The sequence below is a fragment of the Streptomyces sp. NPDC018029 genome (assembly GCF_044327655.1).
In the GTDB taxonomy this organism is placed as follows: Bacteria; Actinomycetota; Actinomycetes; order Streptomycetales; family Streptomycetaceae; genus Streptomyces.
In genome coordinates, this window is the sequence record NZ_JBIRFV010000014.1 from 169,158 (window position 1) to 209,807 (window position 40,650).

Sequence of the window (40,650 nt, forward strand, 5' to 3'; positions counted from 1 at the left end):
GTGGAGGAGCCCACCGAGCCGCGCGAGCCGTTGCCGCCCAAGGCCGACCAGCGCGGTCCGCAGACCTACAGTCCCACGGGGCAGCCCACCGGGGTGCCGCAGGAGAAGGTCGCCCAGGAGGGGGCCTACCTGACCACCGCGCAGGGGGCGCGCCTGTATGAGACCGACCATTCGCTGAAGGCGGGTCCGCGCGGTCCGGTGCTGCTGCAGGACCACCATCTGCGGGAGAAGATCACTCACTTCGACCACGAGCGCATCCCCGAGCGGGTGGTGCACGCCCGCGGGGCGGCCGCGCACGGTGTCTTCCGGGCGTACGGCAGTGCCGCGGGGATCACCAAGGCGGGGTTCCTCGCCGAGGGGGTGGAGACGCCGGTGTATGTGCGCTTCTCCACCGTGCTCGGTTCGCGCGGCTCCGCCGACACCGTGCGCGACACCCGTGGCTTCGCGACGAAGTTCTACACCGAGGAGGGCGTCTTCGACCTGGTCGGCAACAACATCCCGGTGTTCTTCATCCAGGACGCGATCAAGTTTCCCGACATCATCCATGCCGGCAAGCCGCATCCGGACCGGGAGATCCCGCAGGCGCAGAGCGCGCACGACACGTTCTGGGACTTCGTGACCCTGCACACCGAGGCCACCCACCACACGCTGTGGAACATGTCGGACCGCGGCATCCCGCGCTCGTACCGGATGATGGAGGGTTTCGGCGTCCACACCTTCCGGCTGGTCAACGCCGAGGGCGCCACCACCTTGGTGAAGTTCCACTGGAAGCCCCGGCTGGGTGTGCACTCCCAGGTGTGGGAGGAGGCGCAGATCACCGGCGGGGTGGACCCCGACTTCCACCGCCGTGACCTGGCCGACGCCATCGAGGCGGGCGCCTTTCCGGAGTGGGAGCTGGGGGTGCAGACCTTCCCCGACACCGAGGACCAGATGTTCGAGGGCATCGACCTGCTGGATCCGACGAAGATCGTGCCCGAGGAACTGGCGCCGGTGCAGCCGATCGGGCTGATGACGCTGAACGCCAACCCCTCGAACTACTTCGCCGAGACCGAGCAGGTCGCCTTCCACCCGGGCCATCTCGTCCCGGGCATCGACGTCACCGACGACCCGCTGCTGCAGGGGCGGCTCTTCTCCTATCTCGACACCCAGATCAGCCGCCTGGGCGGGCCCAACTTCGCCCAGCTGCCGATCAACCGCACCCATGCGCCCGTCAACGACATGCTGCGCGACGGCATGCACCAGACGGCCGTGCACCGGGGTGCGGCGCCCTACCGGCCCAACTCGGTGGACGGCGGCTGCCCGTTCCTGGCGGGCGCGGACACCGGGGCCTACATCGAGGTGCCGGCCGAGGTGCCGGCCTCGCGCAAGGTGCGTGACGCGGCGGCCACCTTCGACGACCACTTCAGCCAGCCCCGGCAGTTCTGGCTCAGCATGACGCCCACCGAGCGCGAGCACATCGCGGCCGCCTACACCTTCGAGCTCGGCAAGTGCTGGAACGAGGGGATCAAGAAGCGCGGCCTGCAGGTGCTGGCCAACATCGACTCGCAGCTGTGCGCGCAGGTCGCCGCGGGCCTGGGGCTGCCGGCGCCGGAGCCGTCGGTGGCGCCGGCCGCGGTCGAGCCGAGCCCGGCGCTGTCCCAGCTGGGCCAGGAGTGGCCGGTGGACGGCCGGATCGTCGGCATCGTCACCGACGGTGTCAGTGACCTGGAGGGGGTGCGCACGGTGCGCCGGGCGGTCCTGGACGCGGGCATGGTGCCGCTGGTCATCGCCCCGGCCGGCGGCACCCTGGACCCCGACGGCGACCCGGTCGCCGTGCAGCGCACCTTCGCCACCGCCCGGTCCATCGAGTTCGACGCCCTCCTGCTGGCCGGCGCCCCGGCCCCCGCGCCCGACGCCTATGGGGCCCGGGATGCCAAGGCGGACGACGGCGCGGCCCTGCTGACCGGGGTCGAGCCGCGGCTGCTGCTGATGCTCATGGAGGCGTTCCGGCACGGCAAGGCCATCGGGGCCTGGGGGCGCGGCGCGGCCGCGCTGGAGGCGGCGGGGCTGCCCGCGGACGCCGCGGGCGTGGTCAGCGGCGCGGGCCCCGAGGCGGTGCTGGAGGCGGTCACCGGGCTGCTGGGCGCGCACCGGGCCTGGGAGCGGTTCACCCCCGCCCTCTGACGGCGTGCGGGGCCGAGGGCCCGGCGGGGGCGGCACCGGGGCTCCGGCCGTTGCCCCCGCCGGGCCCCGGTGGCTCGACTGGAGGGTGTCGCCGACCGGGGCGACAATGCTGATTTGTGGGGGAATGCCGATCTGAATCGGGGGCACAAGGGGCGGTGCACACCCCCCGGCGAGTAGTGGCGATGAGGAGGCCTCTGATGCTGATGGCACACCCCGTGGTGCTGAAGAACCTGGTCGAGCAGTACGAGACGCTGCGTGCTGTGCACGCCGAGAAGGGCACCAAGGAAGCCCGTCAGCGGATGGAGGACGTCGCCTACACGCTGTGCGTGTCGACCGGCACCCGCGAGATAGGCGCCGCCCTCAAGGCCGCCCGCAGCCGGCTCGCCGCGCTCTCCCCCGAAGGCGGCTCCGCCCTGGTCGTGTCCTAGGCACGCCGCGCCGCGTTCGCACCCCTGACCGCCGCCCTCCCCACCGGGGGCGGCGGCTGACGTGTGCGGGGGTCCTTCTGGGTCCTGCGCGGTCTTTGCGTGCGGGGTCCTTCTCAGGCCTGGGCCGTCTCGTCGTGCGGGGTCCGGGGGCCGGTGGTCAGGGTCCAGCTGCCGCGGGCCTGCACCTGGTAGATGCCGGGGCCCGGCAGGCGCAGCGGCAGGTCGGTGTCGCCCTTGCCGCGGGCCGTTTCGGCGGGCTCGGCGAGGTCTTCGTCCAGGGCCAGCAGGCGTACGGTGCCGCGGCCGCGGTGGCGCAGCAGGGCCGGGCCGGCCGCGCCCGTGTAGCGGATGAGGTCCGTGCCGCGTCCGTGGAGGTGGCCGGTGAACTCGGGCAGGGCCTCGACCGGTTCGGCCCGCGCCTGCCACAGAATCCCGGCCGCGCCTTGGAACTGGACCTGGAAGCGGGCCACTTCGCGGTTGCCCGAGCGGCGCAGCGGCACGTGGGCGTGCACCGGCGCGAGGCCGTCGCCGAGGGTGTGGGTCTGTCGCTGGTCGCCGCGGAGCAGCAGGGTGAGGGTCAGGTGCCCGGCGCTGTGGCTGCGTACCTCCAGGACGGCGGGGCGGCCCACCTGGGGCAGCCGTACCCGGGCGGTGGCCGGGCCCTGCCCCTGCGCCCGGCCGTCCGCGGGCGCGGGAGCCGGTGCCCGGCCCGCGTCCGGCCGCGCGAGTGCGGTGGGTGTGGGGCGCCGTTCCTGGTGTCGGGTGCCGCAGGCCGCGCACGCCGCGACGTTGCGGGTGGCGCCGCCCTGCGGGGCCCAGGGCAGTTCGCGCACGGCGCGCCCGTGGCGGGCGTCGAAGAAGCACAGCGGCAGCCGGCGGGGCAGCGGCTCTCCCGCCCGGCGGGCGTCCAGGCAGGCCAGCGCGTGCCGGCCGTCGTCCAGGGCGCGCAGCACGTCCAGGGCGTCCTCGCGGTCGCGGTCCCCGACGAAGGCCCGCTTGGCCTCCTCGTAGGCGTCCAGGGCCCGGCCCAGGTCGGCGCGCATCGCGTCGGTGGCACCGTCCTGGCCGGGGGCGAAGTCGTGTTCGTCCAGCGCGACGCCGAAGGCGGTGATCCGCGCCTCGGCGTCGGTGAGTTCCTCCTGTGCCCGGCGCCGTGCCGCCCGGGTGAACCAGCTCCCGGGCCGCCTCCAGGAGCGCTTGTCCCCGGCCATGCGATCACCCCCCTCTCTCGGGGGTGATCGTAGGCGGGGTCAGGGGGTGGTGGTGAAGGAGCGGCGGTAGGTGCGTGGGGGGACGCCTCGGCGGCGTACGAACTGTTCGCGCAGGACGGCCGCGCTGGTGTAGCCGACGCGGCGGGCGATCTCCTCGATGGGCAGGTCGGTGGTCTCCAGGAGTTCTTCGGCGCTGCTCAGGCGCAGGGTGCGCAGCCAGGCGTGGGGGGTGGTGCCGGTGGCGGCGGTGAAGCGGCGGGCGAAGGAGCGTTTGCTCATCAGGGCGCGGCGGGCCAGTTCCGCCACGGGCAGGGGTTCGTGGAGGTGGTCGCGGGCCCAGGCCAGGACGTCGGTGAGGCGTTCGTCGCGGCAGTCCTGGGGGGTGGGGGCGGCCAGGTACTGGGCCTGGCCGCCGTCGCGGTGGGAGGGCAGCACCACGTCCCGGGCGACGGCGTTGGCCAGCGCGGCGCCGTGTTCCCTTCTGAGCAGGTGCAGGCACAGGTCGAAGCCGGCGGCGGCTCCGGCGCCGGTGAGGATGGGGCCTTCGTCGATGTAGAGGGCGTCGGGTTCGACGGTGACGGCCGGGTGGCGGTGGGCGAGCAGTTCGGCGAAGCGCCAGTGGGTGGTGGCCCGGCGGCCGTTGAGGAGGCCGGCGGCGGCCAGGGCGAAGGTGCCCACGCAGTGGGCCGCGACCAGGGCGCCGCGCCGGTGTGCCGCGGCCAGGGCGTCCAGGACGGTGTCGGGGGGCGGGGTGCGGAAGCCGGCCCAGGGCAGGGCGATCACGAGGTCGGCGTGGGCGAGCCGGTCCAGGCCGTGCGTGACGGTGAGCGGGGTGCCCAGGTCGGTGGGGACGGGGCCGGGGTGCTCGGTGCACAGGGCGAAGTCGAAGCCGGGCAGTGCGGTGCCGTGCGGGCCGAAGATCTCGGTGACGATGCCGACGGCGAGCAGGCCGGCGCCGGGCGGGGTGTAGGCGGCGACGGTGGTGAAGGGGGGCACGCGGGCAGTGTGGCACTGATCCTGCGATCAGCGGCAGTTGTGCCACTCGTGGGTGTCCTGGCCGGGCACAAGGATGGGGGCATGACGACAGACGCACCGCTCGGCCGCAGCGCCGTGTACACGATTTTGACCACGGGTTACGTCGGTTCCACCGGTCCCGGGGTGGCCGCCACCGTCTCCTATGTCTTCGATGCCGGCCGGCATGTGATCTTCGATCCGGGCATGGTGGCGAGCCGTGCGGACATCCTGGGGCCGCTCGCGGAGCTGGGGCTGGGTCCCGAGGACATCACCGATGTGGTGCTGAGCCATCACCACCCGGACAACACCATGAACGTGGGTCTGTTCGGGCGGGCCCGGGTCCACGACCACCAGGTGGAGTACCGGGGCGATCAGTGGCGCAACCGGGACGCGGAGGGCTACGAGCTGACGCCGTCGCTGCGGCTGATCCGCACGCCGGGCCACAGCCGTGAGGACATCACGTTGCTGGCGGGCACCGCGGCGGGGGTGGTCGCCTTCGCCGGTGACCTGTGGTGGCACGCGCAGGGTCCGGCGGAGGACCCGGTGGCGCCCGACCGCGAGGTGCTGCGCGCCTCCCGGCTGCGGGTGCTGGCCGCCGCGGATGTGATCGTGCCCGGCCACGGCGGCCCGTTCAGGGGCCAGGAGAGCACGCCGCGCTAGCCGCCCCGGGGCGGGGCGGGGGGCGGGGTTTTTCACCCGCTGGGGTGCTGGGGTGCCGGCCGGTGTCCGGGTCTTGTTCGGAAAAAAAGAGGGGGGCCGCGTCCGGCGCTGCCGGCCGGGTGCGGCTCACACCATTTCGGGCTGCGGTTCGGGTTGCTGGGCCGGTGCGGTCTTGGGCTCCCACAGCCGGGTGGTGCGTACGTAGCCGTGGACCACGGAGATCATCGCCAGCAGCAGGAGCGGTCCGAACAGCCACGGGTGGTCGGCCATCTGCACCGGCAGGTAGCGGTAGGAGACCAGCATCAGCGTGAAGACGGCCGTGCCGTGGACGACGAGCTGGACGGCGGAGCGGTCCCAGCCGCGGTCCAGGGCGCGCAGGGCCGCGTCGATGGTGAAGGCGAAGACCACGCCGGCGACGATGTCCGCGCCGTAGTGGTAGCCGAATCCCAGGGTGGCGCCGAGGGTGGCGATGAGCCAGAACGTGCCGGCGTAGCGCAGCAGGCGCGGGCCCTTGCGGGAGTGGATGAAGATCGCGGTGGCCCATGCGGTGTGCAGGCTGGGCATGCAGTTGCGGGGGGTGATCTCGTCGAAGGGGATGGCGTGCGGGGTGCCCAGCGGCGGCGGCGTGTGCGGCCACAGGTCGGCCAGCGCCCACTGCTGGCCGCCGGTGCCGAAGGCGCCGGTGCCGTAGGTGAAGATCGGCCCGACCACCGGGAAGATCATGTAGATGGCCGGTCCCAGGAGGCCGATGACCAGGAAGGTGCGCACCAGGTAGTGGCCCGGGAAGCGGCGCTCGGTGGCCACGTGGCGCAGCTGGTAGAGGGAGACGGCGACGGCGGCGACCGCGAGCTGGATGTAGACCCAGTCCAGGACGTGGGCGCCCACGGGGCCGGTGGCCTCGACGAGGCGGCCGGCCAGCCAGGAGGGGTTGCCCAGGGCGTGGTCGGCGGTCGCCACGTACTGGTCCAGGACGGTGGGGCGGGTCTTGGAGGTGATGAGCAGCCAGGTGTCGCCGGTCTTGCGGCCGGCCACCAGGAGCAGGCCCAGGCCGACGCCCTTGAGCAGCAGGACACGCTCGGGGCCGGTGCGGCGGGTCAGGGCGATGACCCCATATCCCAGAATCACCCACAGCGCACCGTTGCCGAACATCATGTCGGCGCCGACGATCCAGCGCACCAGGAAGAAGACCAGGTCGATCCCGATCGCGGCGGCGGCCGCGACGGCGCGTTGCCGCCAGGTGAGGACCACCATCATCAGCGCCATGCTGGCGTACAGCAGCGGGCCCGACTTGGGGGCGAATATCACTTCTCGCGCCTGATTGGCGATCGGTCCCGGCAGGCCGTAATGGCGTGCGGCGATCTCCAGTACGACGAGGAACGCCAAGGTCACCACGCCGGCCGCGGTCCACAGCAATACCCGCGGCCTGCGCAGCGCGGTGAATACCATGCTGCGGTTTTGTTGCGAAAATATTCGCGTTGCTATTGATATCAAGGGCTCGGCCGATTTGTTAGATTTTAGGTAAATGGCTCACTTTTCGTGCGAGATAGCGTGTTTTTTATGGTGCTGGTTGGGCTATCAGGGCGATCGTCGTGAGTTCGATCATGCTAGCGGAGCGGTGCGGGTGAGCCATCTTTCCGAACAAAAGAGCGGGCGCGGCTAGGGTGAGGCAGCGCCGCGGGCCGGGCCGCCCGCGCGCGGTGGATTTCTAGGTGCAGAGGTGAAGCGAGCGTATGAAGCGACCTGGACGGCTGGGCACGATACCGGGGCCGGGGAACCGGGTGGCCGCCGCCTTCGCCGGGCCGCCCGCCGGGCGGGCGGCCACCGCGCTGCGCCTGCTGCGCCGGGCCGCCGCCAGCGAGGCCGTGTGGCTGGGCGCCGCGGCCGCGCTCGGCGGCTCGGGCGGGCGCAGCGCGCGCCGGGCGGCGCTGCGCGGCCTGGGCTCGGTGGCGATCGTCGCGGCGGTCAGCCGGACGCTGGCCAAGCCGGCCGTCCGCCGCCCGAGCCGGATGGGTACCGGGCCCGTCCTGGGCGCGCTCACGGGGCGCGCCGCCCGCCCCCACACCGGTGCGCTGCCCACCAGCCCGATGGCCTCGGCGGCCGCCTTCGCCTGCGGGGTCGCCCTGGAGTCGCCCCGGCACGGGCTGGCCGTGCTGCCGTTCGCCGCGGGACTTGCCCAGGTGCGCGGCCGCGGGAGCCTGGGCCACCGGGGCCGGCTGGCCGCCGGGGTGGTCGTGGGGGTGGGCGCGGCCCTGCTCACCTGCCGCTGGTGGCCGGTGAAGCCGGAGGCCGCGGCGGCCGCCGCGCCGCCGCGCCGGCCCGCCCCCGCGCTGGCCGAGGGCAAGGGCCTGCATCTGGTGGTCAACCCCGCCTCCGGCGTCGCCTGGTCCAAGGACACCGCCGAGGCGCTGCGCGCGCTGCTGCCGCAGGCGGCGATCACCGTGTTCGAGCCCGGGGACGACCTGGTGGCGCTGCTGGAGGCGGCGGCGGCGCGGGCCGTCGCCGACGGCGGGGCGCTGGGCGTGTGCGGCGGGGACGGCACCGTCAACGCGGGCAGCGCGACGGCCGCCCGCCACCGGGTGCCCCTGGCGGTCTTCCCCGGCGGCACCTTCAACCACTTCGCCGCGGACCTCGGCAACCAGAGCCTTGAGGACGTGGCCCGCGCGATCCGGGCGGGCGAGGCGGTCACCGCCGACGTGGGCCGGGCCTCCTCCCCCGGGGCGCCCGGCGCGCCCGGCACACCTGACGCACCTGACGCACCTGACGCACCCGGCGCACCCGGCGCCGAGCAGCTCTTCCTCAACACCTTCAGCATCGGGGTGTACTCCGAACTCGTGCACGCCCGGGAGCGGCTGGAGCAGCGGATCGGCAAGTGGCCCGCGCTCACCGTGGGGCTGGCCAAGGTGCTGGCCACCGGCAGCCCGCTGCGCGTGGTCATCAACGGCCGCCGGCGCAGCATCTGGCTGCTCTTCGCGGGCAACGGCATCTACCACCCGGCCGGTTTCGCCCCCACCTACCGCACCCAGCTCGACGACGGACTGCTCGACGTGCGCGCCGTGGACGCCGGCACCCCGCTGGCCCGCACCCGGCTGCTGCTGGCGGTGCTGACCGGGACCCTGCACAGCTCCCGGGTGCTGACCACCGCCCAGGTGCGCCGCCTGGAGCTGGAAGTGCTGCACGGCGAGCCGCACTTCGCCTACGACGGTGAGGTGACCGACGCCACCTACCGGCGTCTGGTGCTCGACAAGCTGCCCAAGGCGATCACCCTGTACCGGCCCGCCGACCAGGAGCAGTGGCTGCGCTGACCGCGCACCATCCGCCTCCCGCCCGGCTCCCGCCCGGGCGGGTGTGCCGGGGCGGGGGCCGGGGTTCCGGGCCGGTCATGACAGGGCGGGCCGGGCCCGATACGGTCACCACAGTGTGTGTGAGCAGCAGGCCCCGGCTGCGGAATGAGCTGGGCGGGGCCCAGGCGGGCAGGGCGGCCGTGCTGCTCACCGACCGGCAAGACGGCCGCAGGGTGCGGCCCGGGGAGAGAGCTTGACGACCGTTTCGACTGTGCCCCCCTCACCCGATGAGGAACCCACCCCCGCTTCCTCGCCCCTGCCCGGGGACGAGCGGCAGCAGCTGCTGGCCACCGCCGAGCAGCTGCGCGCCCAGGTGGCCGAGCTGGAGGTCCAGGCCCGCACCCGGCCCAGGATCGCGCTGGCCGAGGGCATCCTGGTGGAGCGCTACCGCCTGACCGACCCGCAGGCGGCGTTCACGCTGCTGCGCCAGGCCTCCCAGCGGGCCAACATCAAACTGCACCAGCTGGCCGCCGCCGTCGCCCGCACGCCAGGACCGGCGCGCGGCGCGCAGACATGGCTTCCCCCGCGCCCCCCGCACCCGGTGCCCAGCCTGGCCGCGCTCGGCGCCGGCACCCTCGACGCGGCCAACCAGGGCGAGGTCCTGGGCGCCGCGCTGCGCCGGGTGCTGACCGTCACCGAGACCGACATGGGCAATGTGCAGCTCCTGGAGGACGACGTGCTGCGCCTGGCCAAACACGCGGGGCTGCCCCGGCACTTCACCGACTACTTCGCGTTCGTCGAGGGCAACACCGCCTGCTCGCGGGCCGCCGCCGCCAGCCGGCAGGTCACCGTCAAGGAAGTCGAGTCCTCGCCCGGCTTCGACGACGAGACGCGCCGGGTGATCCTGACCTCCGGCTGCCGCGGCGTCCACAGCATCCCCCTCCTCGACGACCAGAACACCGTGCGCGGCGTCATCTCCTCCCACCACGCCCGCCCGCTGGCCGGCTTCACCCAGGCACAGCTGCGGGCGCTGGGCGCCACCGGCCGCACCATGGGCTCCTGGATCAAGTGGCACCAGGACACCGTCGTCCTGGACGCACTGGAGGACCTCCACCAGCTCGCCCTCACCCCGCGCCGCTAGGGGGCGGGCTCGGTGGCGTAGCGGGCCATCGTCCGCAGGCTCGCGGCGGGGTCCGGGGCGCCGTCCCGGGCCAGGGTGTCCCGCAGGTCGCGGAAGTAGTGCAGGTACAGGTCCGGGGTGAAGACGCTGAGCAGGACGGCCGGCCCATCGGTGGTGTTGGCGAAGGTGTGCGGGGCGCCGGGCGGGACCATCACGAAGGTGCCCGCCCCGGCGTCGTGCTCCTGGTGCCCGAAGGTGAAGCGCACCGTGCCGGACAGGACGTAGAAGCCCTCCTCGTGCCGGGCGTGGCGGTGCTGCGGCGGTCCGGGCGTGCGGGGCGCGAGGACGGACTCGGTGAGCGCGAGGCGGTGGCCGGTGCGGCTGCCGTCCTCCAGGACGCGCATCCGCGTGGTGCCCAGGACGATCACCTCGCCCTGGCCCGGCCCGACCACCGCCACGGCGGGCTCGCCGGGGGCCTGGGCCTCGGGTCCGTGGGGGAGCAGTTCGGGGGTGCGCGGTTCAGGGGTGTGCGGTTCGTGGGTGTGCGGTTCGTGGGTGTGCGGTTCGTGGGTGTGCGGTTCGTGGGTGTGCGGTTCGTGGGTGTGCGGTTCGTGGGTGTGCGGTTCGTGGGTCATGGGGTGATTGCACCGCCGGGGCGCGGCGGGCGTCCAAGACCTGTTCCGGGCCGCCGATACCGGCTGGGTATCGTCGCAGCATGGAGCTGCGCACCATGCGCTATTTCGTGGCGGTCGCCGAGGAACTCCACTTCGGCCGGGCCGCCGCCCGGCTGCACATGAGCCAGCCGCCGCTGAGCCGGGCGATCCGGCAGCTGGAGAGCGAGCTGGGCGCCGCGCTGTTCGCCCGCTCACCGGCCGGTGTCACGCTCACCGGCGCGGGCACGGTGCTGCTGCCGGAGGCGCGCGCGCTGCTGGCCCGGGCCGATCTGGTGCGCGCCCGGGTGGCGGCCGCGGCCGGCGCCCGCACCTTGACCGTCGGTGTCCTGGAGGGCGGCGCAGGACCGCAGGTGAGCCGGCTGGCCGACGCCTTCCGCCGGCGCCACCCGCACGTGGAGGTACGCATCCGCGAGAGCGACCTGAGCGAGCCCGCCTGCGGGCTGTCCGCGGGCCGGGTCGATGTCGCCCTGACCCGCGGGCCGTTCGACACGAGCGGCCTGAGGGTGCGCGCGCTGCGCGCCGACCCGGTGGGGGCGCTGCTGCGCGCCGATGACCCGCTGGCCCGGCGCGAGCGCCTGAGCCTGGCCGATCTGGCCGGGCGGCGCTGGTTCACCTTCCCGCCCGGCACCGACCCGGTGTGGCAGGCCTACTGGAGCGGCGAGGAGCCCCGGCACGGACCGGTGGTGCGCGCGGTCGCGGAGTGCCGGCAGGCCGTGCTCTGGAACGGCACGGTGGGCCTCACCCCGCTGGCCCACCGGCCGCCCGAAGGGCTCACCGTGGTGGCGCTGAGCGATATGCCGCCCAGCCCCGTGGTGGCCGCCTGGGTGCGCGGCGAGCACCATCCGCTGGTCCACTCCTTCGTACGGCTCGCGGCCGGCGCCTACCGGAACTGAGCCGCCGCCCGCCCCGCCGGCAAGCTTGCATACCCTCTACGTCATGGGGAGCAGCCGACGCAGTCAGGCCGAACGGGACGAGATCACCGTCGAGATCGGATACGCGCTGCTCAGCGCCTGTTTCGCGGGCGCCGTGGTGTTCGGGGTGATCGCAGGACCGGTCGCTGTCTGGCAGCTGCCGCCCGCCCTGGACAAAGCCCTGCCCCTGGCGGGCGCCGTGCTCGGCGGCACCCTCGCGGTGCTGCGGGTGGTGCACGTCCTGTGGCGCTGCACGGGCCCCCGGCGGCCCTGACTTACCCGGGCCGCAAGGAGGCGGCCCGCACGCTCCCGGCATGCCGGAACGTGTGTCCTGACTCAGGCTGGATACGCGATGACGTCACGCAGCACGGCCGGGACGAGGGAGCAGAGCGCCATGGGAACCGATGTGTTCCATTCACCAGTGCCCATGAAGGTGAACGGCAGGCCGTGCGGCCCCGTCGTCGATCACCGCTCCACCCTGCTGGACGTGCTGCGCGAACAGCTGGGTCTGACGGGCGCCAAGAAGGGCTGCGACCACGGGCAGTGCGGGGCGTGCACCGTCCTGGTCGACGGGCGCCGCGCCAACAGCTGTCTGCTGCTGGCCGTCGCCCTGGAGGGATGCGACATCACCACCGTCGAGGGGCTGCGGGACGGTGACGGCGAGCGGGCCCACCCGCTGCAGCGGGCCTTCGTCGAGCGCGACGCGTTCCAGTGCGGGTACTGCACGCCGGGGCAGATCTGTTCGGCCCTCGGCGCCCTCGCGGAGGCCGCGGCGGGCCACGCCTCGCACGTGACGGACCCGGCGGCGGCCACCGGCGCGCCCGTACCGCTGACCAAGGACGAGATCCGCGAGCGGCTCAGCGGCAACCTGTGCCGCTGCGGCGCCTATCCGCACATCGTCGAAGCCGTCGAGGACGCCGCAGACGCCGGAGCCGGTGCGGACGCCGGAAGCGGGCCAGGGGCCGGAAGCGGCGCGGGTGCCGATGGCGGGGGTGGGGTGCGGTGAAGTCCTTCATGTACGTGCGGGCCCACAGCGTCGACGAGGCGACCGCGGCCCACGCCGGCCGGCCCACCTCCCGCTACCTGGGTGGCGGAACCAACCTCGTGGACCTGATGAAGCTGGGCGTGGAGCGGCCCCGGACGCTCATCGACGTCAGCCGGCTGCCGCTGGACGCGGTCGAGGAGCTCGCCGACGGCTCCGTGCGGGCCGGCGCGACGGTGCGCAACAGCGACCTGGCCGCCCACCCGCTGATCCGCGACCGCTACCCGGTGCTGTCCCAGGCGCTGCTGGCGGGCGCCTCCGGCCAGCTGCGCAACATGGCCACCACCGGCGGCAACCTGCTGCAGCGCACCCGCTGCCCCTACTTCCAGGACCTGGACAAGCCGTGCAACAAGCGCGAGCCCGGCACCGGGTGCGGGGCACGCGAGGGCGTCCACCGCGACCACGCCGTCCTTGGCCACTCCGCGCAGTGCATCGCCACCCACCCCTCCGACATGGCGGTCGCGCTGGCCGCGCTCGACGCCCGCGTCGAACTGCAGGGCGCGCGGGGCGCACGGACGCTGCCGGCCGCCGAATTCCACCGGCTGCCGGGCGACCGCCCCGAGCTGGACACCGAGCTCGCGCCCGGCGAGCTCATCACCGGGGTGCTGCTGCCGCCCCTGCCCGCGGGCACCGTCTCGGCCTACCGCAAGGCACGCGACCGGGCCTCCTACGCCTTCGCGCTCGCCTCGGTGGCCGTGGTGCTCGCCGTCAGGGACGGCGCCGTGGAGGAGGTGCGGATCGCGTTCGGCGCACTGGCCCACCGGCCCTGGCGCGCCCGGCTGGCCGAGGAGGCGCTGCGGGGCGCGGCGCCGAGCCAGGAGGCCTTTGCCGGGGCCGTCGAGGCGGAACTCGCGCAGGCGCTGCCGCTGCGGGACAACGCCTACAAGGTGCGCCTGGCCCACAACCTCGCCTGCGACGTGCTGCGCCGGCTGGCCGCCACGCCCTGACCTCCCCTCACCCCCCCCACTCCCCCGCCCCCGTTCCCTTCGCCCCCTTCCCCCTCCAGTCTTCAGCAGGGAGAACCTCATGCCGGACACCGTCGACGCGCTCGGGGCGGACCTCGAGCGCAGGGAGGGTCCCGACAAGGTGTGCGGGATCGCCCGGTACGCCGCCGAGTACACGCCCCCGGGGTGCGCCTATGCCTGGCCGGTGGCGGCCACGGTGGCACGCGGCGAGGTCACGGCCGTCGAGGACCGGGCGGCGCTGGCGGTGCCCGGCGTCCTGGCGGTCCTCACCCACCGCAACGCCCCGCGCCTTGCCAAGCCGGACGACGCGACCCTGGCCGTGCTGCAGAACGCCCGCGTCCCGCACCGCGGCTGGTACGTGGCGCTGGTGGTCGCCGAGAGCCTGGAGGCGGCGCGCGAGGGGGCCGCGGCCGTACGGGTCACCTGCGCCGAGGAACCCCACGACGTCACCCTGCGCACCGGGCACCCCGACGCCTACGTACCCGAGGACACGGACGGCACCTCGGGCGAGCACGTGCGCGGAAACGCCGAGGGGGCCTTCGATGCCGCGCCGGTGCGCGTGGATGCCCGCTACCGGGTGCCGCCGCTGCACAACCACCCCATGGAGCCGCACGCGGCCACCGCCCACTGGCAGGACGGGCGGCTGAGCGTGTACGACTCCAGCCAGGGCGCCACCACCGTCCGCGATGTCCTGGCCGGCCTGTTCGAGCTGCCCAAGGAGCAGGTCACGGTCGTCTCCGAGCACGTGGGCGGCGGGTTCGGCTCCAAGGGCACACCGCGCCCGCACGTGGTGCTGGCCGCGATGGCCGCCCGCGCGACAGGCCGGCCGGTGAAACTGGTCCTGCCGCGGCGGCAGTTGGCGAGCGTGGTGGGCCACCGCGCCCCGACCCTGCAGCGGGTGCGGCTGGGCGCCGAGCGGGACGGCCGGCTGACCTCCGTGATCCACGAGGTGACCGCGCACACCTCGCGCGTCAAGGAGTTCATGGAGACGGCCGCCGCCGCCACCCGCGTCATGTACGCCTCGCCCCACGGCCGCACCACCCACCACGTGGTGCCGCTGGATGTGCCGACCCCCTCGTGGATGCGGGCCCCGGGCGAGGCACCGGGCATGTACGCGCTGGAGTCGGCGATGGACGAGCTGGCCGTGGCACTCGGCATCGACCCCGTCGAGCTGCGGCTGCGCAACGACACCGCCGCCGAGCCCGACAGCGGCCTGCCCTTCAGCAGCCGGCACCTGGCCGAGTGCCTGCGGGAGGGGGCCCGGCGCTTCGGCTGGACGCAGCGCGATCCGCGGCCCCGCTCGCGGGCCGAGGGCCCGGTGCTGGTGGGCAGCGGGGTCGCGGCGGCCACCTATCCGGTGGTCGTCGCGCCGTGCCGGGCCAGCGCCCACGCCTGCCCGGACGGGCGCTTCGTGATCCGGGTCAACGCCACCGACATCGGCACCGGCGCCCGGACCGTGCTCGCGCAGGTCGCCGCCGACGCGCTGCGGGTGCCGGTGGAGCGGGTGCAGACCGAGATCGGCAGCAGTGACCTGCCGGCGGCGCCGCTGGCCGGCGGCTCCTCGGGCACGGCGTCGTGGGGGTGGGCGGTCCACGAGGCCTGCACGCGCCTGGCCGGGCGGCTGGCGGGGCAGGAGGGGCAGCAGCTGCCGCCGGAGGGGGTGGGGGCCACGGCCGACACGGCGGGCACCGCCGACGCGGACAGCGACTACGCCCGGCATGCCTTCGGCGCCCACTTCGCCGAGGTCGGCGTGGACACGGTGACCGGGGAGGTGCGGGTGCGCCGGCTGCTCGGCGTCTACGCCGCCGGGCGCATCCTCAACTCCCGTACCGCCCGCTCGCAGTTCATCGGCGCCATGACGATGGGACTGGGGATGGCGCTGACGGAGGGCAGCACGGTGGACGCCGCCTTCGGTGACTTCGCGGAGTGCGACCTGGCGTCGTACCACGTGCCCGCGCACGCCGACGTGCCGGTGATCGAGGCGCACTGGATCGAGGAGGAGGACCCCCATCTCAACCCGATGGGCAGCAAGGGCATCGGGGAGATCGGCATCGTCGGAACGGCCGCGGCCATCGCCAACGCGGTGCACCACGCCACCGGAGTACGCCTGCGCGACCTCCCGCTCACCCCGGACCGGGTGCTGAACAACGCCCTGTGACCCCGACAGCCCGGCCGCGGCTTGCCCGGGGGGCCGGGGCGGCGTATCGCCGGGACCGCCGCAGCCATCGCCGACGCGCGGTGCACCACACCAGCCGGGCACGGCTGCACGAACTCCCGCTCACCCCGGACCGGGTACTGAACAACACAAACCGCCCGCACCTGCCCGAGGGGCCGGGGCGGCGTATCGCCGGGACCGCCGCGGCCATCGCCGACGCGCGGTGCACCACGCCAGCCGGGCACGGCTGCGCGAGCTGTCACTCACCCGGACCGGGTGCTGAACAACGCCCTGTGGCCCTGGCAGACCGCCCCCGGCTTACGGGGGGGGGCGGTGTGGGCCGGCGCAGCGCCGGGATGGCTGCGGCCATCGCCGACGCGGTGCGCCAGGCCGGCCCGCCCGGGGGCGGGGTCAGGGGGTGGTGGTGCGGGAGCGGCTTGTTCGGGTCCAGGACAGGACGTCCTGGGCCGGCCAGGTGTTCACCACCCGTTCGGGCGGCACGCCGCACTCCTCGGCCCGGGCGCAGCCGATGATCTGCCAGTCCAGCTGGCCGGGCGCGTGTGCGTCGGTGTCCACGCTGAACAGCGCGCCGGCCGCGACGGCTTGGCGCAGCAGGCGCCGGGGCGGGTCGAGCCGTTCGGGGCGGCTGTTGATCTCCACGGCGGTGGCGGCGGCCGCGCAGGCGGCGAACACCTCATCCGCGTCGAACTGCGACTCGGGCCGACCGCGGCCGGTGACCAGGCGGCCGGTGCAGTGGCCGAGCACATCGGCGCGGGGGTTGCTCACGGCGGCGACCATGCGCCGGGTCATCGCGGCGGCGTCCATGCGCAGTTTGGAGTGGACCGAGACGACCACGACGTCCAGGCGCTCCAGCAGGTCCGGCTCCTGGTCCAGGGAGCCGTCCTCCAGGATGTCGCACTCGATGCCGGTCAGCAGCCGGAAGGGCGCCCACTGGGCGTTGAGGTCGTCGATCACCGCCAGCTGTTCGCGCAGCCGCTGGGGGGAGAGTCCGCGTGCGATGGTCAGCCGGGGCGAGTGGTCGGTGAGCACGGCCCACTCGTGGCCGATCTCCCGGGCGGCGCGCCCCATGACCTCGATGGGGCTGCCGCCGTCGGACCAGTCGGAGTGCAGATGGCAGTCGCCGCGCAGCAGTGCCCGCAGCCCGGCGCCGGCCTCGTGGGGGTCCAGGGGGGCGCCGGCCTCGTCCTCGAGGTGCTCCAGGTAGCCGGGCACGGCGCCGGCCAGTGCTTCGCGGATGACCGCGGCGGTCTTGGGCCCGATGCCCTTGAGGGACTCCAGGGAGCCGTCGGCGGCGCGGCGTGCCGTCTCCTCCCGGCCCAGCTGGGTGATCACGTCGGCGGCGGTGCGGAAGGCCCGGACGCGGTAGGTGGGGGCGCGGCCGCGTTCGAGCAGGAAGGCGATGCGTTCCAGGGCCTTGACGGGCTCCATCGGCGCCTCCGTACGGGCTGCAAAGGGGCGGCTGGTGCGGGTGGGTGGGTGTGTCGGTTCCAGCCTGGCCCTAGGGCCGGGGGGTGTCGCGCCGGGCGGCCTGGTCGGCGAGGCCGCCGGGGCCCAGCAGCCCGGTCTGGGTGCGGGGCAGACCGCTTTGCCGGTGCTGGAAGCGGGCCCGGGCCAGGCGGGTGATCAGGGGCGGCAGTCCGGCCCGGCCCACCTGGGCCAGGCGCGTCCAGGCGGGGAGGTAGAGGGCGGTGCTGCGCTGTTCCACGGCCCGGGCCAGGCGGGCGGCGGCCTGGTCGGTGGGCAGGATGCGGCGGGCGGGGGGCGGCAGCAGGCGGCGGGGGGCTTGGAGGGCGGGGTGGGTGTGGATGTCGCGGATCATGCCGGTGTCGGTCCAGTTGAGGTAGGCGATGCCCACCGCCATGCCGCGGTGGGCGGTTTCGGCCCGCAGGGCGTGGGTGAAGGCCTCGGCTCCGGCTTTGGAGGCGCAGTAGGCGCTCATCAACGGGACGGCGCCCAGGGCGGCCGTGGAGGCGATCTGCAGGTAGTAGCCGCGGGTGTGCAGCAGGTCGGGCAGGAAGGCCTGGGCGGTGAACGCGCTGCCGGTGAGGTTGACGTCGATCACCCGGCGCCATGCGGGAGGGTCGGCGGTCTCCACCGGTCCGGCCAGGGCGAGGCCCGCGTTGGCGATGACGGCCGAGGGCCGGCCCAGGCGGGCGCGGACGGTGTCGGCGGCCCTGTGCAGGGCGGCCGGGTCGGTGATGTCGACTTCCAGGGCGAGGGCCGGGGCGGGCAGGGTGGCCGCCACCTGGCGCAGGGCGGCCCGTTCGTGGCCCAGCAGGGCGATCCGGGCGTGGCGGCGGGCCAGTTCGCGGGCCAGGGCGGCGCCCAGGCCCCGGGCCGCGCCGGTCACCACCACGGTGCGGTCGCGCAGGGGGCTGTCGCGCATGGCGGGGGCCTGCCCTTCGCAGGGTCGGGGTGTCGGGGGCGGGGCGTGGGTGCCGGGTTGTCGGTCTTGAGGGTGTCGGTGTGGTCACGGGTGTCTGGCCGGCGGGCGCCGGACGTCGGTCTCTGAGAGTGCCGTCGCGGCCCGGCCGGCGGGGGCCTGGCCGACCGGTGCCTGGTGGACGGGTGCCTGGTGGCGGGTGTCAGTGGGTGATGCCTGGTGGCGGGTGCCTGATGGCGGTGTCGGTGCGGGATGCCTGGTGGGGTGTCTGTTGGCGGGCCTAGTGGGGGTGTCTGCTGCCGGTGCGGTCGCGGGAGGTGAGCCTGCGCTGTGCGGCCGCCAGCAGGGGCAGCCGGCGCCGCAGCGCGGCGCGGGCCGCGTTGGCGCCGGGGGCCCCGTGCACGCCGCCGCCGGGGTGGGCGCCGGCCGAGGCTAGGAAGAGGCCGGCCACGGGCGTCTCGGGGCGGCCGGTGCCCGGGGAGGGCCGGAAGAACAGCTGCTGGTGCAGGGAGGTGGTGCCGCCGTTGAGGGCGCCGCCGTGCAGGTTGCGGTCCATGGACTGCATGGTGGTGGGGGCCAGCAGGCGGCGGGCGCGGATGAGGGCGCGGAAGCCGGGGGCGAAACGCTCGACCTGCCCCTCGATGCGGTCGGCCATGCGCTCCTGCTCCGCCGGGCTCCAGGCGCCGGTGATGTGCTCCTCGCCGGCGTCGGCGCGGATGTCCTGCGGCACGTGGGTGTAGGCCCAGGCGGACTCGGTGCCCTGCGGTGAGCGGGTGGCGTCCGAGGTGGTCATCTGGCCGAAGAGCAGGAAGGGACGGTCGGGTACCTGGTGCATGGCCAGCTGCGCGGCGAACCGGGTGAGTTCGTCCACGCCGTCGGCCAGGTGCACGGTGCCCGCGCCCGCGGCCTCCTTGGCCTGCCAGGGCACCGGCCCCTCCAGCGCCCAGTCCACCTTGAAGGTGGCGAAGTCCCACTGGAAGCGGCGCAGGTCGGCCAGGAGCTGGCCGGGCAGGTGCTCGGCGGCGACCAGCTCGCCGTACAGGGCGGGCACCGACACATCGGCCAGCACGGCGCGGGCGGCGGGCACGGTGTCGCCGTCTGCGGTGCGCACCGCGACGGCGCGCCCCTCGCGGACGAGGATCTGCTGGACGCGGCGGCCGCACTGCACGGTGGCGCCGCGCGCGTGCAGCCGGTCGACCAGCGCCCGCACGAGCTCGCCGGCGCCGCCGACCGGGACGGGGAAGCCGTAGCTCTGGCCCAGCAGAGACATCAGCCAGCCGAAGCCGCCGCTGCCCGCCGCCTCGGGGGCCAGGTCGGCGTGCAGGGCATTGCCCGCCAGCAGGAGCCTGCCGCCCTCGCCGGCGAACTCCTCCTCGCCCAGGCGCCGGACCGGCAGCAGCAGGCTGCGGGCCAGGTGCAGGGCGCCCGCCGCCTTGAGCCGGTAGGCCAGGCGTGCGGCGGACCGCACGGGCGGGAAGGGGGTGAACAGGGCGTTGAGGATGTCGGGGCGGATGCCCTGCCACAGGTCGTGCAGCCGGTGCCAGGAGGCGCCGTCCCCGGCGGCGAAGGCCTCCAGGGAGGCCGCGGTGACCTCGACCCGGCGGTCCAGGACGGCGCAGCGGCCGTCGCTGAGGGGATGGGCCAGGACATGGGGGGCGTGGCTCCAGCGCAGCCCGTACTCCTCCAGGCGCAGCCGCCGCAGGATCGGGGAGGCGGCGGCCAGCGGGTAGAAGGAGCTGAAGAGGTCGTTGACGAAGTCGGGGTGCACGCCGCGGTCGTGGCGCACCGCGCCGCCGGGCTCGCTCTGTTCCTCCAGGACCGTCACGCTCCACCCGGCATCGGCCAGGAGGTTGGCGGCGACCAGTCCGTTGGGGCCGGCCCCGATCACCACCGCGTCAGGCATGTGCCTCGCCGCCTCCCGCGGGGCGGGGGCCCGGGCCGGCGGTCACCGTGCCCAGGGCGCGGCGCGGGTGCTCCTGTTCGGCTTCGCACACCTGGGCCAGGCGGGCGAGCATCGCGCGGTGGCGCAGCTGGATCAGGGCCTCGACGCCGGCGTTGTGCAGGGCGCCGGCCGCGCCGCGCAGCGGGTGTTCGTCCACGATGACCAGGCAGTGTTCGCCCCAGGGCCGCACTTCGATGGCGATCCGGGCGGTGCCCAGAGGGCCCGCTTTGGCCTCCAGTTCCAGGACGGAGCCCTCCTCGCAGCGCCGTACGACCGTCTCGTTGGTGGCCCGCAGGGGGCCCAGGCGCACCTGGTACTCGATCGCCGCGCCGACCGCGGGCCAGTGGCCGCGCACCGGTGTGGAGGATGCGGTGCCCACCACCCACTGGGCATAGCGTTCGCCGTCGGCGAGGACCGCCCACACCGTGGCCGGACTCACCCTGATCAGTCGATGACGCTGCGCCATCTGTGTGCCTCCCTGACTCGCCGTCATCGCCGAGTGCCCCGAACCGCTCGTCTCAACATCGTGCGGGACCAAGGCCGCCCGCGCGCCCCGGGGCGTATGTCGCGGGGCGGGCCGCGGCGGGTGAGACTGCGGAGGTGAAGCGGCCCCGCTCCCCCGGCACGAAACGAGGCGGCAGCGCACGTGAGCGAACGCGAACAGGCCCCCGGCGGCGGCCGGCACGTCCTGGTGACGGGGGCCACCGGCTACATCGGGGGCCGGCTGGTGCCCGAACTGCTGGCGGCCGGGCACCGGGTGCGGTGCCTGGCCCGCTCCCCGCACAAGCTGCGCGACCATCCCTGGGCCGGTCGGGTGGAGGTGGTCCGCGCGGATGTCACCGACGCGGCCTCGCTGGCCGCCGCCCTGGAGGGGATCGAGGTGGCGTACTACCTGGTGCACGCGCTGACCACCGGTGCCGGGTTCGAGGACACCGACCGGCAAGCGGCCCAGACCTTCGCCGAGCAGGCGCGGGCGGCCGGGGTGGCGCGGATCGTGTATCTGGGCGGGCTCACCCCGGCCGGGGTGGACGCGGCCCAGCTGTCGCCGCATCTGCGCTCGCGGGCCGAGGTGGGCCGGATCTTCCTGGCCTCGGGGGTGCCCAGCGCGGTGCTGCGCGCGGCGGTCATCATCGGCTCGGGCTCGGCGTCCTTTGAGATGCTGCGCCATCTCACCGAGCGGCTGCCGGTGATGGTGACACCCAGCTGGGTGCGCACCCGCATCCAGCCGATCGCGGTGCGCGACGTGCTGCGCTACCTGGTGGCCTGCGCCGGCCTGCCCGGCTCGGTGAACCGCGGCTTCGACATCGGCGGCCCGGACGTGATGACGTACCGGGACATGATGCGGGCCTACGCCGAGGTCGCCGGGCTGCCGCACCGGCTGATCGTGCCGGTGCCGCTGCTGACGCCCCGGGTCTCGGGCTACTGGGTGGGGCTGGTCACGCCCGTGCCGCACGGGATCGCCCGGCCGCTGGCGGAGTCGCTGCGCCATGAGGTCATCTGCCAGGAGCACGACATCGCGGCCTATGTGCCCGACGGCCCGGGCCGGCCGCTGCCCTTCACCCAGGCGCTGCGGCTGGCGCTGCGGCGGGTGCAGGACGCGCAGGTCACCACCCGCTGGTCCTCGGCCTCGGTGCCCGGGGCGCCCAGCGATCCGCTGCCCACGGACCCGGACTGGGCCGGCGGCAGCCTCTACACCGACCACCGGACGCTGGTGGTGGACGCCGGCCCACAGGCGCTGTGGCGGGTCGTCGAGGGGATCGGCGGCGAGCACGGCTGGTACTCCTTCCCGCTGGCCTGGGCGGTGCGGGGGCTGCTGGACCGGCTGGTGGGCGGGGTGGGGCTGCGCCGGGGCCGGCGCGACGCGCACCGCCTGCGGGTGGGTGACTCCCTGGACTTCTGGCGGGTGGAGGAGATCGAGCCGGGCCGGCTGCTGCGGCTGCGGGCCGAGATGCGGCTGCCGGGCCTGGCCTGGCTGGAGATGCGCGTGGAGCAGGACGGCGCGGGCCGCACCCGCTACCGCCAGCGCGCGCTGTTCCACCCGCGCGGCCTGCTGGGGCACCTGTACTGGTGGTCGGTGGCGCCCTTTCACGCCGTGGTCTTCGGCGGCATGGCCCGCAACATCGCCGAGGCCGCGCGCAGGGAACCCGACTGAACCTCCACCCCGGGGCGGGGTTGAGCAGCCTGGCCCAGAGGCGGGAGGCGGCTTCCCGCTGCCCCGGGGGGCGGGGCGCGCCCCGGGCCGCGTCCCGCCGGGCCCGTGAACGGCCGCATCGGCCCGCACGCCGCCGCCCCCCTGCCACAATCCGACACATCCCGCGGGGCGGGATCGGCGAAAGCCGTGGAACGACCCGATCAGACAAGGGAGTTGTGGATGTCCCCTACCGCCCGAGCCTCCGGCCGGCCCCTCCGAAGACGGCTGGCCCGTTTCAACCGCAGGTTCGCCAACCGTGTCGTGGGCCCGGTGCTCACCCGCCTGCCGGGCTTCGGCGCCGTGCTGCACCGCGGCCGCACGTCGGGGCGCACCTACCGCACCCCCGTCAAGGTGTTCCGCAACGGCCCGTACTACGTCATATCCCTGCCCTATGGGCCGCAGTCGGACTGGGTGCGCAACACCCTGGCCCACAACGGCTGCGAGCTGCGCACCCTGGGCCGGCGCATCCAGCTGGCCCAGCCGCGGGTGTTCGTCGACGAACACCAAAGCGTCCTGCCGGCGCCGCTGCGGCCCGTGCTGCGCCGTTTCAATGCCTTCGACTTCATCGAGCTGCGCCCGGTGCGGCCCCAAGCGGCCGGGCCCGGGGCCGCGCGGCGCCCCTGACCCGGGGGGCCGGGCCGGGGTGGTGGCACCCGGGCTCTCAGCGGCCCTTGTGCGACTTCATGTACCAGGCGGCGGCGATGCCGAGGACGACGAGGACGAGAAGGATCTTCATGGTTGTCGGCTTTCCCCGATCGGGCAGGACATGCCTGCCGGCGCCCCGGCAAAAGGTCCTGTCCTGCGCGTTTTGCCGGTCGGGGGGCAGGGCACCCGGGGCCGCGACCGCAGCGGCACCCGGGCGGCCGGGCCTCGAGGGCGAGGTGTTCCGGTGGTGAGGTGCCGCCACCTTGCGGAAGGTAGGAGCAGGCGCGGCGGGGCCCGGCAGGCCCCGCGCCCGGCCGCACGCCACAGAAAGGCAGCACCAGATGAAGGACTCCCCCGGCAACGGCAACGCCCATGACGGCGCTCAGGGTCCGCAGGATCCCACCACGAAGGGGCCGCGGCCGGAGTTCCCCCAGCAGGACCAGCAGGTGCCGGGGTGGACCGGCGCCATGGACCCGCCGCCCGATCACGGCGAGGACTCCTATCGCGGCTCCGGGCTGCTGCGTGACCGGGCCGCACTGATCACCGGGGGTGACTCCGGCATCGGGCGGGCGGTGGCCATCGCCGTGGCCCGCGAGGGGGCCGACGTCATCTTCACCCACCTGCCCGCCGAGGCCGAGGAGGCACGCGAGACCGTGCGCTGGGTGGAGCAGGCCGGGCGCCGGGCCGTCGCGGTGGAGTGCGACATCCGCGAGGAGGAGCAGTGCCGCAAGCTCGTGGAGCGTGCGGTGGCCGAGTTCGGGCGGATCGATCTGCTGGTCAACAACGCCGCCTACCAGATGTCCCAGCCCAAGGGCATCCAGGACATCTCCACCGAGCAGTTCGACCGGGTCGTGCGCACCAACCTGTACGGCATGTTCTGGCTGTGCAAGATGGCGGTGCCGCACATTCCGCGCGGCGGCTCGATCATCAACACCACGTCGGTGCAGGCCTACAAGCCCAGTCCGCACCTGCTGGACTACGCCATGACCAAGGGCGCCATCGTCACCTTCACCCAGGGGCTCGCGCAGATGCTGGCCGAGGACGGGATCCGCGTCAACGCGGTGGCGCCGGGGCCGGTGTGGACGCCGCTGATCCCCGCGACGCTGCCGGACACCGCCGAGTTCGGCAAGCAGGCGCCGCTGGGCCGGCCCGCGCAGCCCGCGGAGATGGCGCCCGCCTACGTCTTCCTCGCCTCGGAGCACGCGAGTTTCATCACCGCCGAGGTCATGAACGCCACCGGCGGCACACCCCTGCCCTGACCGTCCCGGGCAGTGCGCCGGGCATTTTGAGCGTTTTCGAGGACGAGGAAGGTGAGCGAGATCTGGCGCGCGGTGGCGTGGGACGTACAGGCCATCTGGAACGCGGCCCGGCGGGCGGTGACGGCGCCGGGCCCCGAGCGGGACACCACCGTCCAGTCGCTCAAGGCGGCCGGGGCCGGCGTGCTGGCCTGGGCACTGGCCGGCTGGTGGTGGAGCGCGCCGATGGCGCTGCTGGCGCCGTGGACGGCGCTGTTCATCGTGCAGAGCACCGTCTACCGCTCGGTGCGCTCGGCGCTGCAGCAGTTCGCGGTGGTGGTCACCGGCACCCTGCTGGCGGCGGGCGGCTCGGTGGTGACGGGCAACAACTCGCTGGCCGCGATGGCGATCGTGCTGCCGGTGACGGTGCTGCTGAGCGGCTACGCCCGGTTCGGCACCCAGGGCGTCTACGCCCCCACCGCCGCCCTGTTCGTGCTGGCCTATGGCACGTACACGGGCTTCGACATCCTGCACCGGCTCTTCGAGACGGTGCTCGGCGCCGTCATCGGGATCGTGGTGAACGCCGTGGTCCTGCCCCCCGTCCACGGGCGGGACGTGCGGCATCTGCGGGCCCGGCTGGCCCAGGAGAGCGCCGAGCTGCTGTACGCGGTCGCCGACGGCGTGGAGCGGAACTTCAGCCAGGAGCAGGCCGCCACGTGGCACGACCGGGCGCAGCGGCTGACCGACCTGGTGACCGACCTGCGCACGGCCAGGCGCTGGTCGCACGAGAGCTACCGCCTCAACCCGGGCCGCAAGCTGCGCCGCTCGGAGCCGCTGCTGCCCTCCGCGGACTGGGACTTCGCCTGGGACCGCATCAGCGACCAGGTCCGGGTGCTGCTGCGGACGCTGGCCGAGACCAGCCGGGACCGGCCGGCGCTGACCGACGTGCCCGCCGAGGCGCGGCAGATCCTGACGGACCTGCTGCGGTCGGCCGGTGACATCTGCGCGCTGGACGACTACGCCGACGCCGAGGCCCGGGCCGATGCCATGAAGGACTCCGCGCGGACCGGCAGTGCCCCGCCGGGCGGCGTGGACCGCACGGCCGAGCGGCAGGCCGCCCTGCGGGCCGCGCAGGAGGCGCACGACCGCCTCGTCCAGCTGCTGAGGGACGGCCGCCACGAGGTCACCCCGGCCCTGGGCGGCCTGGCCGCGGACACCCAGCGGCTGCTGGGCGACCTGGCGGTGGTGGCGGCCGGCCGTCCCTCGGACGGGTCCGCGGACTCCGAGGAGGCCGGCGCCGAAGGAAAGAAACCAGAAGGGACATCACCCATGCAGCACAGCGACCGCGAGCACAACCCCGCCGACCGGCCCGCGCAGACCGCGGCCGAAGAGGTCTTCGAGGAGGTGGAGGACGCCGAGACGCGGCCCGTGCCCGATGAGCGGCGCGAGCACGCCAAGGACGGCGAGGCCGGCGACACCCTCACGCCGAGCCCCACCGCGCAGGAGGACATCCACCGGGACACCAAGGACGGCACGACCGGCACGACCGGCAAGGACGGCAAGGACGGCAAGAGGGGCTGAGGTCACCGGCCGGGCGGCTGCCACTCGAACATGAGGATGGTGGCGTCGTCCCGGAGCCGGTTGGGCTGGGCGTCCAGGATCGAGTGGATGAGCCGGCGCAGCGCCTCCGCCGCCACTTCTCCGGCGGCGGAGGCGCGGATGATGGAGTCGGCGAACCGTTCGAGCCCGAACTCGGTGCCGTCCGCCAGCCGTGCCTCGGTCACCCCGTCGGTGTACAGGAGCACGCGGTCGCCGGGCTCCAGTCTCGTCTCGTGCACCTGGCGGTCCGTGGTGCGATAGGGCGCGGAGAAGCCCAGGGGCGGGTCGGGTTCGCGTTCCAGGGCCTTGTCGACGAGCCGGTTGTCGCGGATCAGCAGGGGCGGCGGGTGCCCGCAGTTGCTCCAGCGCAGCACCCCGCTGGCCAGGTCGAGCCGGGTGAGCACGCCCGTGCAGAACTGGTCGGGCAGCCACTGGCCCAGTGCCGCGTCCACGGTCTCCAGGAGTTCGGGCAGGTCCGATCCGGTGCGCCGGCCGTTGCGGCAGGCGGCCAGGGCGACCGCCGTGGTCAGGCCGGAGAGCAGGTTGTGGCCCATCGCGTCGACGATCGTGGCGTGCAGGGCCGTTCGGGTGAGGTTGTGGTCGAAGGCGTCGCCGCCGATCTCGTAGGCGGGTTCCAGCACGGCGGTCGACACGACGTGGGTGTTGCCGATGGTGCGCGGCGGCAGGAAGGCGCGGAGCATCTCCGCGGGCAGGTGCATGGGTTCGGAGCGGGTGCGCCGGACCAGGGCGTCCTTGTAGGCGCGCTTGGAGGTGATCATCATGGCCAGGAGGGAGGCCAGGGCCCGGCCGCGCCGCAGCAGGGCGGGGTCCAGGAAAGGGGCGTGGACGGCGACCACGCCCAGCCGTTCGGCGCCGTCCAAAAGGGGCAGCCAGGCGATCATGCCTCCGGTGGGGGACTCCTCCACGCGCAGGGCCACGGTGCGGTAGGCCCAGCCGGCCAGGGAGTCGTCCACGTCATGGGCCGGTGCGTCCTCGCTCAGCGGTACCAGCCGGCGCTGCTGGAGGTCGGCGAGGTAGACCATGGCCTGGGGCACCCCCAGGGCCGTCGCGCACCGGGTGACCGCGGTGGCCAGGTCCAGTACGGCGTTGGCCGGGTCCGCGAGGAACTCCTCGAGTCCACTGGGCGGCTCCGAGGTCGGCACGTCGTCTCCCTTCCACAGCGGTCCAACAGCGGGGTCGCGCGACACGAGCAGTCTCACACCGCCGTGCCGTGCCTGCCCGGCGCGCGGGCCGGCTCACCCGTGTCGCCGATCCGGCGCGGTTGGTCCACGGTGATCAGTACGAGTTGTCCCGCCCTGCGCGGGTACCTGCACCCCAGCTCCGGAACGGCCGGCGGCAAAAGGGAGTCGGTGCCCGCCGGAGCCGAGCGGTGGAGAGGAGACACATCGTGAGTGAACAGGTACCGGCCTCCCCCGGCGCGGACGGCAGCACACCGGTGCCCAGGGACCCGCCCGACCAGCAGGCCGACGGCGGACAGGACCCCTGGGACCTGCAGTTCGACGAGAACCGGCCCCAGAACCAGAACCAGGGCAAGGGCAAGGACGAGGACGAGGGCCAGGAACCGGCCCCGAACCAGGGTCAAGGTCAGGGTCAGGGTCAGGGTGAGGACGTGCCCGACACGGACGAGGCCGGCACCGGCCGGCGCGGCAGCTCCCCGGCGGCGCAGGACCCCTCCGGGTCGCCGGAGCCGGAGGAGCCCTCGGGTTGAGGGCCCGGCAGCACGAACGCGAGGAAAGGGAAACGACGGTGAGCGATGCGGATGAGAACCCGGCGCGGGTCACGGTGGAACTGAGCGGTGCGGCGGACGACGCCGGGAGCGTCTTCGGTGTCCTGGAGGCGGTCTACGCCTCGGACCGGGAGGGCAGTCCGGCGCCCGCGGAGACCACCTCGGGGCCGACCGTGTGGAACGGCGTCTTCGACACCGCCCGTCCGGCGGGCGGCGGGCCGGGCGGGACGCCGTCGCTGAGCGGCCCGGTGACCGCCGCGGTGCAGGGCGGCTATGTCGCGGTCGACCAGATCGTCACGGTGCTCTCGGCGGCCTTCGCCGTCACCGAGGAAGGCTCCGCCTCCGGCGACCAGGAAAAGGACGTGAGCCTGCGCCTGGAAAACCGGTGACCTCGCCCTGGCCCTCGCCCCCGCCCGGCGGCCCGGCCCGCCGGGCGGGAGCATGTCCGGGGGGGCAGTGGGGCCGGCCGGCGGGCCGGGCCTGAGGCCGCTCTCCGGGCCGGCGGCAGGTTGTCCTCGTTCCTGCGGATGAGGCGCCGGCCGCCGAGGAGGTGGTGCCCGCTCCCCCGGGTGGTCTCTCCGTGCGGTCCGGCGTGCACTCATCCGGCGGCGGCCAGCGCGGTCCCGCAGCGGGCGCAGTAGCGGGCGTCGCGTTCGCCGGCCAGGCGGCCGCACCGCGGGCAGACCCGCTCCAGCAGGCAGGCGGGCTCCCCGCCGCCGGCCGTCTCTGGGCCGGTCTCGGGCAGCGGGCGGCGGCGGTGGGCGGTGGTGTAGGTGAGTCCGTGCTCCCCCGCCCGCAGAAAGCGCGGGGTGCGGGCGGGCAGCCAGGCCAGCGCGCCGGGCGCGAGCGGCAGCACCTCCCCCGGTACACGCAGTTCGCCGCTGCCGGCCAGCACGGTGAGCAGGATCCCGCACCCGTTCTCGGTGTGCTCGCCCAGGTCCGCGCCGGGTGCCAGGCGTACGACGGCGGCGTCCAGGTCGCGGCCGTCACCGCCCAGCGACCACACGACGCTGATCTGCCCCGATCCCGGGGCGCCGGTCCGCTCCGGGCCGACGAAGAGCGGGCGGGCACCGGCGGGCTCACTCATGGACACATCCCTTCGGGCGGGGCACCTGGGCGGGGCACGTGGGGCGGAGAGCGGCGGGGCGGGGTCATCCGAAGTGTGCAGCAGCCGGGTCGCTCCTGGCGACGATTCGCCCGGCGCGCGGGGCGCCTAGCGTTTTTCCCACGAGGCCGTCGACCGGCCGGACCGTCCGTGTCCGGCGACCGGTCCGGCCCGCCCCCAGGAGAGGGAAACGGTGCTGTCATGACCGAACCGAGCGAACTCACCGAACTCACCGAACCGAGCGACCTCACCGAGCCGAGCGACCTCACTGAACCAAGCGACCTCACCGAGCGCACCGCGCCGAGCGAGCCGGCCGGGACCGGCGGTCTGCCCGGCCTGCTCGCGCAGTTGCGGCGGCTGGCCGGGCTGCCCCTGGAGCGCGGTGAGACGCTGCCGCCCCAGGCGTACACCTCCCCCGCCTGGTACGAGCGCGAGAGGGAGCAGATCTTCGGGCGGGACTGGCTGTGTGTGGCGCGCAGCGACGAAGTGGCCGCTCCCGGCGACTATCTGCGGGTGGATGTCGCGGGTCATCCGCTGGTCATCACCCGTGACGAGCGGGGTGAGCTGCATGCCCTGTCCCGGGTGTGCCGGCACCGCTTCATGGATGTCCTGCCGCCGGAGACCACCCCCGAGCGCGGCAGCCTGACGCGGCTGACCTGCCCGTACCACACCTGGACCTACCGGCTGGACGGCCGTTATGCGGGGCAGTTGGCGGGGGCGCCGCTGATGAGCAAGGTGGACTTCGGTCCGCGTGAGCGGGCGGCGTGCCGGCTGCCGCAGGCGCGGGTGACGCAGTGGCAGGGCTTCGTGCTGGTGTGCCTGGACCCCGACGCCCCGCCCCTGGAGCCCCAACTGGCGGGCCTGGCGGAGCGGTTGGCCGCCTACGGGCTCGCCGAATGGAAGACGGTGGCCGTCGAAGCATGGCAGGACGTGCCCGCCAACTGGAAGGTGGCGGTGGAGAACGGTTCGGAGAACTACCACCACATGGGCACGCACGCGCAGACCCTGGAGCCGGTGCTGCCCGGGCGCACCACGGTCCTGGACGAGTGCGAGGGCCGCTGGTTCACCATGTTCACCCCCTATGCGCAGGCGCCGGAGGCCGGGCCGCCCCAGGGGATGCTGCTGGCCGGGCTGTTCCCGCAGTGTGTGCTGGCGCTGCTGCCGGATTCCGCGGTGTGGGTGCGCTGGCTGCCCACCGGCCCGGCCACGCATGCGGCGCGCTTCGGGCTGCTGGTGCCGCCGGGCACCGAGCTGAGCCCGGAGCAGCTGGCCGAGGCCCGGGAGTCGGTGCGGGTGCTGCAGGGTGAGGACCTGGTGGCCGTGCAGGGGGTGCAGCGGGGTCTGGAGAGCTCGCCGGGACCCTCCAGCGGCCGCTTCTGTCATCTGGAGCGCCCGCTGTGGCAGTTCCAGCGCTACCTGGCCGGACGGCTGCTGCCGTGAGCACCCAGGGCCGGGCGAAGCGGACGAAGCGGATACGAGTGCGCCTCGAGGTGCTGCTGATGAACTGCGGCTGGCACCGCACGGCCGCATGCTGCCGCGCGCCTCCTCATCAGGGCGCGGCCGGCCGCCGGGTGCCATTCACTCACGCACTTAGGAGGGCACCATGGTCACCCGACGCCGTCTGCTCGGCACAGGACTCGCCGCCGCGGGCGTAGGGCTCACCGGGGCGTCGTTCACCCCCCTGCTCGCCGTGGACCCGGCCAAGGCCAGCCCGGCCAAGGCCGGTCCGTCCACGGCGGCCACCCCCGAACTGTTCACCCGTCCCATGCCGTTGATGCCGGTGCTCAGACCCACCTTCCGCACCTCCACCGCCGATCACTACGACGTCACCATGCGCGCGGTCCGCAGGGAGGTCCTGCCGGGCATCCAGACCGACCTGCTGACCTACAACGGGCACTTTCCCGGCGCGACCATCAAGGCGCGCACCGGGCGCCCGGTGATCGTGCGCCAGCGCAACGAGCTGGACGTGGCCACCTCGGTGCACCTGCACGGCGCGTCGGTGACCCAGGCCAACGACGGGGATCCGATGGACACCCTGGCCCCGGGCGGCGAGCGTATCTACACCTATCCCAACAAGCAGCCGCACGCCTCGCTGTGGTACCACGACCACGCCCACCACAAGGAGTCGGAGAACGTCTACCGCGGGCTGCACGGCAGTTACCTGCTGACCGACGCCATCGAGGACAAGCTGCCGCTGCCCAAGGGCGAGTACGACGTGGTGGTCGCCATCCGCGACGCGCACTTCGATGCGGCGGGGCAGCTCGTCTACACCATGGACGACCAGCAGCGCAGCACGCTGCTGGTGAACGGGGTGCCCTACCCCTACTTCCAGGTCGCGGCCCGCAAGTACCGGCTGCGGTTCGCCAACATGTCCAACCAGCGCTTCATCGGCCTGCGGCTGGCCGACGGCGGCGAGATGATCCAGATCGGGTCGGACGGCGGTCTGCTGCCGCGCCCGCACACCACCGACTCCTTCATCCTCTCGCCCGGTGAGCGCGCCGATGTGGTCATCGACTTCTCGCGGTACGCGGTGGGCCACAAGGTGGTGCTGGAGAACACCATCATCTTCGCCGGCAACGCCGAGCAGGTCGGCCAGGTGATGCGGTTCGACGTGGTGCGCACCGCGGACGATCCCAGTTCGGTGCCCTCGGTGCTGCGTTCGCTGCCGGCGCTGCCCGCGCCGACCAACGAGCGGTCCATCGCGATGCAGATGGAGGAGGGGGTCGCGCACCCCAAGGGGTTCATGGACGGCAAGATGTACGACCCCGCGCGGGTGGATGCCAACATCCGGTTCGGGGCCAGCGAGATATGGACGGTCACCAACACCAATGCGCGGGTGCCGCACAACTTCCACATGCACCTGGTGCAGTTCCGGGTGCTGGAGCGGGGCGGGAAGCCGCCGGCGCCCGGTGAGACGGGCCTGAAGGACACGGTGATCGTCGCGGCGGGCGAGACGGTCAAGCTCCAGGCGACGTTCGACAGTTACCGCGGCTCGTATGTGTACCACTGCCACATGCTCGACCACTCGGCGATGGGCATGATGGCCACGATGAGGATCAGCTGAGGTAGGGCCGCCTGCGGTCCCCTCGGACCGCAGGCGGCCGCCCCGCCCCCCTCTCCCGGGGCCGGGTCAGCCGAACTGGCCGACCTGGTAGTCCCCGGCGGGCTGCTGGGTCAGGACGTTGACGCGGTTGAAGGCGTTCATGACGGCGATGTGGCAGACCAGGGCGGCCAGTTGGTCCTCGTCGTAGTGCCGGGCGGCGTTCGCCCAGGCGGCGTCGGTGACACCGCCGGCCGCGTCGGCGGTCCGGGTGCCCTGTTCGGTCAGCTCCAGGGCCGCGCGCTCGGCGTCGGTGAAGACGGTGGCCTCGCGCCAGGCGGCGACCAGGTGCAGGCGCTGGGCGCTCTCCCCGGCGTGCGCGGCCTCCTTGGTGTGGCTGTCGACGCAGAAGCCGCAGCCGTTGATCTGGCTGGCGCGCAGGCCGACCAGTTCCAGGGTCGCCGCCGGGATCGGTGCCTGTGCGGCCGCTTTCCCCGCTGAGGCCAGGTGCTTCAGGAACCTGGCCGAGACCGGGTTGGCGAAGAGGTTCAAGCGAGCGTCCATGGCGGGCTCCTCTGTCGTGCTGGTGCGTACACAGCTCCGACGAGATGGCCCGGCAAAATGTGACAGCAGCCCGTGTGACCTGCAGGGTCCCTCGCGCCGGGCCGCCCGCCGGGGCGGCCCGGCGCGGCGGTCAGCCGGTGGTCCAGGGGCGCAGCTTTTCGGGGTTGCGCACCGCCCACAGGTGTTTGATGCGGTCGCCCGCGAAGTCGAAGGCGAGCACCGAGACGGTGACGCCGGCCTGCTGGACCACCAGGCCGGGCTCGCCGTTGACGGTGCGCTCCAGGATGGTCAGGCCCGGCGCCTTGCCGGTGATGGTGACCAGGTAGCGGGCGATCTGCTCGCTGCCGCCGGTGGGGGGCGCGGCGTTGACCAGGCCGCCGCCGTCGGCCAGGCCGGTGGCGTCCGGGTCCAGCAGGCTGATCAGGGCGCCGATGTCCTTGGCCTCCCAGGCCTGCTTGAAGTTGCGGACGATGTCGGCGCGCTGGGCGGTGGCGGTGACGCCGTCCTGCTGGGCGCTGCGCAGCCGGCGGCGGGCGGAGGAGGCCAGCTGGCGGCAGGCCGCCGGGCTGCGGCCGACGCTTTCGGCCACTTCGGCGAAGGAGTACCGAAAGACGTCGTGGAGGATGAACGCGACCCGCTCGGCCGGGGTCATCGACTCCAGGACGACGAGGAAGGCCATGTTGACCGACTCGTCCAGGGTGATGCGGTCGGCCGGGTCGGCGGTGCCGCTGGAACGGCCGCTGATCCACTCCGAGTGGTCGGGCAGCGGCTCGGGGATCCACTCCCCCACATAGCGCTCGCGCCGGGCGCGGGCCGAGCCGAGCAGGTCCAGGCAGATGCGGCTGGCCACGGTGGTCAGCCAGCCGCCGGGCGAGGCGACCGCCTCGCGCTGCGCGCGGGACATGGCATACCAGCGGGCGTAGGCCTCCTGCACGACGTCCTCGGCGTCGGCCAGCGAGCCCAGGAAGCGGTACGCGAGGTTGATCAGCTGACGCCGCTCGCTCAGGACCGCGCCCAGGCCCGCCTCAAGCTGATCGTCTTCTGGCTCGGTCTGCGTCCTCATCGTGTCGCGTGCTCCTTTGGCCGAAAATGCCGTCATCGGATACGACGAGACAGCCGCCAGGAATGTGAGGTCACCGACCTTCTGGCGGTATTCCAGCGCCCTCCTAGTCGTATCAAATAGTCATTTGGCATGAGCAAACACAAAGTCATCGTGGAGCAGTACCGCGACGGGGTCCTCAGCGGCGATCACGAGAAGGTCCTGTCCCTGGTGACCGACGACGTGGTGTGGGAGAGCCTGGGCCAGCTGCGGGTGCAGGGCAAGGACGCGCTGCGGGGCGTCATTCACAACAAGGACGGTGTCGTCGTGAAGGGCGTGGTCCAGCGTCCGTCCATCACCGTCGACCGGCTGATCGAGGAGGGCGACCATGTGGTCGCCACCGGCCGCGCCGCCCTGACCCTGCCCACCGGGGCCACCGCGGAGTTCCTCTTCTGCGACGTGTTCACCTTCGCCGGTGACGCGATCAGCCGCCTGGAGAGCTACAAGGTGCCCCTGGGCGCCCCGCCGCAACAGGGCTGAGCGCGGCGGGACTTGGCCGCCCGGGGGTCAGCCCGCCGTCCAGGGGCGCAGCTTTTCGGGGTTGCGCACCGCCCAGATGTGCGTGATGCGATCGCCCGCCACGTCGAAGGCGAGCACCGAGACGGTGACGCCGTCCTGCTGGGCGACCAGGCCGGGCTGGCCGTTGACGGTGCGCTCCAGGATTGTCAGGTCGGGGGCCTTGCCGGCGACCTCGGCGAAGACCCGGGCGATCTGCTCGCCGCCGGTGACCGGGCGCAGTTCGGCGCTGACCAGGCCGCCGCCGTCGGCGATGGTGGTGGCGTCGGGGTCGAGCAGGCCGATGAGGGCCTCGATGTCCTTGGCCTGCCAGGCCTGCTTGAAGTCGCGCACCAGATCGGCGCGCCGGGCGGGCGCGGCGGTGGGGGCCTGCGCGTGGGTGATGCGGCGGCGGGCGGAGGAGGCCAGCTGGCGGCAGGCCGCCGGGCTGCGGCCGACGATCTCGGCGATCTCGGCGAAGGAGTAGTGGAAGACGTCATGGAGGATGAACGCGACCCGCTCGGCCGGGGTCATCGAGTCCAGCACCACGAGGAAGGCCATGTTGACCGACTCGTCCAGGGTGATGCGGTCGGCCGGGTCGGCGGTGCCGCCGGAGCGGCCGCTGATCCACTCCATGTGGTCGGGCAGCGGCTCGGGGATCCACTCCCCCACATAGCGCTCGCGCCGGGCGCGGGCCGAGCCGAGCAGGTCCAGGCAGATGCGGCTGGCGACCCGCGTCAGCCAGCCGCCGGGCGCGGCGACGGCGTCCCGCTGCTGTTCGGACATGGCATACCAGCGGGCGTAGGTCTCCTGGACGACGTCCTCGGCGTCGGCCAGCGAGCCCAGGAAGCGGTACGCGAGGTTGATCAGCTGACGCCGCTCGCTGAGAACCGCGCTCAGGCCCGGCTCGAGACGGCTGTCCTCCGGCTGGGAATGCATGCTCATGGTGTCGCCAACTCCCTTGGCTGCGCCCTGCCTTCACCCATATCGATGAGGCATTGCCCGAAGGTGGCGCGCGTCACCTCACATTACAACGGCCTGTGTCGTCGTACAGGTGGAGATCGAATTCCTGGCCGGGCTCCATCCCCCGGTCGCCCGGCCGAGGAATCCCCGCTCTCCTGCCCCGGCTTCGGTCCCGAAGCCGCTCATCACCTGCCAGGAGAATTCCCGTGACCTCAGCCCCGATCCGCGGCTCACCAGCACGGCCGGGCGCGGCCTCCACGGCCCGTCGCCCGGTGTGCGAGACCCAGTGACAGACGCTGGGCGCCCTCGGCCGACGCCGGCCGCGGGGCTCCGGTCAGCGGGGGCGCCGACAGCGCCGTGCAGGGCCGGCGGCGCCCCGCGAACTGGCCGCCCAGGACGGCCTCCTGGGCTTTTTCCTCTTCCTTTACCGATACCGAATTTCTTTCCCAAGGGTCCGGCCCTCGCGCGTGAGCGGCCGTGCCCGCCGGCGTCACCCGTACAGAACACGCAGAAGAAAAGGAAACAGCTGTGGAACCTGTGAACGTTGCGATCATCTATTACAGCGCCACCGGCAACGTGCACACGTTGGCTCAAGCAGTGGCCGAGGGCGCGGAGAAGGCGGGTGCGAGGGTGCGGCTGCGCAAGGTGGCCGAGACCGCCCCGGAGGCGGCGATCAGCGCCAATCCGGCCTGGGTGCAGCACCGCGAGGCCACCGGCGACATCGCCGAGGCCAGCCATGACGATCTGGCCTGGGCGGACGCGGTGCTGTTCGGCACCCCCAGCCGGTTCGGGAACCCCGCCAGCCAGCTGCGGGCCTTCATCGACACCACCGGCCCCCTCTGGTTCGAAGGGAAGATCGCCGGCAAGGTGTTCTCCGCCTTCACCGCCAGCAACACCGCCCACGGCGGCCAGGAATCCACCATCCTGGCGCTGTCCAACACCTTCTACCACTGGGGCGGCATCATCGTGCCCCCCGGCTACACCGACCCCATCCAGTTCCAGTCCGGCAACCCCTATGGCACCTCGCACGTCGCCGGCGACGGCGCCCCCGGCGACATCGCCCTGCAGGCCGCCCGCCACCAGGCCCGCCGCGTCGTCGACACCGCCGCCGCCCTCAAAGCCGGCCACGCCGCCCTCTGAGCGAGCGGCCCCGGCGGACACCGGGCAGGGGTGAGGGGCCGCCGGCCATCGGGCCGGCGGCCCCTCTCTTTTTTGCTTGTGTGCTGAGGGTGCCTCTGGGTGGGTTCAGGAGGGGATCCAGTCCCGTTGGATGTGGGGGGTGGGGATGCTCAGGGCCCGCATGTGTTCGATGGGGTTGGTGTATTCGCGGCTGGCGGCGATGAGGCCGTCGTCGAGGGTGAAGCCGTGGATGAAGTGGTTGCGGTAGCGGCCCTCGGGATAGCCGGGGAAGCGGATGGTGCCCTCGCCGTCGCACTCCACCCAGATGACGGCCGGGTCCTGGGTCTCGTAGAGGCGGACGTCGAACCACTCCCAGTCCGGCAGGACCTGCAGGGACAGCTCGCCGTGGCGCTGAAGGTTGTCGCGGCCCTGGACGGTGATGGGCCGGCCGATGTCGGTGTTGAACAACGACGCCGTGCCCTCTGGGGTGTAGAGGGTGTAGCGGCGCAGCCGGGCTTCTGGCCCGGTTTCCATGTACTGCTCCACGGCCCGCCGGTTGCGGGCGCGCAGCTCCAGGTGGCTGGTGAACACCGGGCCGTCGGCCACGTGGTGGGGGCTGGTCAGGGGGGTGCTCATGGCGTCTCCGAAAAGGGGTGGGGGTCAGGGCTGCAGGCGGGTGGTGGTCCAGCCGTGTGGGGTGCGGTCGTAGCGCAGCCGCTCGTGCAGCCGGTCGGTGCCGTTGGCCCAGAACTCCACCGCGTCGGGTTCCAGGCAGAAGCCCACGAACGCCTCGGGGCACGGCAGCGGCCGCTCCAGGGCGCCCAGTTCCAGGGCCTGGGCGCGGATGGTCTCGAAGTGTTCGAGGTCGCGCAGGGGTTCGCTCTGCAGGGAGACGGTGGACATGGCGTGGGTGAACACCGCGCGGGCCGCCCACAAAGCTTCGGCCTCGGCGCGCGGGAGTTGGCGCACGGGGCCGGCCAGGGTGATCTGCTGGCTGGTCTCGCGCCAGTACAGCACGCCCGAGGCGTAGGGGTTGGCGGCCAGTTCGCGGCCCTTTTGGCTGCCGGCGTGGGTGATGAAGACGATGCCGTGCTCGGTGACCTGGTTGACGGCCAGGATCCGTGAGGAGGGCCGGCCGCGCTCGTCGGCGGTGGCAAGCGCCAGGGCGCGCGGTTCGCGCACGCCGTGGGCGGTGGCCTGGGCCAGCCAGTCGCTGAGCAGTCCCATCGGCTCGGCGGGCGGGGTGCGGAACTGGGGGAAGTCCACCTCCACGGTGCCCGTCAGCGTCTCCGAACGCCGCGAGGGAGTACGGCCGTTGGTCTTCTGGGACAGCTCAGACATGAGTCATTCCTTCGGAAAAGAAGAGCAGGGGGTGCCGGGCCGGCGCTCGGGGGAGGGCGCCGGCCCGGCGGTCTTGGGGTGGCCCGCTCAGGCCGGGTCGGGGGTGCGGGCGGGGGCCAGGAGTCCGGCCAGGACGGTGCCCACGATGCGCGGGCCCTGGCGGGTGAGGACGGATTCGGGGTGGAACTGCAGGGAGGCGAAGCCCGGTCCGCGCAGGGCGTGCACCTCCGCGGTGGCCGCGTCCCGGCTGACCTGGACCAGCTGGCCGTCGGGCACCCCGGGCACGCCGTGGGTGGTGAACTCCTCGTCGTCGCTCAGCAGCGCGAAGGTGTTGTAGTAGCCGACGTGTTCGGCGGTGCCGAACAAGTCGATCTCCTTTTGGACGCCCTGGTTGGGCACGCTCCTGCGGCGCAGGGGCAGGCCCAGTTGCAGGCCCAGGACCTGGTGGCTGAGGCAGACGGCCAGGAAGGGGCGCTGTTCGCGCAGCAGGGTGGCCACGGCGGTGTGCAGGTGGTGCATCTTGGGGTGGGCCACTTCCTGCGGGTCGCCGGGGCCGGGGCCCATCACGACCAGGTCGTGGCCCTCGAAGGTGTAGTCCTGGTCGTAGCGGCGCACGGTGACCTGCAGGCCCAGCGAGCGCAGCTGCTGGTCGATCATCGAGGTGAAGGTGTCCTCGGCGTCGACGACCAGGACCTTGCGGCCGGCCAGCTGGGGCAGGGCGGCGCTGCGGTGTTGCAGGTCGGAGAGCCAGAAGTCGGCGATGGTGTCGTTGCGCAGTTCCAGGGCGCGGCGGACGCTGGGGTGGTCGGCGAAGCGGGTGGTGGTGTCGCCGTTGAGGGCGGCGACCAGGCCGGCGGCCTTGGCGCGGGTCTCGGCGGCCTCCGAGGCGGGGTCGGAGTGGCGCACGATGGTGGCGCCGACGCCGATGGCCAGGCGTCCTTGGGGGCTGATGTCGGCGGTGCGGATGAGGATGGCGGAGTCCATCACCCGCTCGCCGTGGGCGTCGCGTCCGATGAGGGCGGCGGCGCCGCTGTAGTAGCCGCGGCCGCCGGGCTCGTACTGGTGGATGATGCGGCAGGCGCTTTCCAGGGGGCTGCCGGTGACGGTGGGGGCGAACATCGTCTCGCGCAGGATGTCGCGCACGTCGCGGTCGGTCTGGCCCTCGATGAAGTACTCGGTGTGGGCGAGGCGGGCCATTTCCTTGAGGTAGGGGCCCACCACGCGGCCGCCGGTGTCGCAGATGCGGGCCATCATCTTCAGTTCCTCGTCGAGGACCATGTAGAGCTCGTCGGTCTCCTTGCGGTCGCCGAGGAATTCCAGCACGCCTTCCAGGGTGGAGCCGGAGGGCGGGTAGCGGTAGGTGCCGCTGATCGGGTTCATGACGGCGGTGCCGTCCTGGAGGCTGACGTGGCGCTCGGGTGAGGCGCCGACCAGGATGCGGCTGCCGGTGTGGATCAGGAAGGTCCAGTGGGCGCCGGACTCGCGCTGCAGCAGCCGCCGGAAGAGGGCCGGGGCGCTGGCGGGGCCGTAGTCGGTGATGTCGGCGACGAAGGTGCGCTTGATGACGAAGTTGGCGCCTTCGCCGGTGCCGATCATCTCCTTGGCGATGCGGCGCACCACGTCCTCGTAGGCGGCGTCGTCCACGTCGAAGTCGCCGCCCGACAGCGGGGTGGGGACGTCGGGGATGCGGGCCAGGGCCTGGTCCAGGGGCAGTTGCTGCTGGCCGGTGACGGTCATCGCCACCAGCGGGGTGCCGTCGTCCGCGCAGGCGAAGCCGCGTTCGGCCAGCTGCCGGTAGGGCATGACGACCAGGACTTCGTGGCGGGCGGGGGCGCCGGGGGCGGGGGCCTCGGGCAGCGGGATGTCGGCCAGGGTGGCGGGCAGGGACACCGCGCCGGTCAGCACCTCCACGGTGCCGGGGCCGGTGGCGCCGGGCCGGTGCAGCAGGGCGAAGGCCGGTGCCCGGCCCTCCAGTACCTGGTCCAGCAGGTCGGCGGCCGGCTGCGGTGCGGGGGTGGTGGGGGTGGGTGGTGTCTGTGTCATGTGAACAGCCCCTTGACGGTGGTGACCCGGGCGCAGCGCTCGGCGGCGTAGGTGAGGGCCGAGCGGTGGTAGTCCTGGGAGAAGTCGGCGGTGGCGTCCGCGACGAAGAACGGCTGGATGTCGTGGGTGAAGGCGTCCACGGCGGTGGCCAGGACGCCGACGTGGGCGTAGACGCCGCACAGGATGAGCTGGTCGCGGCCGGCGGCGCGCATCCGCTCGAGCAGGTCGGTCTTGAAGAAGGCGCTGTAGCGCCACTTGGTGAGCAGCCAGTCCTGTCCGGTGGGGGCGAGGGCGTCGACGACCTGGCGGTCCTCGGGGGCGGGGCGCATGCCCGGGCCCCAGAAGTCCTTGAGCAGGCCGCGCTGTTCGTCGTTCATGCCGCCGGGCTGGGCGGTGTAGGCGACGGGGATGCCCAGGGCGGCGCACCGGTCGCGCAGCTGGGCGGCGTGGGTGATGAGGTCCTGGCGCAGGCCGGCGGGGAAGGGCTTGAGGAAGTAGCGCTGCATGTCGTGGACGAGGAGGACCGCGCGGTCGGCGTCGGCGGTCCAGGACACGGCGGCCGGGGGCAGGTCGCCCTCGGCGGGCAGGGGGTAGGGGCTGATGGGGGGTATGCCGGTCATGGTTCCAGTCCTTGGACGTGATGCGTGGCTGGGGATGTGGGGGCCGGGTGGGTCAGGCGGGCCAGGCGTTGACGGCGTGCAGGGCCTGGGTGGGGTTGAGGCGGGGGTCGCAGCACGAGGTGTAGCGCTCGCCCACCCGCTCCAGGTCGGCCTCGGTGCTGGCGCACTCGGTGACGTCGTCGGGGGTGGTCTCCAGGTGCAGGCCGCCGGCGATGCCGCCGCCGTCCTGCACGGCCCGTACGAAGCCGGTGATCTCGCGGGCGACGGTGTCGACCATGCGGGTCTTGTAGCCGCCGGGCGCGGTGACGGTGTTGCCGTGCACCGGGTCGCTCAGCCAGATCGCGGGGTGGCCGGCCTCGCGGACCGCCTCGACCAGGCGGGGCAGGCGCTCGGTGACCTTGTCCGCGCCCATCCGGGCGATCAAGGTGAGCCGGCCCGGGTCGCGCCAGGGGTCCAGCTTCTCGCACAGCGCCAGCAGCTCGTCCACCTCCATGGCGGGTCCGACCTTGCAGGCCACCGGGTTGCTGACCTCGGCGAGCAGGGCGACGTGGGCGCCCTCGACCTGGCGGGTGCGCTCGCCGATCCAGGGCCAGTGCGTGGAGCCGAGGAAGAGGCGGCCCTTGTCGTCGGTGCGCAGCATGGGCATCTCGTAGTCCAGCAGCAGCGCCTCATGGCTGGTCCACACCAGGGGTTCGACGACGTCGCGGCCGGCGGCGCGCTCGCGCCAGCCCAGGTGTTCGAGGATGTCGCCGGCGGCCATGTAGCCGGTGAGGATCCGCAGCGGGTCGGGGCGGCGGCTCTCGGCGTCGGGTTCGGGGCCGTTGACCATGTGGCCGCGGAAGACGGGCAGTTCGAGGCCGTCGATGATTTCGGT

At 73.6% G+C, this 40,650-nt stretch carries 39 protein-coding genes (1 of these 39 cut by a window edge); 21 read left to right on the forward strand and 18 right to left on the reverse strand.

Translation table 11 applies throughout. The features are described 5' to 3' along the window. Window positions 1–2,163, forward strand: the 3' portion of a protein-coding gene (locus ACH4D5_RS34590) for a catalase (protein WP_398310684.1). The gene continues 117 nt to the left of window position 1, outside the view; 2,163 of the gene's 2,280 nt are visible here — the last part of the coding sequence; the start codon falls outside the window, past its left edge; it ends in the stop codon at window positions 2,161–2,163. A gap of 197 nt (window positions 2,164–2,360) precedes the next feature. After that, window positions 2,361–2,591 carry a DUF5133 domain-containing protein gene (locus ACH4D5_RS34595; RefSeq protein ID WP_398310687.1) on the forward strand — a complete coding sequence of 77 codons (231 nt, stop codon included), beginning with the start codon at window positions 2,361–2,363 and terminating at the stop codon, window positions 2,589–2,591. A gap of 113 nt (window positions 2,592–2,704) precedes the next feature. Here ACH4D5_RS34595 and ACH4D5_RS34600 read toward each other — a convergent pair whose 3' ends face one another. Together ACH4D5_RS34600 and ACH4D5_RS34605 are read right to left on the reverse strand one after the other, a co-directional pair. Beyond that, window positions 2,705–3,802, reverse strand: coding sequence for a hypothetical protein (locus ACH4D5_RS34600; protein WP_398310690.1), 1,098 nt, complete (start codon window positions 3,800–3,802; stop codon window positions 2,705–2,707). 39 nt (window positions 3,803–3,841) lie between these two features. Continuing rightward, window positions 3,842–4,798 (reverse strand): GlxA family transcriptional regulator, encoded by a 957-nt coding sequence (locus tag ACH4D5_RS34605; protein WP_398310693.1) that lies wholly within the window; start codon window positions 4,796–4,798, stop codon window positions 3,842–3,844. An 81-nt stretch (window positions 4,799–4,879) separates the two neighbouring features. Between ACH4D5_RS34605 and ACH4D5_RS34610 the strand changes: the two genes are divergently transcribed. After that, the gene (locus ACH4D5_RS34610) at window positions 4,880–5,476 is read left to right on the forward strand and encodes an MBL fold metallo-hydrolase (RefSeq protein WP_398310696.1); all 597 of its coding nucleotides are present in this window, start codon (window positions 4,880–4,882) and stop codon (window positions 5,474–5,476) included. A gap of 126 nt (window positions 5,477–5,602) precedes the next feature. Here the strand turns inward: ACH4D5_RS34610 and ACH4D5_RS34615 are convergent, their stop codons facing one another. After that, window positions 5,603–6,922, reverse strand: a complete 1,320-nt coding sequence (locus ACH4D5_RS34615) for a phosphatase PAP2 family protein (RefSeq protein ID WP_398310699.1) — start codon at window positions 6,920–6,922, stop codon at window positions 5,603–5,605. 284 nt (window positions 6,923–7,206) lie between these two features. Between ACH4D5_RS34615 and ACH4D5_RS34620 the strand changes: the two genes are divergently transcribed. Continuing rightward, window positions 7,207–8,778 (forward strand): diacylglycerol/lipid kinase family protein, encoded by a 1,572-nt coding sequence (locus ACH4D5_RS34620; RefSeq protein WP_398310702.1) that lies wholly within the window; start codon window positions 7,207–7,209, stop codon window positions 8,776–8,778. A 250-nt stretch (window positions 8,779–9,028) separates the two neighbouring features. Then, window positions 9,029–9,898 (forward strand): ANTAR domain-containing protein, encoded by an 870-nt coding sequence (locus ACH4D5_RS34625; RefSeq protein ID WP_398310705.1) that lies wholly within the window; start codon window positions 9,029–9,031, stop codon window positions 9,896–9,898. On the opposite strand, the gene ACH4D5_RS34630 is transcribed toward ACH4D5_RS34625, so the two are convergent. Next, on the reverse strand, window positions 9,895–10,380 hold the full coding sequence (locus ACH4D5_RS34630) for a cupin domain-containing protein (protein WP_398310810.1): 486 nt from the start codon (window positions 10,378–10,380) through the stop codon (window positions 9,895–9,897). The two genes, ACH4D5_RS34625 and ACH4D5_RS34630, sit on opposite strands and share 4 nt — an antisense overlap. Before the next feature lie 48 nt (window positions 10,381–10,428). Here ACH4D5_RS34630 and ACH4D5_RS34635 point away from each other — a divergent pair, with 48 nt between their 5' ends. The 6 genes from ACH4D5_RS34635 to ACH4D5_RS34660 all read left to right on the forward strand — a co-directional run bounded on the left by ACH4D5_RS34635 (window position 10,429) and on the right by ACH4D5_RS34660 (window position 15,627). Beyond that, window positions 10,429–10,674, forward strand: coding sequence for a hypothetical protein (locus tag ACH4D5_RS34635; protein ID WP_398310707.1), 246 nt, complete (start codon window positions 10,429–10,431; stop codon window positions 10,672–10,674). Then, window positions 10,593–11,444: a LysR substrate-binding domain-containing protein gene (locus ACH4D5_RS34640; protein ID WP_398310709.1), complete on the forward strand. Its 852-nt coding sequence runs from the start codon at window positions 10,593–10,595 to the stop codon at window positions 11,442–11,444. Before ACH4D5_RS34635 ends, ACH4D5_RS34640 begins: the two co-directional genes overlap by 82 nt. A gap of 43 nt (window positions 11,445–11,487) precedes the next feature. Beyond that, window positions 11,488–11,736, forward strand: coding sequence for a DUF6332 family protein (locus tag ACH4D5_RS34645; RefSeq protein WP_398310712.1), 249 nt, complete (start codon window positions 11,488–11,490; stop codon window positions 11,734–11,736). Window positions 11,737–11,856: 120 nt separating this feature from the next. Next, complete coding sequence (locus ACH4D5_RS34650) at window positions 11,857–12,468, forward strand: (2Fe-2S)-binding protein (protein WP_398310715.1); 612 nt, start codon at window positions 11,857–11,859, stop codon at window positions 12,466–12,468. After that, window positions 12,465–13,451, forward strand: a complete 987-nt coding sequence (locus ACH4D5_RS34655) for an FAD binding domain-containing protein (protein WP_398310718.1) — start codon at window positions 12,465–12,467, stop codon at window positions 13,449–13,451. The genes ACH4D5_RS34650 and ACH4D5_RS34655 overlap by 4 nt, the downstream gene beginning before the upstream one ends. 79 nt (window positions 13,452–13,530) lie before the next feature. Beyond that, window positions 13,531–15,627 carry a xanthine dehydrogenase family protein molybdopterin-binding subunit gene (locus ACH4D5_RS34660; protein WP_398310721.1) on the forward strand — a complete coding sequence of 699 codons (2,097 nt, stop codon included), beginning with the start codon at window positions 13,531–13,533 and terminating at the stop codon, window positions 15,625–15,627. A 408-nt stretch (window positions 15,628–16,035) separates the two neighbouring features. Here the strand turns inward: ACH4D5_RS34660 and ACH4D5_RS34665 are convergent, their stop codons facing one another. From ACH4D5_RS34665 to ACH4D5_RS34680, 4 genes are all read right to left on the reverse strand, one after another. Next, window positions 16,036–17,073: a PHP domain-containing protein gene (locus ACH4D5_RS34665; RefSeq protein ID WP_398310724.1), complete on the reverse strand. Its 1,038-nt coding sequence runs from the start codon at window positions 17,071–17,073 to the stop codon at window positions 16,036–16,038. A gap of 70 nt (window positions 17,074–17,143) precedes the next feature. Next, window positions 17,144–18,031 (reverse strand): short-chain dehydrogenase/reductase, encoded by an 888-nt coding sequence (locus ACH4D5_RS34670; RefSeq protein WP_398310727.1) that lies wholly within the window; start codon window positions 18,029–18,031, stop codon window positions 17,144–17,146. A gap of 277 nt (window positions 18,032–18,308) precedes the next feature. Beyond that, window positions 18,309–19,931 (reverse strand): phytoene desaturase family protein, encoded by a 1,623-nt coding sequence (locus tag ACH4D5_RS34675; RefSeq protein WP_398310730.1) that lies wholly within the window; start codon window positions 19,929–19,931, stop codon window positions 18,309–18,311. Beyond that, entirely contained in the window at window positions 19,924–20,436 is a 513-nt protein-coding gene (locus tag ACH4D5_RS34680) for an SRPBCC family protein (RefSeq protein WP_398310733.1), read from the reverse strand. Before ACH4D5_RS34680 ends, ACH4D5_RS34675 begins: the two co-directional genes overlap by 8 nt. A gap of 180 nt (window positions 20,437–20,616) precedes the next feature. Here ACH4D5_RS34680 and ACH4D5_RS34685 point away from each other — a divergent pair, with 180 nt between their 5' ends. The 4 genes from ACH4D5_RS34685 to ACH4D5_RS34700 all read left to right on the forward strand — a co-directional run bounded on the left by ACH4D5_RS34685 (window position 20,617) and on the right by ACH4D5_RS34700 (window position 25,622). After that, a complete protein-coding gene (locus tag ACH4D5_RS34685; RefSeq protein WP_398310736.1) occupies window positions 20,617–22,122 on the forward strand; it encodes an SDR family oxidoreductase in 1,506 nt (501 codons plus the stop codon). Window positions 22,123–22,341: 219 nt separating this feature from the next. Further along, on the forward strand, window positions 22,342–22,785 hold the full coding sequence (locus ACH4D5_RS34690; RefSeq protein ID WP_398310739.1) for a nitroreductase/quinone reductase family protein: 444 nt from the start codon (window positions 22,342–22,344) through the stop codon (window positions 22,783–22,785). 362 nt (window positions 22,786–23,147) lie between these two features. Continuing rightward, complete coding sequence (locus ACH4D5_RS34695) at window positions 23,148–24,065, forward strand: SDR family oxidoreductase (RefSeq protein ID WP_398310742.1); 918 nt, start codon at window positions 23,148–23,150, stop codon at window positions 24,063–24,065. Between the two features lie 51 nt (window positions 24,066–24,116). Continuing rightward, window positions 24,117–25,622 carry an aromatic acid exporter family protein gene (locus ACH4D5_RS34700; RefSeq protein WP_398310745.1) on the forward strand — a complete coding sequence of 502 codons (1,506 nt, stop codon included), beginning with the start codon at window positions 24,117–24,119 and terminating at the stop codon, window positions 25,620–25,622. 2 nt (window positions 25,623–25,624) lie between these two features. Here the strand turns inward: ACH4D5_RS34700 and ACH4D5_RS34705 are convergent, their stop codons facing one another. Next, the gene (locus ACH4D5_RS34705; RefSeq protein ID WP_398310748.1) at window positions 25,625–26,803 is read right to left on the reverse strand and encodes a PP2C family protein-serine/threonine phosphatase; all 1,179 of its coding nucleotides are present in this window, start codon (window positions 26,801–26,803) and stop codon (window positions 25,625–25,627) included. Window positions 26,804–27,048: 245 nt separating this feature from the next. On the opposite strand from ACH4D5_RS34705, the gene ACH4D5_RS34710 reads away from it, so the two are divergent. Then, on the forward strand, window positions 27,049–27,369 hold the full coding sequence (locus tag ACH4D5_RS34710; protein WP_398310751.1) for a hypothetical protein: 321 nt from the start codon (window positions 27,049–27,051) through the stop codon (window positions 27,367–27,369). 38 nt (window positions 27,370–27,407) lie between these two features. Next, on the forward strand, window positions 27,408–27,776 hold the full coding sequence (locus tag ACH4D5_RS34715; protein WP_398310754.1) for a hypothetical protein: 369 nt from the start codon (window positions 27,408–27,410) through the stop codon (window positions 27,774–27,776). A gap of 209 nt (window positions 27,777–27,985) precedes the next feature. Here ACH4D5_RS34715 and ACH4D5_RS34720 read toward each other — a convergent pair whose 3' ends face one another. After that, window positions 27,986–28,474: a cupin domain-containing protein gene (locus tag ACH4D5_RS34720; RefSeq protein WP_398310757.1), complete on the reverse strand. Its 489-nt coding sequence runs from the start codon at window positions 28,472–28,474 to the stop codon at window positions 27,986–27,988. 219 nt (window positions 28,475–28,693) lie between these two features. On the opposite strand from ACH4D5_RS34720, the gene ACH4D5_RS34725 reads away from it, so the two are divergent. Both ACH4D5_RS34725 and ACH4D5_RS34730 read left to right on the forward strand, forming a co-directional pair. After that, window positions 28,694–29,932 carry an aromatic ring-hydroxylating dioxygenase subunit alpha gene (locus ACH4D5_RS34725; protein WP_398310760.1) on the forward strand — a complete coding sequence of 413 codons (1,239 nt, stop codon included), beginning with the start codon at window positions 28,694–28,696 and terminating at the stop codon, window positions 29,930–29,932. A 163-nt stretch (window positions 29,933–30,095) separates the two neighbouring features. Further along, a complete protein-coding gene (locus ACH4D5_RS34730) occupies window positions 30,096–31,556 on the forward strand; it encodes a multicopper oxidase family protein (protein WP_398310763.1) in 1,461 nt (486 codons plus the stop codon). Between the two features lie 66 nt (window positions 31,557–31,622). Here ACH4D5_RS34730 and ACH4D5_RS34735 read toward each other — a convergent pair whose 3' ends face one another. Next, window positions 31,623–32,096: a carboxymuconolactone decarboxylase family protein gene (locus tag ACH4D5_RS34735; protein ID WP_398310766.1), complete on the reverse strand. Its 474-nt coding sequence runs from the start codon at window positions 32,094–32,096 to the stop codon at window positions 31,623–31,625. A gap of 130 nt (window positions 32,097–32,226) precedes the next feature. Further along, a complete protein-coding gene (sigJ, locus tag ACH4D5_RS34740; RefSeq protein ID WP_398310769.1) occupies window positions 32,227–33,159 on the reverse strand; it encodes an RNA polymerase sigma factor SigJ in 933 nt (310 codons plus the stop codon). 129 nt (window positions 33,160–33,288) lie between these two features. Between sigJ (ACH4D5_RS34740) and ACH4D5_RS34745 the strand changes: the two genes are divergently transcribed. Further along, a complete protein-coding gene (locus ACH4D5_RS34745; RefSeq protein ID WP_398310771.1) occupies window positions 33,289–33,675 on the forward strand; it encodes a nuclear transport factor 2 family protein in 387 nt (128 codons plus the stop codon). Between the two features lie 27 nt (window positions 33,676–33,702). On the opposite strand, the gene sigJ (ACH4D5_RS34750) is transcribed toward ACH4D5_RS34745, so the two are convergent. Then, on the reverse strand, window positions 33,703–34,635 hold the full coding sequence (sigJ, locus tag ACH4D5_RS34750; protein WP_398310774.1) for an RNA polymerase sigma factor SigJ: 933 nt from the start codon (window positions 34,633–34,635) through the stop codon (window positions 33,703–33,705). Between the two features lie 546 nt (window positions 34,636–35,181). Between sigJ (ACH4D5_RS34750) and wrbA the strand changes: the two genes are divergently transcribed. Next, entirely contained in the window at window positions 35,182–35,793 is a 612-nt protein-coding gene (gene wrbA / locus ACH4D5_RS34755; RefSeq protein WP_398310777.1) for an NAD(P)H:quinone oxidoreductase, read from the forward strand. A 105-nt stretch (window positions 35,794–35,898) separates the two neighbouring features. Here wrbA and ACH4D5_RS34760 read toward each other — a convergent pair whose 3' ends face one another. From ACH4D5_RS34760 to ACH4D5_RS34780, 5 genes are all read right to left on the reverse strand, one after another. Next, window positions 35,899–36,408: a PhzA/PhzB family protein gene (locus ACH4D5_RS34760; RefSeq protein WP_398310780.1), complete on the reverse strand. Its 510-nt coding sequence runs from the start codon at window positions 36,406–36,408 to the stop codon at window positions 35,899–35,901. 24 nt (window positions 36,409–36,432) lie between these two features. Next, window positions 36,433–37,113, reverse strand: coding sequence for a phenazine biosynthesis FMN-dependent oxidase PhzG (phzG, locus tag ACH4D5_RS34765; RefSeq protein ID WP_398310783.1), 681 nt, complete (start codon window positions 37,111–37,113; stop codon window positions 36,433–36,435). Window positions 37,114–37,200: 87 nt separating this feature from the next. Continuing rightward, the gene (locus tag ACH4D5_RS34770; protein ID WP_398310786.1) at window positions 37,201–39,156 is read right to left on the reverse strand and encodes an anthranilate synthase family protein; all 1,956 of its coding nucleotides are present in this window, start codon (window positions 39,154–39,156) and stop codon (window positions 37,201–37,203) included. After that, on the reverse strand, window positions 39,153–39,776 hold the full coding sequence (locus ACH4D5_RS34775; protein WP_398310789.1) for an isochorismatase family protein: 624 nt from the start codon (window positions 39,774–39,776) through the stop codon (window positions 39,153–39,155). The genes ACH4D5_RS34770 and ACH4D5_RS34775 overlap by 4 nt, the downstream gene beginning before the upstream one ends. A gap of 52 nt (window positions 39,777–39,828) precedes the next feature. After that, the coding region (locus ACH4D5_RS34780; protein ID WP_398310792.1) for a 3-deoxy-7-phosphoheptulonate synthase at window positions 39,829–40,650 on the reverse strand (822 nt) is incomplete at its 5' end.

Excerpts from the sequence above, each read along its gene's own strand:
- ACH4D5_RS34595 (WP_398310687.1), top strand. The coding sequence starts at position 2,361 with ATGCTGATGGCACACCCCGTGGTGCTGAAGAACCTGGTCGAGCAGTAC.
- ACH4D5_RS34600 (WP_398310690.1), bottom strand. The coding sequence starts at position 3,802 with ATGGCCGGGGACAAGCGCTCCTGGAGGCGGCCCGGGAGCTGGTTCACC.
- ACH4D5_RS34610 (WP_398310696.1), top strand. The coding sequence starts at position 4,880 with ATGACGACAGACGCACCGCTCGGCCGCAGCGCCGTGTACACGATTTTG.
- ACH4D5_RS34615 (WP_398310699.1), bottom strand. The coding sequence starts at position 6,922 with ATGGTATTCACCGCGCTGCGCAGGCCGCGGGTATTGCTGTGGACCGCG.
- ACH4D5_RS34620 (WP_398310702.1), top strand. The coding sequence starts at position 7,207 with ATGAAGCGACCTGGACGGCTGGGCACGATACCGGGGCCGGGGAACCGG.
- ACH4D5_RS34640 (WP_398310709.1), top strand. The coding sequence starts at position 10,593 with ATGGAGCTGCGCACCATGCGCTATTTCGTGGCGGTCGCCGAGGAACTC.
- ACH4D5_RS34645 (WP_398310712.1), top strand. The coding sequence starts at position 11,488 with ATGGGGAGCAGCCGACGCAGTCAGGCCGAACGGGACGAGATCACCGTC.
- ACH4D5_RS34650 (WP_398310715.1), top strand. The coding sequence starts at position 11,857 with ATGGGAACCGATGTGTTCCATTCACCAGTGCCCATGAAGGTGAACGGC.
- ACH4D5_RS34660 (WP_398310721.1), top strand. The coding sequence starts at position 13,531 with ATGCCGGACACCGTCGACGCGCTCGGGGCGGACCTCGAGCGCAGGGAG.
- ACH4D5_RS34665 (WP_398310724.1), bottom strand. The coding sequence starts at position 17,073 with ATGGAGCCCGTCAAGGCCCTGGAACGCATCGCCTTCCTGCTCGAACGC.
- ACH4D5_RS34670 (WP_398310727.1), bottom strand. The coding sequence starts at position 18,031 with ATGCGCGACAGCCCCCTGCGCGACCGCACCGTGGTGGTGACCGGCGCG.
- ACH4D5_RS34675 (WP_398310730.1), bottom strand. The coding sequence starts at position 19,931 with ATGCCTGACGCGGTGGTGATCGGGGCCGGCCCCAACGGACTGGTCGCC.
- ACH4D5_RS34680 (WP_398310733.1), bottom strand. The coding sequence starts at position 20,436 with ATGGCGCAGCGTCATCGACTGATCAGGGTGAGTCCGGCCACGGTGTGG.
- ACH4D5_RS34690 (WP_398310739.1), top strand. The coding sequence starts at position 22,342 with ATGTCCCCTACCGCCCGAGCCTCCGGCCGGCCCCTCCGAAGACGGCTG.
- ACH4D5_RS34695 (WP_398310742.1), top strand. The coding sequence starts at position 23,148 with ATGAAGGACTCCCCCGGCAACGGCAACGCCCATGACGGCGCTCAGGGT.
- ACH4D5_RS34720 (WP_398310757.1), bottom strand. The coding sequence starts at position 28,474 with ATGAGTGAGCCCGCCGGTGCCCGCCCGCTCTTCGTCGGCCCGGAGCGG.
- ACH4D5_RS34725 (WP_398310760.1), top strand. The coding sequence starts at position 28,694 with ATGACCGAACCGAGCGAACTCACCGAACTCACCGAACCGAGCGACCTC.
- ACH4D5_RS34730 (WP_398310763.1), top strand. The coding sequence starts at position 30,096 with ATGGTCACCCGACGCCGTCTGCTCGGCACAGGACTCGCCGCCGCGGGC.
- ACH4D5_RS34735 (WP_398310766.1), bottom strand. The coding sequence starts at position 32,096 with ATGGACGCTCGCTTGAACCTCTTCGCCAACCCGGTCTCGGCCAGGTTC.
- sigJ (WP_398310769.1), bottom strand. The coding sequence starts at position 33,159 with ATGAGGACGCAGACCGAGCCAGAAGACGATCAGCTTGAGGCGGGCCTG.
- ACH4D5_RS34745 (WP_398310771.1), top strand. The coding sequence starts at position 33,289 with ATGAGCAAACACAAAGTCATCGTGGAGCAGTACCGCGACGGGGTCCTC.
- sigJ (WP_398310774.1), bottom strand. The coding sequence starts at position 34,635 with ATGAGCATGCATTCCCAGCCGGAGGACAGCCGTCTCGAGCCGGGCCTG.
- ACH4D5_RS34760 (WP_398310780.1), bottom strand. The coding sequence starts at position 36,408 with ATGAGCACCCCCCTGACCAGCCCCCACCACGTGGCCGACGGCCCGGTG.
- phzG (WP_398310783.1), bottom strand. The coding sequence starts at position 37,113 with ATGTCTGAGCTGTCCCAGAAGACCAACGGCCGTACTCCCTCGCGGCGT.
- ACH4D5_RS34770 (WP_398310786.1), bottom strand. The coding sequence starts at position 39,156 with ATGACACAGACACCACCCACCCCCACCACCCCCGCACCGCAGCCGGCC.
- ACH4D5_RS34775 (WP_398310789.1), bottom strand. The coding sequence starts at position 39,776 with ATGACCGGCATACCCCCCATCAGCCCCTACCCCCTGCCCGCCGAGGGC.